The organism is Leucobacter luti (assembly GCF_004217175.1).
Classification (GTDB): Bacteria; Actinomycetota; Actinomycetes; order Actinomycetales; family Microbacteriaceae; genus Leucobacter; species Leucobacter luti.
The window spans coordinates 579,523-632,791 of the sequence record NZ_SHKI01000003.1; the positions used below are offsets into that span (position 1 = coordinate 579,523).

General features: G+C 68.7%; 46 protein-coding genes and 1 tRNA gene (1 of these 47 cut by a window edge). 24 read left to right on the forward strand and 23 right to left on the reverse strand.

Features of this window, described 5'->3' with window-relative positions; translation table 11 throughout:
• Positions 1-790: the 5' portion of a DUF3662 and FHA domain-containing protein gene (locus EV139_RS05795; RefSeq protein WP_130453354.1), read on the reverse strand. The gene continues 119 nt to the left of window position 1, outside the view; 790 of the gene's 909 nt are visible here — the first part of the coding sequence; the start codon lies at positions 788-790; the stop codon falls past the left edge of the window.
• A 141-nt stretch (positions 791-931) separates the two neighbouring features.
• Here EV139_RS05795 and EV139_RS05800 point away from each other — a divergent pair.
• The 4 genes from EV139_RS05800 to EV139_RS05815 all read left to right on the forward strand — a co-directional run bounded on the left by EV139_RS05800 (position 932) and on the right by EV139_RS05815 (position 8,653).
• Positions 932-1,014 (forward strand) — tRNA-Leu (locus EV139_RS05800).
• 176 nt (positions 1,015-1,190) lie between these two features.
• Positions 1,191-3,797 (forward strand): helix-turn-helix transcriptional regulator, encoded by a 2,607-nt coding sequence (locus EV139_RS05805; RefSeq protein WP_130453355.1) that lies wholly within the window; start codon positions 1,191-1,193, stop codon positions 3,795-3,797.
• Between the two features lie 204 nt (positions 3,798-4,001).
• Positions 4,002-6,773 carry an Ig-like domain-containing protein gene (locus EV139_RS05810; RefSeq protein ID WP_130453356.1) on the forward strand — a complete coding sequence of 924 codons (2,772 nt, stop codon included), beginning with the start codon at positions 4,002-4,004 and terminating at the stop codon, positions 6,771-6,773.
• Between the two features lie 764 nt (positions 6,774-7,537).
• A complete protein-coding gene (locus tag EV139_RS05815) occupies positions 7,538-8,653 on the forward strand; it encodes a hypothetical protein (RefSeq protein ID WP_130453357.1) in 1,116 nt (371 codons plus the stop codon).
• Positions 8,654-8,708: 55 nt separating this feature from the next.
• On the opposite strand, the gene EV139_RS05820 is transcribed toward EV139_RS05815, so the two are convergent.
• Both EV139_RS05820 and EV139_RS05825 read right to left on the reverse strand, forming a co-directional pair.
• The gene (locus EV139_RS05820; RefSeq protein ID WP_130453358.1) at positions 8,709-9,110 is read right to left on the reverse strand and encodes an ankyrin repeat domain-containing protein; all 402 of its coding nucleotides are present in this window, start codon (positions 9,108-9,110) and stop codon (positions 8,709-8,711) included.
• Between the two features lie 47 nt (positions 9,111-9,157).
• Positions 9,158-9,943 (reverse strand): SDR family NAD(P)-dependent oxidoreductase, encoded by a 786-nt coding sequence (locus EV139_RS05825; protein WP_130453359.1) that lies wholly within the window; start codon positions 9,941-9,943, stop codon positions 9,158-9,160.
• A gap of 163 nt (positions 9,944-10,106) precedes the next feature.
• Between EV139_RS05825 and EV139_RS05830 the strand changes: the two genes are divergently transcribed.
• A complete protein-coding gene (locus EV139_RS05830) occupies positions 10,107-10,781 on the forward strand; it encodes an alpha-ketoglutarate-dependent dioxygenase AlkB family protein (RefSeq protein WP_337248783.1) in 675 nt (224 codons plus the stop codon).
• Between the two features lie 25 nt (positions 10,782-10,806).
• Here the strand turns inward: EV139_RS05830 and EV139_RS05835 are convergent, their stop codons facing one another.
• The 10 genes from EV139_RS05835 to EV139_RS05880 all read right to left on the reverse strand — a co-directional run bounded on the left by EV139_RS05835 (position 10,807) and on the right by EV139_RS05880 (position 21,375).
• Positions 10,807-11,823: a zinc-dependent alcohol dehydrogenase gene (locus tag EV139_RS05835; RefSeq protein ID WP_130453360.1), complete on the reverse strand. Its 1,017-nt coding sequence runs from the start codon at positions 11,821-11,823 to the stop codon at positions 10,807-10,809.
• Between the two features lie 46 nt (positions 11,824-11,869).
• On the reverse strand, positions 11,870-13,117 hold the full coding sequence (locus EV139_RS05840; protein WP_130453361.1) for a CaiB/BaiF CoA transferase family protein: 1,248 nt from the start codon (positions 13,115-13,117) through the stop codon (positions 11,870-11,872).
• The gene (locus EV139_RS05845; protein ID WP_130453362.1) at positions 13,114-14,265 is read right to left on the reverse strand and encodes a thiolase family protein; all 1,152 of its coding nucleotides are present in this window, start codon (positions 14,263-14,265) and stop codon (positions 13,114-13,116) included. Before EV139_RS05845 ends, EV139_RS05840 begins: the two co-directional genes overlap by 4 nt.
• A gap of 18 nt (positions 14,266-14,283) precedes the next feature.
• Positions 14,284-14,679 (reverse strand): Zn-ribbon domain-containing OB-fold protein, encoded by a 396-nt coding sequence (locus EV139_RS05850; RefSeq protein WP_130453363.1) that lies wholly within the window; start codon positions 14,677-14,679, stop codon positions 14,284-14,286.
• A gap of 90 nt (positions 14,680-14,769) precedes the next feature.
• Positions 14,770-15,753, reverse strand: a complete 984-nt coding sequence (locus EV139_RS05855) for a cyclase family protein (RefSeq protein WP_130453364.1) — start codon at positions 15,751-15,753, stop codon at positions 14,770-14,772.
• A gap of 55 nt (positions 15,754-15,808) precedes the next feature.
• A complete protein-coding gene (locus EV139_RS05860) occupies positions 15,809-16,789 on the reverse strand; it encodes an ABC transporter ATP-binding protein (RefSeq protein ID WP_130453365.1) in 981 nt (326 codons plus the stop codon).
• On the reverse strand, positions 16,779-17,789 hold the full coding sequence (locus EV139_RS05865) for an ABC transporter ATP-binding protein (RefSeq protein WP_130453366.1): 1,011 nt from the start codon (positions 17,787-17,789) through the stop codon (positions 16,779-16,781). Before EV139_RS05865 ends, EV139_RS05860 begins: the two co-directional genes overlap by 11 nt.
• A gap of 67 nt (positions 17,790-17,856) precedes the next feature.
• Positions 17,857-19,437 carry an ABC transporter substrate-binding protein gene (locus EV139_RS05870; RefSeq protein ID WP_130453367.1) on the reverse strand — a complete coding sequence of 527 codons (1,581 nt, stop codon included), beginning with the start codon at positions 19,435-19,437 and terminating at the stop codon, positions 17,857-17,859.
• Positions 19,438-19,480: 43 nt separating this feature from the next.
• Positions 19,481-20,386 (reverse strand): ABC transporter permease, encoded by a 906-nt coding sequence (locus EV139_RS05875; protein ID WP_130453368.1) that lies wholly within the window; start codon positions 20,384-20,386, stop codon positions 19,481-19,483.
• Positions 20,383-21,375: an ABC transporter permease gene (locus EV139_RS05880; protein WP_130453369.1), complete on the reverse strand. Its 993-nt coding sequence runs from the start codon at positions 21,373-21,375 to the stop codon at positions 20,383-20,385. The genes EV139_RS05875 and EV139_RS05880 overlap by 4 nt, the downstream gene beginning before the upstream one ends.
• 402 nt (positions 21,376-21,777) lie before the next feature.
• Here EV139_RS05880 and EV139_RS05885 point away from each other — a divergent pair, with 402 nt between their 5' ends.
• From EV139_RS05885 to EV139_RS05900, 4 genes are read left to right on the forward strand one after another with little or no spacing between them, the layout of a single operon-like run.
• Entirely contained in the window at positions 21,778-22,659 is an 882-nt protein-coding gene (locus EV139_RS05885; protein WP_130453370.1) for an SDR family oxidoreductase, read from the forward strand.
• Positions 22,660-22,695: 36 nt separating this feature from the next.
• On the forward strand, positions 22,696-24,195 hold the full coding sequence (locus tag EV139_RS05890; RefSeq protein WP_130453371.1) for an aldehyde dehydrogenase: 1,500 nt from the start codon (positions 22,696-22,698) through the stop codon (positions 24,193-24,195).
• A 30-nt stretch (positions 24,196-24,225) separates the two neighbouring features.
• Entirely contained in the window at positions 24,226-25,518 is a 1,293-nt protein-coding gene (locus tag EV139_RS05895) for a cytochrome P450 (protein ID WP_130453372.1), read from the forward strand.
• Positions 25,518-25,730, forward strand: a complete 213-nt coding sequence (locus tag EV139_RS05900; protein WP_130453373.1) for a ferredoxin — start codon at positions 25,518-25,520, stop codon at positions 25,728-25,730. Before EV139_RS05895 ends, EV139_RS05900 begins: the two co-directional genes overlap by 1 nt.
• A gap of 73 nt (positions 25,731-25,803) precedes the next feature.
• Here EV139_RS05900 and EV139_RS05905 read toward each other — a convergent pair whose 3' ends face one another.
• Entirely contained in the window at positions 25,804-26,973 is a 1,170-nt protein-coding gene (locus tag EV139_RS05905; RefSeq protein WP_130453374.1) for a cytochrome P450, read from the reverse strand.
• Between the two features lie 135 nt (positions 26,974-27,108).
• Positions 27,109-27,951: an IclR family transcriptional regulator gene (locus tag EV139_RS05910; protein ID WP_130453375.1), complete on the reverse strand. Its 843-nt coding sequence runs from the start codon at positions 27,949-27,951 to the stop codon at positions 27,109-27,111.
• Positions 27,952-28,221: 270 nt separating this feature from the next.
• On the opposite strand from EV139_RS05910, the gene EV139_RS05915 reads away from it, so the two are divergent.
• Positions 28,222-28,812, forward strand: coding sequence for a carboxymuconolactone decarboxylase family protein (locus EV139_RS05915; protein WP_157993003.1), 591 nt, complete (start codon positions 28,222-28,224; stop codon positions 28,810-28,812).
• A 63-nt stretch (positions 28,813-28,875) separates the two neighbouring features.
• Here the strand turns inward: EV139_RS05915 and EV139_RS05920 are convergent, their stop codons facing one another.
• A complete protein-coding gene (locus EV139_RS05920; RefSeq protein ID WP_130453377.1) occupies positions 28,876-29,823 on the reverse strand; it encodes an SDR family NAD(P)-dependent oxidoreductase in 948 nt (315 codons plus the stop codon).
• Between the two features lie 173 nt (positions 29,824-29,996).
• Between EV139_RS05920 and EV139_RS05925 the strand changes: the two genes are divergently transcribed.
• From EV139_RS05925 to EV139_RS05935, 3 genes are read left to right on the forward strand one after another with little or no spacing between them, the layout of a single operon-like run.
• Positions 29,997-31,637 carry a flavin-containing monooxygenase gene (locus EV139_RS05925; protein ID WP_130453378.1) on the forward strand — a complete coding sequence of 547 codons (1,641 nt, stop codon included), beginning with the start codon at positions 29,997-29,999 and terminating at the stop codon, positions 31,635-31,637.
• On the forward strand, positions 31,634-31,972 hold the full coding sequence (locus tag EV139_RS05930; RefSeq protein WP_130453379.1) for a DUF4286 family protein: 339 nt from the start codon (positions 31,634-31,636) through the stop codon (positions 31,970-31,972). The genes EV139_RS05925 and EV139_RS05930 overlap by 4 nt, the downstream gene beginning before the upstream one ends.
• 48 nt (positions 31,973-32,020) lie before the next feature.
• Positions 32,021-32,233 (forward strand): ferredoxin, encoded by a 213-nt coding sequence (locus tag EV139_RS05935; RefSeq protein WP_241988974.1) that lies wholly within the window; start codon positions 32,021-32,023, stop codon positions 32,231-32,233.
• Between the two features lie 103 nt (positions 32,234-32,336).
• Here EV139_RS05935 and EV139_RS05940 read toward each other — a convergent pair whose 3' ends face one another.
• Genes EV139_RS05940 through EV139_RS05950 form a run of 3 tightly spaced genes read right to left on the reverse strand, consistent with a single transcriptional unit; the run spans position 32,337 to position 34,374 of the window.
• A complete protein-coding gene (locus tag EV139_RS05940; RefSeq protein WP_130453380.1) occupies positions 32,337-33,020 on the reverse strand; it encodes a TetR/AcrR family transcriptional regulator in 684 nt (227 codons plus the stop codon).
• Between the two features lies 1 nt (position 33,021).
• A complete protein-coding gene (locus tag EV139_RS05945) occupies positions 33,022-33,561 on the reverse strand; it encodes an HtaA domain-containing protein (protein ID WP_130453381.1) in 540 nt (179 codons plus the stop codon).
• 15 nt (positions 33,562-33,576) lie between these two features.
• Positions 33,577-34,374 carry an SDR family NAD(P)-dependent oxidoreductase gene (locus EV139_RS05950; protein ID WP_130453382.1) on the reverse strand — a complete coding sequence of 266 codons (798 nt, stop codon included), beginning with the start codon at positions 34,372-34,374 and terminating at the stop codon, positions 33,577-33,579.
• Between the two features lie 207 nt (positions 34,375-34,581).
• On the opposite strand from EV139_RS05950, the gene EV139_RS05955 reads away from it, so the two are divergent.
• The 3 genes from EV139_RS05955 (at position 34,582) to EV139_RS05965 (ending at position 38,360) form a co-directional block, all read left to right on the forward strand.
• Entirely contained in the window at positions 34,582-35,415 is an 834-nt protein-coding gene (locus EV139_RS05955) for an IclR family transcriptional regulator (protein ID WP_198677466.1), read from the forward strand.
• Positions 35,416-35,608: 193 nt separating this feature from the next.
• Positions 35,609-36,838, forward strand: a complete 1,230-nt coding sequence (locus EV139_RS05960) for an NAD(P)/FAD-dependent oxidoreductase (RefSeq protein WP_130453384.1) — start codon at positions 35,609-35,611, stop codon at positions 36,836-36,838.
• Between the two features lie 4 nt (positions 36,839-36,842).
• Positions 36,843-38,360 (forward strand): MFS transporter, encoded by a 1,518-nt coding sequence (locus tag EV139_RS05965; RefSeq protein ID WP_157993004.1) that lies wholly within the window; start codon positions 36,843-36,845, stop codon positions 38,358-38,360.
• Between the two features lie 42 nt (positions 38,361-38,402).
• On the opposite strand, the gene EV139_RS05970 is transcribed toward EV139_RS05965, so the two are convergent.
• Positions 38,403-40,103, reverse strand: coding sequence for a diflavin oxidoreductase (locus tag EV139_RS05970; protein ID WP_130453386.1), 1,701 nt, complete (start codon positions 40,101-40,103; stop codon positions 38,403-38,405).
• Positions 40,104-40,406: 303 nt separating this feature from the next.
• Between EV139_RS05970 and EV139_RS05975 the strand changes: the two genes are divergently transcribed.
• The 4 genes from EV139_RS05975 (at position 40,407) to EV139_RS05990 (ending at position 44,459) form a co-directional block, all read left to right on the forward strand.
• A complete protein-coding gene (locus EV139_RS05975; RefSeq protein ID WP_130453387.1) occupies positions 40,407-41,042 on the forward strand; it encodes a DUF4956 domain-containing protein in 636 nt (211 codons plus the stop codon).
• Positions 41,039-41,923 carry a polyphosphate polymerase domain-containing protein gene (locus EV139_RS05980; RefSeq protein WP_130453388.1) on the forward strand — a complete coding sequence of 295 codons (885 nt, stop codon included), beginning with the start codon at positions 41,039-41,041 and terminating at the stop codon, positions 41,921-41,923. The genes EV139_RS05975 and EV139_RS05980 overlap by 4 nt, the downstream gene beginning before the upstream one ends.
• Positions 41,920-43,608: a carbohydrate-binding domain-containing protein gene (locus tag EV139_RS05985; protein ID WP_130453389.1), complete on the forward strand. Its 1,689-nt coding sequence runs from the start codon at positions 41,920-41,922 to the stop codon at positions 43,606-43,608. The genes EV139_RS05980 and EV139_RS05985 overlap by 4 nt, the downstream gene beginning before the upstream one ends.
• A gap of 143 nt (positions 43,609-43,751) precedes the next feature.
• Positions 43,752-44,459: a PIG-L deacetylase family protein gene (locus EV139_RS05990; protein WP_130453390.1), complete on the forward strand. Its 708-nt coding sequence runs from the start codon at positions 43,752-43,754 to the stop codon at positions 44,457-44,459.
• A 13-nt stretch (positions 44,460-44,472) separates the two neighbouring features.
• Here EV139_RS05990 and EV139_RS05995 read toward each other — a convergent pair whose 3' ends face one another.
• Positions 44,473-44,856, reverse strand: coding sequence for a hypothetical protein (locus tag EV139_RS05995; RefSeq protein WP_130453391.1), 384 nt, complete (start codon positions 44,854-44,856; stop codon positions 44,473-44,475).
• A 171-nt stretch (positions 44,857-45,027) separates the two neighbouring features.
• On the opposite strand from EV139_RS05995, the gene EV139_RS06000 reads away from it, so the two are divergent.
• Together EV139_RS06000 and EV139_RS06005 are read left to right on the forward strand one after the other, a co-directional pair.
• Positions 45,028-45,549, forward strand: a complete 522-nt coding sequence (locus EV139_RS06000; RefSeq protein ID WP_130453392.1) for a hypothetical protein — start codon at positions 45,028-45,030, stop codon at positions 45,547-45,549.
• Between the two features lie 100 nt (positions 45,550-45,649).
• On the forward strand, positions 45,650-47,182 hold the full coding sequence (locus EV139_RS06005; RefSeq protein WP_130453393.1) for an SDR family NAD(P)-dependent oxidoreductase: 1,533 nt from the start codon (positions 45,650-45,652) through the stop codon (positions 47,180-47,182).
• Positions 47,183-47,227: 45 nt separating this feature from the next.
• On the opposite strand, the gene EV139_RS06010 is transcribed toward EV139_RS06005, so the two are convergent.
• Positions 47,228-48,277 (reverse strand): 2,3-butanediol dehydrogenase, encoded by a 1,050-nt coding sequence (locus EV139_RS06010; protein ID WP_130453394.1) that lies wholly within the window; start codon positions 48,275-48,277, stop codon positions 47,228-47,230.
• Positions 48,278-48,328: 51 nt separating this feature from the next.
• A complete protein-coding gene (locus tag EV139_RS06015) occupies positions 48,329-49,114 on the reverse strand; it encodes an SDR family NAD(P)-dependent oxidoreductase (RefSeq protein WP_130453395.1) in 786 nt (261 codons plus the stop codon).
• Between the two features lie 134 nt (positions 49,115-49,248).
• Between EV139_RS06015 and EV139_RS06020 the strand changes: the two genes are divergently transcribed.
• Together EV139_RS06020 and EV139_RS15845 are read left to right on the forward strand one after the other, a co-directional pair.
• Positions 49,249-49,806 (forward strand): TetR family transcriptional regulator, encoded by a 558-nt coding sequence (locus tag EV139_RS06020; protein ID WP_130453396.1) that lies wholly within the window; start codon positions 49,249-49,251, stop codon positions 49,804-49,806.
• Positions 49,807-50,036: 230 nt separating this feature from the next.
• The coding region (locus tag EV139_RS15845; protein ID WP_277872945.1) for an SdrD B-like domain-containing protein at positions 50,037-53,269 on the forward strand (3,233 nt) is incomplete at its 3' end.

Below are 53,269 nucleotides of genomic sequence, written 5' to 3' on the forward strand. Positions count from 1 at the left end.
CGGCGGCGGGCGGAACCTGCGCCGAGCCGGCGGCAGGCGGTGCGGTCCGCCGCGGGGGTTCGGCCTGCCGCGGCGGCGCGGGCGGCTGCGGAGTCGGCGTGGTGCGGCCCCCCGCCGCCGCGTGCTCGCGGGCGGGCACGAGCTGGAACGCCAGCGAGGTTTGGCCGATGGTGATCGTGATCCCCGGTGCAAGCGCCGCCTCGCGGAACCGCTGGCCGTTGATCTTTGACCCGTTTGTCGACCCGAGATCGCGCGCGATCCCCGCGGTGCCATCCCAGATCAGTTCCAGGTGCTTTCGCGACGCCGCGTTGTCGGTGATCCGGATCCCGCAGTCGGTACCGCGACCCACGGTGGTCGTGCCGCGCGGCAGCACGTGCCGCGTCCCATCGACGTCTACAGCGGCCACCCAGTCGACCGCGCCCTCGACCCGGGACGCGTCGATCTCCAGCACCCCCGTCGTGAGCGAGCCGTCGGCGCGCACCTCGACATCGGGCTCGCCGAGCAGCTGATAATTCTGGCGCTTCGCGTGCTTCAGCACGACACCCCGGAGCTCCTGTTCTAGGGCAGCTCCCAGGTTCTGCAGCCGATCGGCGTCCTTCTCGGACACCCGGACCGTGAACCGATTCGGCGCCAGGATCCGATCGCGATCAACAATGACCGCGCCAATATCCAGCTCCCGCTTGAGCGCCGAAGCGATCTCCACCGGCTGCACACCGGAGCGGAAGGTGCGGGCGAAGGCGCCATTTACGGCGCGTTCGAGCCCGCGCTCTACGCTGTCGAGAATGCCCACGAGTTGGTGACGCCCTTTCAGTTCGCACCGCCACACGGCGATGTCGGTCGGCATCAGTTTAGCCCGCTTTGGTGAGAGGGGCATGAGGCTGCTAAGCTAGGGGAGTTGTCCAAAGCGGAAACGCTTCGGAATGACAGACTCGCGCGAGTGGCGGAATGGCAGACGCGCTGGCTTCAGGTGCCAGTGCCCGCAAGGGCGTGGGGGTTCAAGTCCCCCCTCGCGCACGAGTACGACTCACTGAAATGAGTCGGCACAAGAAATTGAGCCCGGATCAGCTTGCTGGTCCGGGCTCTGTTGTGTCTGGGCGCTGGTGTGCCTGAGGGCGCGTGGCCGCCACCGTGCCGCACACTGGTTTCTGATCAGGGCCCTGTGCGCCCGATCGCGGCAGTACGATCAGTGCGTGGGAGCGAAATTGCGCAGTGCGGCCGTGTCCTCGGAGGGCGCGGCGATTGCGGCGCTCGCGCCACTCCCGTCCCGCGCGGGTGCGGACAGCGCCGCGCGGGCCTCCTGGGCTGCGGGCCACCACGTCGCCGCGTTCGGGGATCCGGGGAGCGGCCGCACCGTCTTCGCGGAGAGACTGCTTCGCGCGTGGCCCGGGCGCGTGCACCGAATTACCGGGTCTCCTGCGCTCCGCGAGATTCAGTTTGCCGCGCTGGCGGCGCTCACCGCGCACGCACCCGACGCTGGCACGCGTTCGCCCACGCAGTTGATTGCGGCTCTCGCGGCCGCTGGAGACAGTGGTGAACGCGCCGTGCTGCTCGATGATGCTGACTACATCGACGATGCGAGCGCGGCGGCGCTTGCCCAGGCAGCCCTCAGCGGTTCGCTGCGTCTCCTGATCCTCGGCACGTCCGCCGAGCGCTTGCCGGCCTCGTTGCGGGCGGCGGCCCTGGAGATCGACCACGTGCGGCTCGAGGCGATCACGCTGGACGACGCACGCGTGATCGCTGAGGCGGCACTGGGCACCGCACTCGCGCTGCACGACGTGGATCGCCTGCGGCACCTCGCCGGCAGCAACGCCAGGTACCTGCGTGCGCTCGTGCTCGACGCGAGAGACTCAGACGGCTTCCGCGAGGTGTACGGGTACACCGCGCTGCGAGAGGGGTGGGTGCCGAACGGCCGCCGTGTTGGCGAGCTCATCTCGCTTCGACTTTCGATCCAGCCAGCACCGGTGCGCGAGGCAGTGCTGCTGCTCGCGCTGACCGGCGAGGTCCCGGTGCCCCTCGCCGAGCGACTCGCGACCCCCGAGAGCGTACGGCTTGCAGTGAGCGCGGGCCTCGCCGAGCTGGTGGGAGGACCGGTCCCCGGAAGAGCGAGAACGCCCGGATCCATTCGCGTGTGCGGGGGACTCACCTCTCCGACGGTGCTGGCGCGAGTTCCCGAGCCGGAGCTGCGCACGCACGCCGAGCACGCGCTCAGGCACACGGAAGAGATGACCGCGGCAACCGCCATCACCGTCGCGATTCACGCGTCACAGGTCGGAGTGACACTCGACGCGACGCGGCGTGAAGCGATTGCTGGCGAGGCGCTGCGATCGCGCCAGTTCGATGCCGCGCTCCTGCTCACAGATCCGGTCCACGGCGGTGAGCTCAGCGACGAGCTCTGCCTGCTGCGGTCGCGCGCGCTGTTCGAATCGGGGCTGCACGACGACGCGCACGAGATCCTTGCCCCGATGCTTGCGGCCGGCGACCTCGAAGCCAGGGTGTGGTCGGCGAAAATGAGTGCCGCCTTCGGCCTGACCGATGCGCTCGACGCGACGCTCGCGCCCAGGCCCACGGACGAACACCCGGCGCCGGAGGTGCTGGCCGCCTGGCGTGACGTGCTACTGACCAAGGCCGGGGGAATCGTCCCCGCGAGCGCCCTGCGCGCGCACGCGGACTCCGCGGCACTCGGGTCCGAGGTGCGGGCGGCCGCGCTGCAGAGCGCGCTGTTACTCGACGTATTCGCCGGCCAGGCCGGTGCCGCCGCGGGCGAGGCGATTGCGCTGATGTCTTCACCCGAGTGGGAGATCGTCCCGCTGACCGAACAGGGGGATCTCGTGGTGACCCTGTTCCAGGCGTTGCTCGCTACCGGTTCCGTCACGGGAGACCTCGCCGGCTGGGATGACGACGGCTGGGCGGCGCTCAGAATCATGCCGACGCTGTACCTGTTTGCCGATGGGCGCAGGTCGATTGAAGCCGGGAACGCAAAGGCCGCGGCAGACCTGTTGCACCAGGCGCTCGCCGCGAACGGCACTGAGAACAGGTTCGGGATCGGCGCCAACCTGGCGGCAGCCACGGCCGCCGCTTCCGCGATGCTCGGGGACGTCGAAAGCGCAACCGAGCTGCGAGACGCCGCACTGCAGTTGCTAGCGGCGGGGGGTGCCCTGCATGATGAAACCGAACGGTTGCTCCTCCCTGCACAGCTCCTCAGCGATGGGCCCGCGGCGGCGACAGCGCACTGGCACCGGCTCCGAGACCGTGCGCACCGTACCGAGCAGCGCTACTTGCTCATGCGCGTGCTGCACGACGGGTGGCGGCTGGGGCTGCACGAAGATCTCGCGGCGCTCTCGGCAACGGCCGCGCAGGTGCAGGGTCCGCTCGCCGCGGCCCTCGCGCAGTACGCGAACGCCGCGGGCGGCGACGGCATCGCGCTCGAGCGAGCCGTCAGCGGTCACCTGGCCACCGGTCACCTGCTCTTCGCCGCCGAACTCACCACCTTCGCGATTCACGCATCCAGGCAGGACGGGCGCCGCCTCCCGGTCTCACCCGCAATGCACCGAAGCCTCGCGGCGCTAGCCGAGCTGCGCGGCGTGAATACACCGATCATGAAGCGTGTGCGCATCGACCGCGAGACGCTCACTGAACGGGAGTTCCAAGTCTGTGCGGCAGCGGTGTCGGGATCAAGCAACTCTGAAATTGCGGACCTGCTCTTCCTCTCAACCCGTACCGTCGAGGGGCACCTGCAGCGAGCGTTCGGGAAGCTGGGCGTTGATACTCGCGGGCAGCTCGCACCGGCACGACTCTGACAGACGCAGACCTCCGCACCTCGCTGTTGCGGGCCGGGCTGCAACAGTGAACTGCCGCTACCTGACTCTGCCGAACCGACTACCTGATCCTCGGAAATCGGTGTGACGCACCGCTGTGGTGCGGCGAAGATTGTCCTACCTTGATCCGTCGCGCACGCCATCACCGGCGGCGACGAGTCCCCTTCCGAGAACAGGAACTCACGTATGGGCAGCAGCACCCTCACGCCCCGGTCCACGGCACCCCGGCCCGCGCTGCGGCGGATCGTCGCGGTGTCGCTCGGCGCCGCACTCGCGGCGGGGAGCTTCACGCTCGCGCTCGAGTCTGCGACCCCCGCGACGGCAGCGCCAACACCCACAGAGCGGGTGGCGGCCGGCCTTCCGCTGGTGTTCACGGAGAGCCGGGGCACCGACTGGACGGTTCCCGCGGGAGTCGACGAGGTACTCGTTGGGCTTCGGGGCGGCAAGGGCGGTGACGCCCGCGTCACTCTAGCGGGCGGTGCCACTGGCGGAGCGGGCGAGGAGCTCCTCGTGTCCGTGCCGGTGGTCCCCGGAGACGTGCTGACGTTGTACGCGGGAAGAGCGAGCATTCTCTCCAGAGAAGGCTTCGTCACGGGAGCGCTGGGCGGCGAGGATCACCCCACGAATATCCTCTCGGCCTACGGCGGTAGCGGTGGTGGTGCGGCGGCGGTGAAGCTCAACTCGCAGCTCGTGGCCGTAGCCGCGGGCGGTGGTGGCGCGGGCGGCGGATGCACCCTCGTTGGCGGCAACGGGGGAACGAAAGCGCAAGAACCGCAGAACGGTGGCGGCGGGTCGAGCTTCGGCGGAGCCGCGGGACGCAACGGTTCTGAGACCTCCGGGTGGGGACACGCTGCCACCGAGGGCCAGGGGCTCATGGAACGGAGAACCGCTCACGAGGCAAGAAAGCCGATCGGCTGCGGTCCGGGCGGTGGCGGTGGCGGTGGCTGGCCCGCCAGCGGTGTCGGCGGTTCAAAGGGCGGCGTCATGATGACCCCGGCGGGACTCGGTGGCGGCGGTGGCGGCGGTGGTGGTGCGGGGCTTGGAATGGTCGTGGCGCCCGCGACAGAAATACGCCGTGATCAGCTGCCCACGACGGCATCGTTTAACCCGTTCGCCGGTCCCAACGAGGTGAAAGTGACGGTGCCACTCACGACCGCGGTTAAGGCCCGAGCACTCTCGGAAGAGAGCGAGATGGGAGAGCCACTCACACTCGTGATCCAGACTCGCCTCAAGGGGGTGCTCTATTCGCAGCCGCCCGCCTCACACGCCATGGGCGAGGTGCGGGTCAAGTCTGGGGAGGAGGTGGTGTTTTCGCAGTCGGTGGCGCAGCGATCAAGCGTGATCAGGGCGACCATTCCCGCCCCGCTCACCCCGGGGAATTACGAGTACGAGGTCGAGTACCTTCCGCCGTACTCCGATGACAACCCGCTGCAGGAACAGGGCGCTTCTCGGACCAACATCAACAACCCGTGGGTCGAACGGCGAAGCGCCCCGCCCGCGCCAGAACTGCTCACGGACGCGACTGAAGCGACCACGGAAGACGCGCCCCCCGCGGACGAGGCTCCCGTGACCGAGGCACCCGTGACTGAGGCACCCGTGGCGGAAGAGTCCAGCCCGGCACCGACTGAAGCCGCGGGGACGGATCCGGGTGCGGGAGACGCGGCCGACGAGCCGAGCGACGCGGCCGCTGCGGAGCAGTCGGCTGTCGTGCCGGTGACCTATCTGGCTGAGGCCCCGGTGACGGATAACGCCGATGACGTAGTCATCTCACCGACCTCCACCACCATCGCTTCCGCACCCTCCGAGGTGCGGGCGCACCACCCCTTCACCGTCACCGCCCAGGTCGTGACGCCGCAGGCAGACCCAGACCTCGCCCCGCTCACTCCGACCGGGGAGGCAACCCTCACCGCTGACGGGCTCATTATTGGCAGTGCCGTGCTCGATCGGTTTGGGCGCGCCGCGTTCTCCGGTGTGGTGGCTCCGTGGGGGACCACGAAGCTCGCCGTGCACTACGAGGGCGACTTCAATATGACCACCTTCACGGGCTTTGAACGCTCAGACTCAGACCCGGCAGAAATTACGATGACCGAGGCGCGCACCGTCACCGAGCTCGAGTTCTCTGACGACGATCTCCTCGCTGGCGAAGAGACTGTGGTACGGGCACGAGTCACGGGGGCCGACCTCGACGGTGTCCCCGGCCCCGACGTGCTCGAAGACCCGCGCGGACAGATCGAGCTTCTCGCTGATGGCGAACCCATCGGGCAGATTTCGGTCGCGTTCGACGCGGATCCGGAGGCCGGCGACGCTGAAGCGGTCTACACGCTCGGCATGGACAACCTGCCCCCGGGCGCGCACAGCGTCACGGCTCGGTTCCTCCCCGCAGACGGTTTCGCGGGCTCTGAAAGCGCGCCGGTTCAGTTGCGCGTCGCCCCGTGGGACACGACACTGACTGCCACCCCGGACGCGGTCACGCCGAAGCCGGGCACGCCCGTGACGATCTCGCTGACTGCCGCGGCGGTCGCCCCGGACGAGCACGCGGACACGACGGTCGAGCCGCCCGTGGTTGAGGGCTACGTGCAGGCGTTTGTCGCGGGGGTCCCGCTGGGGGATCCCGCCATGATTACCGGCGGCGCCGGTGAGATGACGCTTGCCGATATCCCGGCTGACGCCGCGGAGCTTGACCTGCGGTTCACCCCGAGCATGATGGCGCTCTCCGGGTCGAGCGCGAGCGTGAGGATCGAGCTCGCCGATGAGACCACCACGCCGGCGGCGCCCGGCGGCGGCGCAGCGCAGCCCGGCGGCACCGCGAAGCCCGGCGGCACCGCATCCGAACCCCTCGCGCGCACCGGCGCGGAGAACTCGGTGCACCCACTCCTGGGGGTTGGCGTGCTGCTCGTGGCAGCTGGTGCGGTCCTGGTGCTCGGACGAGCGCGGACCGGGCGCCGCACCGCCCGGTAGGGGCGCGGTCACCGCGCTCTCTCCCACGCGACCCTCGGAGTTCCCCACCATCGGCGGGGAACTCCGAGGGTCTCTCGTTTTGTCCGGCGTGTGCGGGGTTCGCACCGTGCGGGGCACAAGTGCGCCGCATCAACTGGTTTCGCTAGGCCGGACAACTGAGGGGGTGTCGGCCACCGCGGAACCACCAAGAAAATGAGCACCGCGCTGCGCGGAAATGAGTGGCGTAGAGCCCTGGGCTCAGGGTGCTTCGTCATCCTTCGTGCGTAAGCTGTCAATCAGCACCTCCAAGCGAGTGGCCGAAAAGCTGGGCGACCACGTCGATGGCTGCGGTGACCTGGTGGGTTCGCCGGTGTGATTGTCCGGGGGAAGAAATGACGAAGGAGATGACTACCGTTGAAGAATAGACTCACTCTGAGCGTTGCGACTGTGGCTGCGCTCCTCGTGTCGGCCAGTTTCGTCGCCCCGGCTATCGCGGATGACACCGCAGATGACACTGCAGTTGGCACACAATTTGAGGCACCTGCGACAGAACAGGACCCAACTGCGCCCCTTGAGGACGACACGACCGAGGAAGGACTCGGCGATGAGTCTGCTCCCGGTGAACCGGCCGAGACGCCCGATACGAGTCCGAAGTCCACCGAGGCTCCCGCGGAGTCTGGTGAGACGGTCGAGCAAGCCCCCCCCCAACAGCCTCGGCGCTGCCAAATGCTGCGAAAGCGGATCCTAAGATTCGGGTGACGAGCCGCACGAGGTCAAACATCAGCGTGACGAACAGGGTGGTCTTCAAAGGGAAGACCACCGGGAGCCTTGTTGGGAAGCGGGTGCAGCTGCAGGTAAAGCAGAACAGGACCTGGACGAAGCTCAGCAGCAGCAGAGTCTCCGCAGATAAGACCTTCCGCGTTGCCACCGTCGCTACGAAGCCCGGTGCGCAGCAGTATCGCCTCTACGTAAGCGCGACTCAGAAGACAAAGGCCGCGAAGAGCGAGACGTACAGCTATACGGTGGCGCCGCTCCGCGGAAAGGAGGGCGTGACCGAGATCTTTGGGACCTTCACCCTAAAGCAAAACCCTAAGCAGGCTTTGAAGCTCGACCCCCGGACCGGTATCTCCGTCTGGACAGCAGACTGTCGGTCAGTGAAAGGCTGGAAGATGGCGGAGGGAACCTCCGCAGACAACAAGTTCTCGCTCACCGTGCCGCGCTCCGGCAAGTACCGGATCACTGCGGTGACTGAGCCGGCGACGGGTGCGCCGTGGGGCGCACGGAACCCAGGGTGCGCGAAGGTCGAAGCCGTTCAAGCCTTTGCGGGGGAACGTACGCTGCATGACCTGCAGCTGACCGCCCTGGGGGCGATAGCGATCACAGGCAAGACCCCCAGCGGAAACAGCTATCAGCTCTACGATCGCACCGGCACGAAGAAGATGAGGTCGCTCTACGCAAACGGTTATGAGAATAGCGCGTACCCGACGACCTACAAGGTTGTGCAGGAAAATCTGCAGGGCAAGGTCATATCTGTGTTTGGAACCACCAGCAAGGATCCCGCAAAGGGAAAAACGGTGAGGGTCACGCCCGGCAAAGCGGTGCGACTAGATTTTGCCAAGGGTCAAAGCTCGCCAGTGAAGGTCTTCTCGGGCAACATTAAGGTGAAGATCTCGGGCAAGGCCGAGCCAGGAAGCACCCTCACGGCCTCGGTCTCGAAGCTCCCCGCGGGAACGAAAGTGACGTACCAGTGGGTGGAGGATGGCGAGGACATCTTTAAGGCCACGGGCTCCCGCTTCAAGGTGAAGGCCGAAAACAGTACTAATCACCTCATGGTGGCGGTGGTGCTGTCAAAGCCAGGATATTTGGACAGGATCCTGAGCGCCGAAGTCTGGGTGTCCTGACGCGAGGAGCTCTTCGAGTTTCGGCCGAGGTGGAGGCGCCATGCTGCGCGGCGGATTACGTCCCGGGGAGTTCCACGTGGAACATTTCTGCTGCGGCGCGGGCCGAGGGGGTGCCCGCGTCGGGGTCCGCACCGCGAGCCACCAGCTCCGCGATCACGTCGGTGTACCGCTTGAACACGGCTCCCGCGAGTGGAGTCTGCGCGCGATCGTTCGGGCGATTCACGTCGGCGCCGCGCTCGGCGAGCGCCGAGACCAGAGCTGTGTGCCCGTGATAGGCCGCGAGCATGAGCAGCGTGTTGCCGTTCGCGTCGGTGAGGTCGACCGGGACGCCCTGGTCGATCGCGCCCGCGAGCTGCTCCAGCTCGCCCGCGCGTGCGGCGTCGAACAGCGCGTGTGCAAACTGCAGCACGTCGTCTGGAAGCGCGTCGGGGGTCGGCTCAGCGTTCGAATCGGTCATGCGTCCATTCTCCCCGATTGGCGTCGCGCTGCGCGGACCCGGCGCGGTCACCGCCCGGTCGAGCCCGCGGTGGCCTGCGCGGTGGTCGTGGACATCCGTTCGAGCACGCGGGCCGGCAGGAGCCGCGTGAGCGGCCCGGTGAGGCGGTAGCGCCAGTCGGACAGGAGCACGGCGCGGCCGGCGTGCACCGCGCGCAGCCCCTCGCGCGCCACGCGACGGGTGTCCGCCCACGCGATGCGCGGCAGCTGCGGCAGGTGGTCCTCACCCATACGCTCGTGGAACTCGGTGGCGAGCAGGCCTGGACACAGCGCCGTGACCCGCACGCCTCGGCGCCGGTACCTGGCGTTGAGTGAGCGCGAGAGCGACACGACCGCCGACTTCGCGGCGCCGTAGGTGCCCGTGGGGGTGAATGCGGCAACGCTCGCGACGTTGAGGATCCAGCCCTCGCCCCGCGCCAGCATGCCGGGTACGGCGGCGTGCGCCAAGCGCAGCGGCGCCCACGACAGGAGCTCGTGCATGCGGCGCTCATCAGCGATATCGCTCGCCTCGAAGCTCGCGTACACGCCGAAGCCGGCGTTGTTGATGAGGATGTCGACGGGACGATCGGGATCGGCGAGCCGCGCGGCCACGCGCTCGAGCCCGGCGTCGGAGGTGAGATCCGCGGCAAGCACCTCGGGCGCCGTGGCGCCCCGGGTGAGCTCGGTCGCGAGGGCGCTGAGCCGGTGCTCGTCGCGCGCTACGAGAATCACGCGCACCCCGAGTGCGGTGAGCTGCCTGGCGAATTCTTGGCCGAGGCCCGCGGATGCGCCGGAGATGAGTGCGGTGTAGGCCATGCGCACAGTCTTGCACCCGAAGCTGACCGGGGAAGCGCCGATCACGCTCAGATACCCGGGGATGCGGGTGGGGGCTGGCGCGGTGTCGGTGGTGGCTGCGAGACTCGAATCACACGAGCGCGGCGGGCCGGCCGCCGCGGCGAGCACGCGGAGGGAGACGCACGTGGCGACCCTGTTCGGCGACGACATGATTGAGCGCCAGATTCCCGAGCTGCCGCCCGGGGCACACTGTGTCCCCGGCTGGCTCACGCTGGCCCAGCAGCGCTGGATCGTCGCCCGCTTCGGCGAGTGGGTGCGCGGCCCGGTGCCGATCCGGGCCGCGAAGGTGCGCGGGCACGAGATGAGCGTGCGCACGGTCTGCCTCGGCTGGCACTGGCGACCGTACGAGTACACCCGCGAGGCCGTTGACGTGAACGGCAACCGGGTGCTTGAGTTCCCCGACTGGATGGTGCGCCTCGGCCGCAGGGCGCTGGTCGCGGCAACCGGGGATCCGCGTGCGGGCGACGCCTACACCGCCGATACCGCGCTGGTGAATCTGTACGACGATGCCGCGCGCATGGGCATGCACCAGGACAGAGACGAGCGGTCGAGCGCCCCCGTGGTGTCGCTGTCGATCGGCGACACGTGCACGTTCCGCTTCGGCAACACCGAGACACGCAACCGCCCCTACACCGACCTCGCCCTGGCGTCGGGTGACCTCTTCGTCTTCGGCGGGGCCGCGCGCTTTGCCTACCACGGGATCACGCGCGTGCACCCGGGGACCGCCCCGGCCGAGTGCGGGCTTGAGGCGGGCCGCATCAACATCACCATGCGCGAGACGGGGCTCGCGGGCGAGTAGCACGGGCCCCGGGCGGCCCGACCGGCTAATCGAAGGTGACGACCACCTTCTCTGCCGCCCCGGGCGTCTTCGCGAGCTCGAGCGCCTCAAGCGCGCGCTCAAACGGGAGCACGTCGCTGACAATGAGTGCGTATTTCTCGGGGTTCGCGATGATCGCGTCGGTGACCTCGAAAATCTCGGTGGGGTACCCCATTGACATGCGGATATCCACCTCGCTCATGAGGATCTCGCCGAGGTCGAGCTGCACGGGCGACTTGTGCACCGCCGGGATGGTGAGCACCGCGCGGTGCTTGGCCGAGGAGAGCGCGGTCTGCACGACCGCGCCGACGCCGGCGGCGTCAATATACACGTCGGTGTCGGCGCGTTCGCCGCGGCCCAGGGCGTCCATGACGCCGCCCTGCAGCTCGATGAGCCGCGCGCCAACGTCCTCCTGCGACGAATCGATCACGGCGTCCGCGCCGATCGCGAGCGCCTTCTCGAGGCGCCGCGGCACGATGTCGACCACGACCACGTGCGCGACACCCTTCGACTTGAGGCTCAGGAGGGCGCCGAGCCCGATGGGGCCGGCGCCGAAGATGACCGCTTTGTCGCCCGCCTGCGCACCGGACCGGTTGACCGCGTGGTGCGCGACCGCCATCGGCTCGTTGAGCGCTGCGACGTGCCAGGGGATGTCCGACGGGATCACACGGAGCTGGGTGTTGGGCGCGTAGTCCTGAACGAGCACGAGGGGAGTGAGCGCCCCCTGTGCACCGCCGCTGCCGAGCAAGCCGTCGGTGAAGCGCATGGTGTCGATGACCACGTGATCGCCCACGGCGATGCCCGTCACGTTGGCGCCGATCTGGGCGACCTCGGCGGCGGGCTCGTGCCCCAGCGGGGTCGCCCCCAACCTGGGCGGGATCCCCCCGTTGTGCGAGTAGAACGCGTCGGAGCCGCAGATGCCGCAGGCGCGCACGCGCAGCAGCACGTCGTTCGCGCCGACGGTCGGCTCTTCGACCTCGACCCACTCGTTCTGGTCTGGTCCGGTGACGTACACAGATTTCATTGCTGCTCCTCGGGTCTTGCGTGTGGGGGTGGACGGTGGTCCCGGCCTACCCGGCGGCCACCTGCGGGGCCGGGCGCTGCGGGGCGCCAGGCTGGGTCAGCACGCACCCCGACTCTATGAGGGCGCTCACCTGATCGGCGGTGTACCCGAGATCCTGAGTGAGTACTTCCACGGTGTGCGCGCCGAGGCGCGGGGGATAGCTCGCCTGGCGCGTCTCGACGTCCACAAACGTGATGGGCGTCGCGACGTTCTCGAACGCGCTCTCCCCGTCGGCGATCGGGATCAGCGAGCCATCATCGGCCGCCTTCGCGTCGTCAAGCGCCTCGAGAACGTTCTTCACTGGCGCGACCGGCACCGAGGCGTCAGTGAGCGCCGCGACCCAGTGTGCGGCCGGAGCCGTCGCAAACGCCGCCTCGAGGATCTCCCACAGCGCGACGCGGTGTTCAAGCCTGGCAGCCCCGTCGACGAAGCGGGGGTCTGCGACGAGCTCCTCGTGCCCCAATACCGCGCAGAGCGACTCCCACATGCGCGGCGTGTTTGCGGTGACCACGAACTCCCGGCCATCGCCGCCCCTGAACGAGCGGTACGTCGCGATCGAGTCGTGGCCGGCACCCTGCGGGGCGGGTGCAACGCCGGTGATGAGTGTGTAGAGCGCCTGGTACGAGAGCATCGCGAGCTGACCCTTCAGCATCGAGACGTCTACGATCCGCCCCACCCCAGAAACCTCGCGGGCCCGCAGCGCGGCGAGGATCCCGATCACTGCGTACAGCCCCGCGACCACGTCCCCGGCCGGGATCCCGAGCCGCGCGGCGGGCGCTCCGGGGTGACCCGTGAGGCTCATCACGCCGCTGAGCGCCTGCACCACCATGTCGTAGGCCGGGCGGCCGCTGAGCGGGCCCTCCTGCCCGAATCCGCTGATCGATGCCCACACGAGCTCCGGTTTCCGCGCGAGCGCTGCCTTCGGTTCGAGCCCGAGACGCCGCATTACTCCGGGCCGGAAGTTCTCGATCACGACGTCGGCCGAGTCGACCAGCCGAGTCAGGATTTCGAGCCCAGCCTCCGATTTCAAATCGACGACAATGCTGCGCTTGTTGCGGTTGTTCGCCAGAAAGTAGGCGCTCTCGCCCTCGATGCTCGGCCCGGCGATCGCCCGGCTCGAGTCACCCGCCTGCGACTCGACCTTGATCACGTCTGCGCCGAGGTCCCCGAGCAACTGAGTCGCGGAGGGCCCGGAGAGGAAAGTGGTCAGGTCGATGACGCGCAGGCCGGCGAGCGGCTGTTCGGTGGAGCTCATCGTTCTGCCTCAAAGATGTGGATGGTGCAGGCGCCGTGGTCAAGGCCCGCCGTGCCACCGCCGGTGACGTGGGTCATCGCCCAGCGCGGGTCGTCGATCTGCCGCGCCCCGGCCTGCCCGGTGAGCTGCCAATACGCTTCGGCAATCTGCGCCACGCCGCTCGCCCCGACGGGGTGGCCCTTGGCGAGGAGCCCGCCGCTAGGGTTTACGACGACGTCGCCGCCAAATGTGGTCTTGCCGTCGCGGATGAGGTCGACGGCCCGACCGCGCTCGGCGAGCCCGAACGCCTCGTAGTAGATCAGCTCGGCGATCGAGAACGCGTCGTGCAACTCAATCATGTCGAGGTCCTTCGGCTCGATTCCGGCCTGCGCGTAAGCGTCGCGGGCCGAGTCGTAGCTGATCTCGGGCTTCGTCATATCGCGGAAGCCCTCGGCGACGTGGCCGGAGTGGAGCACCGACGCGGCGATCCGCATGCTCGGCGCGCGGCCGTGCTTCTTGCGTGCGCGGTCGGAGGCGAGCACCACGACCGCCGCGCCGTCGCCGGTGGGGCAGCACATGAGGAGCGTGAACGGGTCGGCCACCGGGCGCGCTGCGAGCACCTCCTCCACGGTCACCTCGCTGCGGAACTGGGCGAAGGGGTTGAGCGCGCCGTGCTTGCGCGCTTTCACGCTGATGAGCGCGAGATCTTCGGGGGTGGCAGCGGTGTCGTTGAGATAGCGAGTGGCGCGCATCGCGTACACGGCCGGCATGATGATGCCCTGTTTGACCTCTCGGTCCTCGGCCGCGAGCGGGAGCGCGCCGCCACCGAACTGGGTGAGTTTTTCAACCCCGATCACCACGGCGACGTCGATCGTGCCCTGCGAGATCGCAGTCCAGGCCTCGTGCATGGCGGTTGCCCCGCTCGAACACGCGTTGTCGACGTTCACCGTCGGCACCGTGCCGAGTCCGATCTCCTTGCAGATGCGCTGACCAGTCATCATGCCGCCGTATGAGTGCCCCACGTACACCGCGTCGATGTCGGATTTCGTGACGCCGGCCTCGCGGAGCGCGTCGACGAGCGGCGGCACCGCGAGGCCGACGTAAGAGGAGCTGCGGTGTTTTCCGAACGGAATCATCGCCGCTGAAATAACATGTACGTTCTCAGTCATGTGAAACCTTCCTTGTCCTCAGTTGCTGGCGATCGGAGCGAATGCCCAGGCGTCGCCAGTGACCACCAGTCGCACGGCGCCATCGAGCTGCACCGGCCCGTTGCTCTCATCGAGATCGGCGAGCGTGCGGACCTCGACCCCGTCGAGATCGACATAGCCGAGCGGACGAACCCCGTCGCCGCCGACGTGGAGGCGGGTGAACGAGTAGAGCGACCCCGTCGCTGGGAGCGCGACTCGCGCGACGTCCGTGCTGACGCAGGTGCTGCAGACCACTCGGTTCCCGAGCATGGTCGTGCCGCAGGCGTTGCAGCGGGTGCCGACGAGTCTGGCGCCCTCGGCGAACTCCCCGATGGGGTGGTCTGAATCAAGGTCGGCGATCGGGGCGGAGACTTTCGCGTCTCGCGGTGCATTCATGGTGTGTTCTCCTTGCCGGCGCTGGCGTCGCGGTGAGGCTTGGCCGGCATCTCGTGGTGGTGTGCTGATACGGCGATGAAACCGGGCGGACTAGAAAAGCAGCAGTGGATTAATGAGCACGCCGGTTGAGCGGTGGATCGCCGCGGGTGCCGCGACGAGCTGGCCGACTGAGGTGCCCGCCTCGCGCAGCGCCGCCGCGGCGGGGCCGAGCAGCGAGTTGTCGATGATGCACAGGCCGATCGCCCAGATCAGTTCGTGGACCTCAAGGCGGTGCTGCGTGTTACGGCGCGCGTCGTGGAAGTCCCAGAGCAGCAGCCCCGGCTGGTGCTGCGCGATCCACTCGGCCCCGGAGCCGTCGATACCCGGTCGCGGTTGGGGCACGGCGCCCGGGGTGTACGAGTGCCCAGCCGCTTCGAAACGATCCCGGCCCTGGTACACGAGCAGCGCGTCGCCCGGCGCAAAGTCAACCCCGGTTGCCGCTAGCGCGGCGTCGAGGTCTGCGGCGGTGACCGGATCTTCAGCGGTAACCCACTCGGTGCCGCGCACGCGCGGAATATCGAGCAGGACCCCGCGGGTTGCGATCCCGTGCCGAGCCCACGAGACCATGGTGTCCTCGTCGGTCTGCGAGGCGGAGACGGGGATCCCGCCGTGCCAGGTGCCGTCGGCGCCGATGTGGGCGAAGCCGTCCATGTGCGTGTTGTGGATCCCGTGGGCGTCGTAGGTGATGACGTCGCCGCCGTGCGCGCTGCGGCCGTGCTCACCGGCCCGCACGTCGAGCTCCACCCCGCCGTGGCCGTCGGGGAGCTCGATGACTGCGAGCGCTTGCCACTGCGCCTTCTCGCGCGCCATGGCGTCGGCGAGCCGCGCGAGCTGGGCGGGCCGAGTCTCGACCTCGCGCTCAAGCGAGACCGCGCGGCCGAGGCGCACCGCCGCCGCGCCGCGGAGGCGGGCGGCCTCGTCGATGAGCGCCACCGAGCCCCGGCACTGCTCACCCGCGACGTGGTGCTGTGTCGCGTGCGCGTCCGCGAGTGCGCGGCTCACGGGGAGGAGGGGGTCTGGGAGTGCTTCGATCATGTGATGCTCCTGGAAATGCTGGTGTCGGTGGACAGCGTGCTCGCTGCGCCTGGGATCAGTCGAGGGGGAAGTGGCACGCGGCGTACTGTCCGGGGCGCACCTCGCGCATCTCCGGTTCCTCGCTCGCGCAGCGATCTTGCGCGAGCGGACAGCGCGCCCGGAACCGGCAGCCAGTTGGCGGGTTGAGCGGCGAGGGGATGTCGCCGGTGAGCGCCGGGCCGGTGAACCCGCCGTCGACGTCGGGGTTTGGCACCGAGTCGAGGAGCGCTCGCGTGTAGGGGTGTGCTGGCCGCTCGTACACCTCCACGGAGTCGCCGAACTCGCACGTCTTGCCGAGGTACATCACGAGCACGTTGTCGCTAAAGCTGCGGACCACGCCGAGGTCGTGCGCGATGAACACGATCGACAGGTCGTACTTCTGCTTCAGCTCCTCGAGCAGGTTCAGAATCTGGGCTTGGACCGAGACGTCAAGCGCCGAGATTGGCTCGTCGCAAATGAGGAGTGCCGGCTGCACCGCCAGCGCCCGGCCGATCGCTACCCGCTGCGCCTGGCCACCCGAGAGCTGTCGGGGCAGCATGTCGGCGAAGCGCTCGCTCGGCAGCCCCACCTGCGTGAGCATCTCCTGCGCGCCAGCGAAGCGCTCTTTCTGGGGGACGCCGTCAATCGCCGCCCCCTCCATCACCAGCTCCTTGACCGAGCGGCGTGGGTTCAGTGAGCTGACCGGGTCCTGAAAGATCATCTGCATCTCGCGTCGCAGCTCCTGCATGCGCCGCGGGCTCAGCTGTTCGATCGCCTCATCCTTGAACCGCACGGTGCCGCCGGCGATGGGGTCGAGACGCAGCACGGCTCGCCCGGTCGTCGACTTTCCGCACCCGGATTCCCCGACGATGCCCAGAGTCTCGCCCTGGAGCAGATCGAAGCTCACCCCGGCGACGGCTTTGAACGCGCCGGCAGACGTGTGGTACTCGACCTCGAGGCCGTCGACTGACAGCACCGCGGCCTCTCCGCGCAGGTGCGCGCTTCCGCTACCGGCCAACGAGCTCACCTTCCTTTACGTGTGTCACGGGGTTGAAGCACGCGACCGAGTGGTCGGTGCCTGGCTCGCCGACGCCGGTGACCGGCGGCTGTGCGCTGTGGCACTCGGCAGTCGCCGCCACGCACCGCGCGGCGAATCTGCAGCCGGGTGGCGGATCAGTGGGCGACGGGAGCGAGCCGGAGATGACGTTGAGCGGCGCGTGCCGCGTGTGCTCGATGGTGGGCGTCGCAGCCAGCAGCGCGCTCGTGTACTGGTGCCGCGGGGTGTCAAACACCTGCCGGCTCACCCCGACCTCCGCGAGGCGGCCGGCGTACATGACGGCGACGCGCTCGGTCTGGCCGGCGACGACGTGCAGATCGTGCGAGATCAGCATGACCGACATGTGCCGCTCGATCTGGATCCGGCGCAGCAGATCGAGTACCTGCCGCTGGATCGTCACGTCGAGCGCCGTGGTCGGTTCGTCCGCGATGAGGAGGTCCGGTTCGCAGGCGAGGGCGACCGCGATCATGACACGCTGGCGCATCCCGCCGGAGAGTTCGTGGGGGTAGGCGCGCAGTCGGCGCTCCGGATCCGGCACGCCAACCTCTTGCAGCAGGGTGAGTGAGCGCGAGTGGGCCTCCGACTTCGAGACGCCGAGGTGCGCGCGCATGGTCTCGCTGAGCTGCCGCTCGACGCGCACCACCGGGTTGAGCGAGCGGCCGGGGTCCTGGAAGACCATGGCGATCTGCTTGCCCCAGATCTCTGCGAGCTGTTTCTTGTTCAGGCCCAGCAGGTCGCGCCCCTTGAACGCGACGGATCCGGTGCGATCTGACCGGGCGGGCATGAGTCCCATGACCGCGCGGGCCATGACCGACTTGCCGGATCCGGACTCCCCGACCACGCCGAGCGCCTCGCCCTCGGCCAGGTCGAACGAGACACCGTCGACCGCCTTGACGACGCCGCGCGGGGACCCTATGTAGGCGTGGAGGTTCTCGACCTCAAGGAGCTTGCCGTGGCTCATTCGCTTGCCAATCCTTTGTTGTAGGTGAGTGGTCGTGGGCCCCGCGCGCGGGGCCCACGAGCCTCGGTTACTGCTGGAGCCAGATCTCGGCGACGCGCGGCGTGGTGTAGCCGTACATCAGGACGCCCTGCACCTTGTCGGTGCTGATGAGGCCGTTGTAGTACTCGCTGAACAGGAGGTACGGCTGCAGCTCTGCGAGCCGCTCCTGCACGATCTTGTACTGCTTGGTCTGCTCGGCGACATCGTCGGTCTTGCCCGCGGCGTCGAGCGCCGCGTCGGTCGCGGGATCGCTGAAGCGCGAGTAGTTCGAGGCACCGGCCTTGCTGTAGAGCGCGCCCCAGAGACGGCCCTCAGGCTGCGTGAACGCCATCGACGAGACCGTCGACTGGTAGTCGCCGTTGGTCGTGAACACGCCGGCCTCGTTCGCGGGCTTCTGATCCGCCGTGACCGTGACGTTCTCGAACTGCTGCAGCTGCGACTGGATCGCGTCGAATGCGCCCTGGCTCGACGGCCCGGGGGTCATCGAGAACGTGAACTCCAGGGGCGTGCCCTCGTCGGCGAGCTCGTCGAACAGCTCCTGCGCGCGCTCGGGGTCGTGGCTGGTGAGCGGCACGTCCGAGTAGAACGGCGAGTCCTCGGGGAAGAGCGTCGTCGGGGTGGACGGGAAGCCGCCCGTTGACGCGTCCGAAACCCCGGGAAGATCGAGCGCGTAGCCGAGTGCCTGGCGCGCGCGCACGTCGTCGAACGGTGCCTTCGATGTGTTGAACATCAGGCCAGTGCCACCGTTGAAGGTGTACTTGTGGATGGAGAGCCCGGCGGCCTCCGCGTCCGCGAACGCGAATGCGTCGGAGTTCAGGATCGCGTCGACGTCACCCGAGATCAGGGAGTTGAGGCGCTGCGTGGTGTCGGTGACTCCCTGCACCTCGATCGCGTCGAGGTAGGGGCGCGGGGCGTCGTAGTAGTTCTCGTTGCGGACGAGCTTGGTGACACCGTTCGGGGTCCAGCTCTCAAGCGTGAATGGTCCCGCGCCGATCGGGTTCTTATTGAACTCCTCCGGGCCCTGCTCGAGCGCGGCGGGCGAGGCGATCCACTGGAGCGCGTAGACCATGAAGTTCGAGATGAAGCCGGGGTTCGACTCGGCCATGTGGAGCTTCAACGTGAGGTCGTCGACCACCTCGGTGTCGGCGATCTGGCCCGCGAACCCGGCGCTCGCCGAGCCGTTTGTCGGATCCTTCACGCGGTCCCAGTTGAACTTCACGGCCGTGGCGTCGAACGGGGTGCCGTCTGAGAACTCGATGCCGTCCTTGAGGACCACGTCCCAGGTGGCGCCGTCGTCGGACGTGGTGAACGACTCGCACATGTTGCAGTCGGAGGCGCCGGTTTCCGGGTTTGGCACGAGGAAGTCGCCGTAGAGCGCGCTGTACGTGATCGGCGTCGACGTCGAACTGAACACCTGCACTGGATCGAAGCCGTTCGTGGGGAACATCTCGATCGCCTTGAGAGTGCCGCCGCTGACCGGGTCGCCCGCGGGCTCCTGGACCGAGCCGCTGGCTGGCTCGCCGCCGCCGGAGCAGCCAGCGAGGGCGAGAAGCGCCGCGGTCGCGAGTGCGACGAACGCGGATTTCTTCGTTGAAATCACAGTGACCATCTTTCTTGTGTGTGTGGAGCGGATTGCGGAAGGCTGCGCGCGGCTACGCCGCGCGGTCGAAGCGCTGGCGGAGGTGTTCCCCGGCCTGGTTCAGCGCGAAGACCGTGAGGAAGAGCACGGCGGCGGGGACGAAGACCATGTACGGCTGCGCGCGGAGCACGGCGGCGCCGGCGTTGATCATGCCGCCCCAGCTCGGCGTTGGCGGTGGTACTCCGAGACCGAGGAAGCTCAGGGATCCCTCGGCCACGATGAGCGCCGCGATGACGAGCGGGAGGTAGGCCGCGATTGAGGGCACGACGTTTGGCAGGATTTCGCGCAGCAGGATCCGGGTGTTGCTCGCTCCCATGTTGCGCGCAGCCCGCACGAAGTCGCGACTGGCCCAGGCCATGGTGTTCGCTCGCGTGAGTCGGATGAAGGTGGGAACGCTGCTGACCGCGAGGCCGATGAGGAGCACCCAGATACTCGGGGAGAAGATTGCGGTGATCGCGAGCAGGAGCACAAGAACGGGGAACGAGAGCACGACGTCCGCGAGCAGGGTGATGATCCAGTCGGCCGCACCGCGGAAGTACCCGGCTATGAGGCCAAGCATGATCCCGACGACGACGCCGATTCCGGCAGCGCACGTGCCGACGACGAGGGAGATCTGCGCGCCGTAGATGAGGCGGGACATGAGCGAGCGGCCGACCGCATCGGTGCCGAGCCACAGCTCGATTGGGCCGCTGAACGAGGGGGCGAGTCGGCCTGGGCCGGCCACCTCGTCGTAGTTCGGGATCGGGAGCAGCGGTGCCGTGATGGCGAGGGCCACAATGAGCGCGATCCAGAAGTAGGAGAACCACACCAGGACGGAGAACTGGCGCTTGGGCGCCGCGATCGACGGCACCCCGGTGCGCGCGACGGTCTGGCGGATCTTCTTGCCGGGGCGGAGCGTGACGCTCGTGGTGGGGATCACGCGGCGACCTCCTGTGACTTGGGGCGGCGGGTTTTCTTCGCGCTGGGTGCGCGGCGTACACGTGGGTCGACGAGCCCGTAGCTCACGTCCACGAGCATGTTCATGACCACGAACACGAGGGCGATGAACGCGACGACGCCCTGCACCGCGACGATGTCGTTCGTGGTGACGGCGTTGGCGATGTACTGGCCGAGGCCTGGCAGCACGAACAGCATCTCGACGATGATGGTCCCGCCGATCAGGCGGGCAAGGCTGAGCCCTGAGATCGTGAGGAGCGAGAACGAGGAGGGGCGGAACGCGTGCCGAAACATGACGTAGCGGCTCGACAGGCCCTTCGCCCGCGCTGCGGCGACGTAGTCCTCGTTGAGCGTGCTGATGAGGTCGGCGCGTAGGACTCGGTGGAACGCGGCGATCTCGGTGATTGCTGCGGCGAGAGCAGGCAGGAACGCCGCGCGGAGATTCCCGCCAAGGCTCTCGCCGATTGGCACCCACCCGAGTGCGGGGAAGACATTGACGCTCACCGCAAAGAAGTAGATGAGCACCGGCCCGGCGACGAACGCCGGTACCGAGAGGAACACGGAGGTGATCGCGCTGATTGTGCGGTCGACCGAGCCGCCCGGGCGGCTCGCGGAAACGATCGCGAGCGGCACGGAGATGGCGAGTGAGATGATGAGCGCGAGCACTGCGATCTCGAGCGTGACGGGGATGCGCTCCGCGATCGACTGCATGACCGGGATGTGGGTGATCGGTGACGTACCGAGGTCGCCCTGGACCGCGTGCCACAGCCAGTCGAAGTACTGCACCAGGAACGGGCGGTCGTAGCCGAGCGCGGCGTTCAGCGCCGCGACGTTCTCCGGGGTTGCCTCGTCACCGAGAATCGTCTGCGCCACGGACCCAGGCGCGAAGCTGAGCAGCAGGCTCACGCTGAAGGTGACGAGGAGCACGACGAGGAGGCCGTAGCCGACTCTGCGAAGAATGCTAGGCCACACGAGAGGCCCCCTGTGGTGCCCGAGGCCCGGCCGTGCGGGGTGGCGGCGGTACGGCGAGCCCGCCGAGTTCCGTGCTCAAATCGACTCCTTCGTCGTTTGGGGAGGGGAAGCCGAGCAGCTGTGCTGCCGAGCCGAGGTGCGGGCCCGAGGCCCCGAGGTGTGTTCTCTTTAGCGAAACGCTAGTTCGCTAGTACGAACACTCGGCAAGCATGCCCCACCCTGGCGGAGCTTGTCAATAGCTGAAATCTGAACCGCGCTCACCGGGGGGATCGCGGTGGAACTGCGCGATTGACTTCGGGTCCGCCGGTGTGCAAAAATCGCAATGCGTTCTTTTGTACCGACCATCTGTTCGTAAGTACAGAACGCACTTCGTTCATCGAACATGACAAGGATGTCTTCACTATGACGGATTATCTCGGGTACCGGGGCAAAGCCTGCGTGATTACGGGCGCGGCCTCTGGCATGGCGCGCGCGCTGACCGAACTGCTCGTCGATCTTGGCGCGGAGGTCTACGCGATCGACCGCGTCGACTCGCCGGTTCCGGGGGTGAAGCAGTCATTCATCGCGGACCTCGGCGACCAGGCGTCAATTGACGCACTGTTCACGCAGCTGCCGGCTCGGTTCGACGCGTTCTTCGGTGTGGCCGGGCTCGCCGGCGTGCACACCTCGTTCCTCGACACGATGACCGTGAACTACACCGCGAACAAGTACATCACCGATACCTACCTCACGGAGCGTCTCAACGAGGGTGGGTCGATCGCGTACGTCACCTCCGCCGGCGGGCTGCGGTGGGAGTTCCCGGAGATCCGGGAGGAGCTCGCTGAGTTCACCGATGCTGCGGCGGACTGGGACACGCTCGTCGAGCGCACCCGCGCCTTTGACGAGCGTCACGGTGGCGAGCTCGCCGGCTTCGTTGGGTACATGCTCTCGAAGCGTGCGCTGAACCTCTTCGTTGCGGAGCGCGTCGAGCGATTTGCGGCGAAGCAGGTGCGGATCAACGCCGTGCTGCCGTCGATGACCGCGACCGGAATGCTCGGCGACTTTGCCGAGCAGCGCGGCGGGATGGACAACCTCAAAGCCGCGAGCACGGGCCCGGCTGGCCGGCTGGCCGAGCCCCTGGACATGGCGCGCGCCCTCGTCTTCCTCGGGAGCGACCTTGCCGGGTTCATCTCCGGGGTGTTCCTCGACGTCGACTACGGCATGAACGCGCTCGAGCTCGCCGGGGTGAACCCGATGCGAACGCGGTGGACGTTCGCCGACACCCTCGCCAAGCGCGCGTCATAGTCGACGCGCGGATCTTCGATAGTAAGGAAAGCACACGTGACTGAAGCACAGACTCTCCGCGGCAGGCCGGTCAACCTGCGGCACCCGGACAAGCTCTTCATCAACGGAGAGTGGGTGGCGCCCCAGGGTGGCCTGCCCGCGTTCGACATCATCGACTCCACCACCGAGGAAGTGTTCTACAGCGTCGCGCAGGCCGGCCCGCAGGACATGGACTCGGCGATCGCAGCGGCGCGCTACGCCTTCGATCACACCGACTGGCCGTTCCTCGACCCCTCCGTGCGTGCCGAGTACCTGCGTAAGCTCGCGGCCGGGCTCCGAGCTCGGAGCGAAGAGATGGCGGTGTACTGGACTCGGCAGACCGGTCCGACCTTCGCGATGGCGCAGGCCTCGATGCAGCGCGTCCCGATGGCCTACGACTTCTACGCGGATCTCGCCGAGACGTACCCGTGGGTCACGCAGGCGAAGTCGTCGATGTCGAACTGGTCCGCGGTGGTGGCAGAACCGATCGGGGTCGTCGCCGCGATCGTGCCGTGGAACACCCCGCTCTCGCTCGCAACCTGGAAGATCGCGCCGGCACTGCTGACCGGCTGCACGGTCGTGCTGAAGCTCCCCGCCGAGGCGCCGGGGGAGCTGCTCGCCCTGACAGAGGTCGCGGAGGAGATTGGTCTCCCGCCGGGCGTGCTGAACGTCGTCACCGGTCGCCGCGGCGTGACCGAGCAGCTGGTCCGCGACCCGCGCGTCAACAAGGTCGGCTTCACCGGCTCGAGTGAGGTCGGCAAGAAGATCGCGGTGACCGCGAGTGAACACCTCGCGCGCTTCACCCTTGAGCTCGGCGGCAAGTCAGCGGCGGTGGTGCTCGATGACTATGACCTCGAAAAGGTCGCGGCGATCATCGCCGGCCAGGAGATCTCTCTGACCGGACAGAACTGCTCATCACTCACCAGGGTGGTCGTGCCGCGCGCGAAGCATGACGAGTTCGCCGAGCTGCTCGGCGCGAAGTTCGCGGCGGTGCAGGTGGGCGACCCGTTCGCCCCGGACACCCAGATGGGCCCGGTTGCGCTTGAGCGCCAGCGCGAGAGCATCCTCGGGTACATCGAAGCGGGGAAGGCCGAGGGGGCGACCCTCGTCACGGGCGGTTCGCGCCCGGCGCACCTCGATCGCGGTTGGTTCGTCGAGCCCACCGTGTTCGCGAACGTCGACCGCAACGCGACGATCGCGCAGGAGGAGATCTTTGGCCCCGTGGTCTCGATCATCCCGGCGGACGATGAGGACGATGCGGTCGAGATCGCGAATGGAACGCCCTTTGGCCTGAACTCGGCCGTGTTCTCGGACGATACGGAGCGGGCCTGGGGCATCGCGCGTCGGCTCAGGGCCGGCACGGTGGGGCACAACGGCTTCAAGGTCGAATCGCTGCTCATCGGCTTCGGCGGCGTGAAGGAGTCGGGCTACGGCCGCGAGGGCGGCGAGATGGGCGTGTCCGCCTACATCGAGCCGAAGACGGTCCTCATGGACGCGGCGCCCGAGCGCTACAAGTAAGCGAACAGACGAGAAGAGGGAACGTCAGTCATGACAACTGTTGACATCAACCCGGTCGATGTGGATTTCTTCACCGATCCGGAGGTCGCGGCACACGCCGAGCCATACTTCGACTACATGATCAAGCACCACCCGGTGTTCCGGGAACCAAAATACGGCGTCGTGATCGTGTCGGGGTACGAGGAGTCTCTGCAGGTCTACCACCAGCCCGACGTGTACTCCTCGATCAACCGAACGGGCGGGCCGATCCTCGACCTGCCGTTCGAGGTGACGGGCGACGACATCACTGAGCTACTCGAGCAGCACCGTGAGCACTTCGGCGCAAACGACCAGATCGTGACGTTCGATCCGCCGGTGCACACGGCACATCGCGCCGTGCTGATGGGGCTCATCACCCCCAAGCGGCTGAAGGAGAACGAAGAGTTCCTGAAGCGCATGGCCGACCGCTATCTCGACGAACTGCTGCCGACCGGCAAGTGCGAGTTCATCTGGGACTACGCGAAGAAGTACACGGTGCTCGCGGTTGGCGATCTGCTCGGGGTCCCCGAGTCCGACTTCGACCTCCTGCTCGACATCTTCGCGAGCGGCCCGACCGGGCCGGTGCTCGGCAACCTTGAGCTCCAGGCGAACCACCACAACAGCCTCGAGCGCATGTACGACTACTTCGTCGGCAAGATCGAGGAGCGCCGGGCTGACCCGAAGGACGACGTGCTCACCGGGCTCGCGCTCGCGACCTTCCCGGACGGCTCTCTGCCGCAGCCGCTCGAGGTTGCGCGTATCGCGGCGAACATGTTCGCCGCGGGCCAGGAGACCACCGTGCAGCTCATGGGGATCTGCCTGCAGCGCATCGCCGAGGATCCGGAGTTGCAGGAGCTGCTGCGCCGCGAGCCCGCGCTCGTCCCGGGGTTCATCGAGGAGGTGCTGCGTGTCGAGGCCCCCATCAAGGGGTCGTTCCGCGTGGTGAAGCGGCCGACGGAGATCGGCGGCCTTGAACTTGCCCCCGGCACCAACGTCATGCTGCTGCACGGCGCGGCGGGGCGCGATGAGCGGCTGTTCGAGAACGCCGCGGAGTTTGACGCGCGGCGCGGTAACGCGCGGCAGCACCTCGCGTTTGGGCGCGGCATTCATACCTGTCCGGGCGCGCCGCTGGCGCGCGCCGAGGCGGTGTTCTCGATCCAGCGCCTGCTGGCGCGCACGAGCAGCCTCACGATCGATGATGCGCACCACGGCCCGGCGGGCGAGCGCGAGTGGGATCTGATCCGCAGCTACAAGTTCCGCGGACACCAGCACCTGTTCCTCACGTTCACGGGGGTGAGCGAGTAGTGGCCGAGGAGCTCACCGTAGACCGCGACCGCTGCATGGGGTCGGGGCAGTGCACGTTCTACGCCCCCGGGACGTTCGATCTCGACGACGACAGCATCGCGATCGTGGTGGCCGCGGACGGCGACCCGGAGGACAAGATTCAGATGGCGATCGACGTCTGCCCCACGCGGGCAATCGCGCGCGCACTCGCGCAGGGCGATTCTGCGCCCTAGCTGGAGGCGCACGAAATACGGCGGGGAGGGAGCTGCTCAGCAGCTCCCTCCCCGCCGTTGTGTGCGGTGCCGGCTACCAGGCGACCGGCATCGTGTGGATGCCGAAGTTGCTGTATTCCTTCAGCGGGAGCTCTGACACGGGGACCGCCAGCGCGAGCTCGGGCAGGCGCGTGAACAGAATCTCGAGCACGACTACGAGCTCGAGCCGCGCGACGTTCTGGCCGAGGCACTGGTGCGGGCCGAAGCCGAACGCGACGTGGTTGCGTGCGCCGCGCGTGAAGTCGATGCGGTCTGGCTCGGGGAACACGTCCGGGTCGCGGTTTGCGGTGTTCGTGAGCGCGGCGACCACGGAGCCGGAGGGGATGGTGACGCCGCGCAGCTCGATGTCCTCGACCGCGAGACGCAGGCCGCCCGTCTCTGCGATGGTGAAGTACCGCAGCAGCTCCTCCACGGCGCCGGGGATGAGCTCCGGCTGTTCGGCGAGCTGCTGACGCAGCTCGGGCTTGTCGAGCAGCGTCATGACCGCGAGTGAGATCATGTTGCTCGTGGTTTCGTGACCGGCGATGAGGAGCAGGTGGCCGAGGCCGATTGCCTCCTCGCGCGGTGCGCCTGCCGCGAGCTGCCGGCTGAGGACGTCGTCGCCGGGGGCGGCGATCCGGGCGTCGACGAGCGTGGCGATGTAGTCGACGATGTCGCTGGACGCCTGCTGGCGCTTCTCCATGTTTTCAAGTCCGTCCGCGAAGATCCCGGCCTTCTCCTGGAAAAACGCGTAATCGCTCTCTGGGACGTTGAGGAGGTCCGCGATGACCATCGAGGGGACGGGGAGTGCGAGCAGCTCGACGAAGTCGCCTGAATTGCCGCTCGCGAGCATGGCGTCGATCGACTGGTTGACGATCTCCTCAATGCGCGGTCGCATGGCGGAGATCTTCTTGACCGTGAATTCACCCATGACGCGACCGCGCTGCGCGGCGTGCGCGGGCGGATCCATCTCAATGATCCGGCCGGGGTGGCTGCGTGGGTTATACGCCATGTGCCCGGGATGCAGCGGGTGTGAGCGGTCGGAGCTGAAACTGGTGTTTCCCAGCATCGCGCGCACGTCCTCGTACTTGGCGACCGTCCACACGTCGCCGCCGCGCTCGGTCCACTCGAGTTGCGCGATCGGCTCCTCCGCGAGAAGTCGGCGGTGCGCGGCGGGGGGACCGTACGGGTCGGTCCTCCGGGTGGAAAAAGCTGTCTTCGTCATTGAACACTCTTTCTAGTGAGTCGGAGTCGCGCCACGGACCGTTCCATTTAAAAGAACACTTGATCGTTGTAACGCAACACCAATTATGCGCGCCGAAACGCCGCCTGTCAATGCGGGCGGTGGTGCCAGCGGAGGCTACTCTGCGACCGGAGAGCGGGAGAACCGGTTCGACGGATCGGTGTGGTACTGCGTGAGCTCCGCGGCCCCCGCGGTGACCACCTCGGCGAGGTGCGCGAGCTGCGCCTCGTCAAACCGCGACTCCGGCAGGGAGATGCCGGCCGCGCCGAGCACCCCGTTCTGGCGGAACACCGGGGCCGCGATCGCCACGGCCCCGGTGATCCGCTCGCCGCGGCTCACGCAGTAGCCGTCGCGCCGGATCTGTTCGAGTCGCGTTGCGAGGGCGTCCGGGGCGGTGACGGTCCGCTCGGTCTGCGCCTCGAGTTCACCGTCGATGATCCGCTGCTGCACGGCTTCCGGGGCGAATGCGAGGATCGCCAGGCCGCTGGCCCCAGCGTGCAGTGGAAGCCACTCGTGGAGCGGAATCACGTACCTGAGCGGTTGGGGGGACTCCGCGGTGAGCGTGAACATCATCTGGCTCCGCAGCTCGTTGTACGAGCTGAAGAATGAGGTCTCCCGCGTCGCCTCGCTGAGTCGCTGGAGCGTGCGCGTGGCGAGCTCCTGGAGCGGGTGCTGCGCCGAGGTGGCCCAGGCGAGGCGAAGGAACTCCGGCCCGATCTGGTAGGTGCTGCTCGGGGTGCGGGTGACCATTCCGAGCCGCTCGAGGTCGGTGATGAGGCGGTGAGCCGTGCTCGGGCTGACGCCGAGCCGTCCGGCGAGCTCCCTGACGCCGTGCGAGTCCTGCTCGCTGTCAATAATGAGCGCGAGGAGCTCCAGGCCTCGCGCGAGAGGCTGGCGTCGGTGGGCTGCGCCGGCCGCGTCTGGCGTCGTGGGCTCGGAGGGTGTGTCAGGGGTCTGCATGGTCGGTGTTCCTTGCTCCCGGGGTTCCCGGATTCGCTTGACAAGCCGCGGTGCGGCGATGCATTCTTAATTCTGCGCGCTACGCAACGGGTGTTCTGTTCTATGAAACACTATCGCTGTACGGACATGCCCGGGGGAATTCGCGAGGTTGCGGATTGTCCGACGGGCCACCCGGACGCCTACGGCGCATGTTAGCAGGGCCGAATGCCGGGCCGAGCGCGCGCTCCGGTGCGCCGGGGCGATTCCCGAGAGCGAAGCGAGGAGCGACGTATGACCGAAGCCAGGATCCCCCCGATCCCCACCGCCGACTGGAGCGATGAGATGTGGGAGGCGTTATCGGTGATCGGGGCGCGCCGCCCCGAGCCCGGTGCTGCCCCGGGGCCCAGCTCAAACATCCTGGGCATCTACGCGAACCACCCGCCGCTGGTGACCGGGTGGATGCCGTTCTCGGCGCACCTGAAGCACTCGGCGCTCTCCGATCGGGTTCGCGAGATGGCGATCCTCCGCACGACCTGGCTGGGGGGTGGCGAGTACGAGTGGGCGCAGCACTGCAGAATCGCGCTCGGTGCCGGGCTGAGCCAGGCCGAAATCGATGCGCTCTCGGACCTTGGGCCCGCGACCTGGTCTGAGGGGGACGCCGTGATCGTGCGGGCGATCGACGAGATCTGCCGCACCCGAAACGTGAGCGACGACACCTGGGCGCGCCTCGCCGAGCAGTTCGACCGGCCGCAGCTGATTGACTTCGTGTTCCTCGTCTCGACCTACGATATGCACTGCGTCGCGTTCAACACGCTCGGGCTGCAGCTCGACGACGGCCTTGCCGGGTTCCCGAGCGCGCACCCACGCGGCGGCGCGGCCTAGCTCGTGACGCGCGCTGGGGCGCCGGGGTACGTCGCCCGGCTGCCCCAGCGCGCGTGTGCGCCCCTAGTGGCTCAGGTGCGACATGAAGCGGGTGGCCCACTCGTTGAGGTTGGCGGGAATGTAGTAGCTCTCGGGATCGGTGATCTCGCCGAAGTGCGCCGCGATGTCCTCGAGCGCGGTGCCGGCGTCGCCGTCGTCGAGCCAGCCCTCGGTGACGCCGAGGAACCACCGGGCGTAGCGCTTCGCCCCCGCGACGAGGATCTCGCCGTTCACGTCGCACGACTCATGCGCGAGAAACGCGGCCATCGGGGCCACGAACGCGCTGTCCATCGCAGCGAGGCGGGCCTCGTCGAGATCGCGGGAGGCCGCGCCCATGTCCGACTTCTTCAGGTTCTCGCTCGGTCGGGTGATCGCGTTCGGGGCGAGGCAGTTGACGCGGATCCCGAGCGGCTCGGCCGCCACCGCGAGGCTGCGGGTGAAGCCGATGACGGCGCCCTTCGCGGTGGCGTACGCGAGGTTTGCCGGGAGGCCGAACATGCCGGTGGACGTGGTGGTGATGATGCGCCCGTACTGCTGCTCGACCATGTGCGGCCACGCGGCGCGGGTGGTGTGCCAGGTCCCGCGAACGTGGACGTCGAGGGTGCGTTCGAGGTTGTCGGCATCGGCCTCTGGGAAGGTGGCCCAGCGCGAGATGCCTGCGTTGTTGACCACGATGTCAGTGCGCCCGAACGCGGTGATCGCGGTCTCGATGAGCGCGTGGCAGCCGGCTTCGGTGCCAATGTCGTTCGTGTCTGCGACCGCCTCGCCGCCCGCCGCGACGATCTCGGCAACCACGTCGTTTGCGGGCCCGGCGCTCGCGCCCTCGCCCTCGTGCGAGCCGCCGAAGTCGTTGACCACCACGCGCGCGCCGCGCGCGGCGAGCAGCAGCGCGTGTGCGCGGCCAAGCCCGCGGCCTGCTCCGGTAATGACCGCGACGCGGCCGTCGAATCGCAGCTCGGTGTTGGTGTTCATGTGTCTCCTTTGATCAAGAACAGTCACGATTATCAACACAGTAGCTCATGTTTGTCGTTCCAAACCACCGCAAAATTCGTTGAATTTATGGCAATCACTTGCAAGTATTAAAAGATAGAGCTTAAATAAGTGCACGGCCGCAGGATGCGGGCCGCAGAGGGAGCAAACTACTCATGACTGCATACACTGAAGACACCGGCGTCGACATTGATGTGTTGGTAATCGGTGCCGGAGTTGTCGGCATCTACGCCCTGCACCGCGCGGTGCGGGCGGGGTTCACCGCGCTGACGCTCGAGGCCGGGGACGGCGTTGGGGGCGTGTGGTACTGGAACCGGTACCCCGCCGCGCGCTTCGACTCGGAGAGCTATTCGTACGGCTACATTCACGACAAGCAGCTGTTCGACGACTGGAAGTGGGAAGAGGAGTTCGCCACCCAGCCCGAGATCGAGCGCTACCTCAACCACGTGGTTGATCGCTACGCGCTGCGCGAGCGCATCGAGACGGGTCAGCGCGTCGTCTCCGCCGTCTACGACGAGGGGGCACAGCACTGGGTGGTCGAGACGGAGCAGGGCCGCACCGTCACGGCGCGCTGGGTGATCTCGGCGACCGGTGGGCTCTCAGTGCCGCACTACCCCGAGCTCGACGGGATCGAGAGCTTCGTCGGGGAGGCGCACCACACGGGAGCGTGGCCCCACGAGCCCATCGACTTCGCCGGAAAGCGCGTCGCCATCATCGGCAACGGGCCGAGCGGCTCGCAGCTGCTGCCGGCGATCGTCGACACCGTGGAGCGCGTTGACCTCTACCAGCGCACCCCCACGTGGACCACGCCCCTGAACAACGCGCCGCTGAGTGACGAGAAGCGTGCCGCGCTCAGCGCCGACTGGGAGCGCGTGACACACACGCTCAGCAGCTCGCCTTCCGGCTTTCTCCACCCGTTCTCCGGGAAGTTCTCGACGGATCACACTCCAGAGGAGCGCCAGGCGTTTTTTGAGACGATGTGGCAGGCGCCGGGGTTCGGCAAGCTCACCATGAACTACTTCGACATGACCACGAACCGCGAGGTCAATCTTGAGTTCTGCGAATTCATCGCGGCGAAGGTGCGCAGCATCGTGACGGACCAGGCGACGGCGGAGCGGCTCATCCCGACCGACCATCTCTTTGGCGCGAAGCGGCCGCCGTTCGTTGAGAACTACTACGAGTCGTTCAACAAGCCGAGCGCCTCGCTCATCTCGCTGCGCGAGACGCCAATCGTCCGCGTCGACGCGACCGGCATCGAGACGACGGCCGGTCACCAGGAGTACGACGTCATCGTGTACGCGACGGGCTTCGACTTCGGCACCGGCGCGCTCACGCGGATGGGGGTACGCGGCACGAACGGGCTCGACCTCAGCACCGACTGGGAAGAGGGTCCGTCGGACTTCGGCGGCTTTGCCGCGCACGACCTGCCCAACTTCTTCTTCCCCGGCGGTCCGCACGGCGCAGGCGGCGGCAACTACCCGAGGTACAGCCAGTTCCAGGTCGACTGGATCCTCGACACGATGATCTACGCGCGCGAGCACGGATTTGCGACGTTCGAGCCGACGGCGGAGCAGGAGCAGGGCTGGATGGATATGATCGCCGAGCTCGCGCCGAAATCGATCTTCTCGGCGGAACACAGCCACTACTACGGTGCGAACGTGCAGGGCAAACCCCGCAAGTTCCTCCTGAACCCCGGCGGCAGACAGGGACTCGTCGACATCCTCGCGCACATGACCGCGACGGCCGACTACAACGGCGCACTGGTGGCCGCGCACGAGTTGGCGGCGCAGGCGTGAGCGCCCAGGTGCAGCCTGCGGAGCTGATCCTGGTGCTCGCCAACGCGGTGGCGGGCCGCGAGGCTGAATTCAGCAGCTGGTACACGGACGAGCACCTGCCGGAGGTCGTGCGCCTCGCCGGCGTTGCGAGCGCCCAGCGCTACGAGGTGCCGGAGGCCCTCGCCGCACAACTGCCATATCGCTACGCGACCGTCTACGCGATCGACGGCTCGGCGGCGGCAGCGATGCAGCGGATCATCTCGGCCGAGTACTCCTCGCAGAGCGATGCGCTCGACGTGCACGGCATGGTGATGAGTCCGTTCGTGCCGCTCGGTGCGCCGATCACGCCGGCGTGATCGGCGCAGCAGAGACGTTCGATTGACTCAGCGGTTGAGTCTGGAAGGGTGAGAATCTTGAAAATCGTTGCAAGGCAGCAGACGTGCATTGGCTCTGGCCAGTGCGTGTTCACGGACCCGGACGCGTTCGATCAGGACGACGACGGCAAGGTGCAGGTGCTTCGGGCGGTCCCGCAGGGCGCCGAGCAAGAGGCGCTCGCGCGGCAGGCCGCGCAGGTGTGCCCCAGCCGTTCGATCAGCGTGGTCGAGGGCGACGGGTAGGCGCAGTCGCCACAGCCGACAGCGGGCGCGCCCCCACCTCCGTGGGGCGCGCCCGCTGCCGCGTGTATCGGGACCTGTGCCGGTGCGGTGCTCGGACGCGCTGTCAGTCGTGCGGCGCGGCGAGGCCAGCGGCGAGAAACGAGATCAGGTCGGTGACCAGCACGTCGATCGCGGCGGGGAGGGACTCGCGCTTGCGCTGAGCGGTCTGGTAGCGCGCGAGCGTGTGCACGGCGCTCGTGAGCGTCACCCACCAGCGCTCGGCGAGCACGGCCTCGGGGACCTCCGGGAGGAGGCGCGAGAGCAGCGCGCGGAGGGTGATCACCTGGCCGCCGGTGTGCGTGCCGTCGAGCCCCTCGTAGCCGCCCTCCTCGGTGATGAGCACCGAGAGGAACTGCAGGTAGTGGTTGTCCGGGCGAAAGTGGATTGCCAGGGGGCGCACGAACGCGCCGACCACGTCCCGGGTCGTGGGACGCGAGGTGTCGAGCATCAGCCCGGCGACGAGCTCCGCGCGCACCAGCTCGCTCTCGGCCCCGCGATACTCGGTGATTGCGCGAACCACCTCGTCGCGCTCCCCAAAGTGGTACTGCACTGCCGCGTGATTGCGCTGGCCAGCGGCCTTGCCGATGTCGCGCAGCGGCACCGCTGACAGTCCGTGCTCGGCGAAGAGCTGCTCCGCGGCCTCGAGGATCCGCAGCCGGGTCGCCTGCCCCCGGACGTTCCCGCGCTCGCCGCTGAGGCGTGCGGGGTGTGCCCGCGAGGTTCCCGGCTCGGCCGGCGACGAGTGCATGCTACGAGTGTATTGGGTGTCGCAGCGCCACAGACAGCGACGCCATCTCGGTGTCCGCCGGGTATACGTTCCCGAAGTGGTCCTCCGCGGCGGCCAGGAGCCGGGTGGGCAGCGGGCCCCACTCGAGCTGCCCAGAGCGAGCATCGGGTGCCGCTGGCGCCACGCTCGTGAGCGGGAGGAGCGGGGCGCCCGGTTCGCGGGTGTGCGTGACGAGGACACCGCCGGCGGGCCCGAGGATCACTTCGGGCGCCGCAACGAGGACGTCGAGGAAGCCCCCGTGCGCGGTGAAGTGGACCCAGCCCCCGAACGAGAGGTGCCAGCCGTCCGCCTCGTGGCTCGCGGCCCGAAGTGGAAACACGAAGGCGCCCGCTTCGTCGGTTGTGACCCCGTCGCTCTCGACGGCGCCGCGCGCGATGATCGTCACGTAGCGGAGAAACGAATCGCGAATCGCCCAGCTGAGCGTGCCCGTGGCCCCGATCAATGCACCGGCCCCGGCCGTGTCCGCTGACTTTGCCTCGGCCGGGGTGTCGGTTGCGGTCATCGGCGCAGCTCCGCGCTAGCCAATGAACGAGCCGCCGTTGACACTGATGGTCTGACCGGTCACGTACGAGGCGTCGTCGGAGACGAGGTACGAGACCGCGCCGGCGATGTCGGCACCCGTGCCGACCCGGCCGACGGGAATGTACTTGCCCATCTCCTCGGCGGAGGGGATCAGGCCGGCGGCGCGCTTCTTCTCGACGCTCGGGGTGTCAATCGATGAGGGGACGACGGTGTTGACGGTGACGCCCTGCTTTGAGAACTCGACCGCGAGCGCCTTGGTCAGTGCCAGCTGTCCGCCCTTCGACGACGCGTACGCGGCCATGCGCGGGGCGCCGCGCTGGGCGCTTGACGAGGAGATGAGCACAACGCGTCCGGCGCCGGCCGCAAGCAAGTCTGGCAGGCCCGACTGGACGAGGTTGAAGGTGCCGGTGAGGTTGATGCGCAGGGTGTTCTCCCACTCGTCCAGCGTGGTGTCGAGGAACGCCTTGTTCGGGGCGACCGCCGCGTTGGCGACGAGCACCGCGACGGGTCCGAGCTCGGCGCGGATCTGGGCGAGCGCAGCGTCCACCTGTGCCCGGTCGCTCACGTCTGCGCGGTAGCCGCGTGCGGTGCCGCCGGTGCGCTCGATCTCCGTGGCGGCGTCTTCGGCCGCGCCCTCGGTGCGGGTCAGGATCGCGACAGTGAAGCCGTCTTTGGCGAGCCGGTCGGCGATCGAGTAGCCGATACCGGCGGCTCCGCCCGATACGACGGCGACGCGCCCCGCCCCCGCCGTGGCCACCCCTGCGTCAGTGCTGGTCTCGTTCGCTACCGTCATTGGCTTGTCCTCTGCTCTCTGGGTGCGCCAGGTGATCTTCGGTGATCCGGCCGCCGCCGTCCTCGTCGGTGAGGCTGGCACTGCGCGAACCGCATGCAGTATGTTGTTTATAACGGAACGTGTGTTCCGCACTGGCGATGTACAGAATGTCACGCGCGGAAGTCTGAAGTCAAGTGTGCCGGTGCCTGCGAGGTCGGATGGTGGAAGATGATTGACACGACGGAACGAGACCTGGACGATCCAGACGGCGCAAAGCGGCGACGGCATCCGCTCGCTCGCGGGATTGAGCTGCTCACGGTGATGATCGACAGTGACCAGGACGCGCACGGCGTGCGCGAGCTTGCCGGCCGGCTGGGGGTGAGCCCGAGTACTGTGCACCGCTTGATCACCGACCTCGAGCGACTCGGTCTGGTTGCCCGCACCGAGAAGGGCTCGTATCGGCTCGGGCTTGAATTCTTGCGCCTGGCCTGGACGGCTGTCGAGCGCTATCCGGTGCAGGAGGTGTCGACCGACACCCTTGAGGAGCTGACCGAGCGGAGCGGCGAATCCTCGTTCTTCGCGGTGTACGGCGAGGCGCGCCACCACATGATGTTCTCCCTCGCCGTCGAGTCGCCGCACCCGCTGCGGTACACGCTTCCGCTCAAGCAGTGGTTGCCCCTCTACGCGGGGGCGAGCGGGCTCGCGATCCTTGCGTTTCTTCCCGAGGAGATTGTCGCTGAGGTGGTCGGCGGTCCAATTGCGGCGCTGACTGACCGCACGCTGCGAGACGCGCGCGATCTGCGGGCCCGCCTCGACATGGTGGTGCGGGATGGGTTCGCGATCACGCACGGGGAGCGGATCGAGGGCGCGATCGCGATCGCGTCGCCCGTGTTTGGCCCGTCGGGCTCGGTGGTTGGCTCGATTGGGATCACGATGCCGGAGGTGCGCTTCAACGCCGCGTACTCATCGTCCCTTGCCGGGCTCGTGGCGCAGGCCGCGGCGCAGATCACTGAGTACCTGAGCGGCGCGCGAGATCCGCGAACGGGCATCGTGCGTCGCTAGGGGCGGTGCGCCGGGGGTGTGCGGTTCGGGGTGGTATTGACACGCTTCGGGGCGGTCGCCCATACTGAACGTGTTGCGCAGTAAGCAATCACTGTTCCGTTAGACGGGACGCGATGTGCCTCGTGCGCGTCACCGTCGGCGGCAACGATGCCCCGGAGCACCGCAGCTCAGAGAACGCAAAGGAATACACACGATGTCTTCACCACAGTCGGATCGTCACGTCGTCGTCGTTGGCGCGTCGCTCGCGGGCACGCGGGCCGTTGAGGGCCTACGGGCGCTGGGCCACGCAGGTCACATCACCCTGATCGGCGCGGAGGCTGAGCTGCCTTACGACCGGCCGCCCCTCTCGAAGGACCTCCTGAAGTCGGACTGGTCGGACGATGCAGTCGCGGGCTTCAGGCTGACCTCAGCTGAGGCCCTCACCGCCGCCGGCGTCGAGCTCAAGCTCGGCGTGGCCGCAACCGGGCTCGATACCGTGGCACGCGTCGTGCGCCTCGCCGACGGCACCAGCGTCGGCTACGACGTCCTCATTATCGCGACCGGCGCGATTGCGCGGCCCTCGCCCTGGCGCCCAGAGTCGGGTGTGTTCCAGCTGCGGACCCTGGCCGACTCACGCGCGATCGCGGAGCAATTGCGCACGGGCGCGCCCCTCGTGGTGGTCGGCGGCGGGTTCATCGGCACCGAGATTGCGGCGGCGGCGGTCGGGTTCGGGTGCAGCGTGACGGTGGTCGATCCGGTAGCCGAGCCGATGGCTCGCATCGTGGGCCCCGACGTCGCAGGGAGCCTGGTCGGCCTGCACGAGCGGCACGGCGCGCAGGCGCGCTTCGGGGTCGGTGTCACCGACATCCGCGGCAAGCTCGGAGCGCTCGAGGTGCTCCTCGACGACGGCAGCACCATTGATACCGCGGCCGCGGTCGTGGGAATCGGGTCGATTCCCTGCATCGATTGGCTTGAGGGGAGCGGGCTGACGCTCGGAAATGGCGTGCTCACCGATGGGATGCTGCGGGCCGTGGGCGCCGACGACGTGTTCGCGATCGGCGATGTCGCGCGCTGGCCCCACCCCGGTCGCGGGGTGGAGGTGCGCGCAGAGCACTGGACGAACGCGAGCGATCAGGCGCGGTATGTCGCCACGGCGCTCACCGGCGGCGTCAGCGAGCCGTATGGCTCGACCGACTACGTGTGGTCGGATCAGTACGACTGGAAGGTGCACACCATCGGTTGGCGCGACCCGAACGGCAGCTCAGCGCTCGTGCGGGATCTCGCGCGTGACGGGAAGACCGCGGTGGTGCACTCGAACGGCGCGGGCGAGCCGACCGGAGTCGTCACCGTCAACTGGGTGCGCGGACTCAACCTCGCGCGTCGCCTGCTCGCGGCCGGAGACCCGGCGGAGCGGATTGTCGCGGAGCTCGAACAGCTGGCATAGCCGCGTGTCCCAGGGGGAAGCGGGCGCGGCGCCACCGTCGCGCGGGAGACTGGCGCTGCTCTTTACCGCGCTCAGCCTCGTCACGCTGCTGACGTCGATGTCGCAGCACCTCTTCGTGCCAGCGCTGCCCGAGATCGCGGCGGAGCTCGGTGACCTGTCGCAGATGTCGTGGGTGATCGTCGCGTTCATCCTCGCCTCGATTCCCACAATGCCGATCTTTGGCAAGCTCAGCGACGTCTTCGGACGCCGATCGATGATGCTCGTGGGCATCGGCATTTTTACTGCGGGCTCCCTCGTCGGGGCCCTGGCGCCCACGCTGGGGTGGCTCATCTTCGGCCGCGTGCTGCAGGGAATCGGGAGTGGCGCCCTCGTGGTGCTGCCACAGGCGACCATCGCAGACGTGGTTCCGGCGCGGCAGCGCGGACGCTACGCCGGTATTCTCAGCACGGTGTTCGCCGCCGCGACGGTGGCCGGCCCGTTCGTCGGCGGCCTGCTGGCGCAGGGGCCGGGGTGGCGGTGGGGCTTCTGGGTGAACATCCCCGTTGGGATCATTGCGGCCGCGGGAACCGTCTTCCTCCTCAAGCTGCCGCGGCCGACGCGGAGTGGGTCAGCGAGCCTCGATTACGGGGGGATGGCGCTCGTGTCGGTGGCGACGGTGTCACTGGCACTCGTCACCACGTGGGGTGGGGTCACCTATGCGTGGACGTCGCCGACAATCCTGTGTCTCATCGGTGTCGGGGTGCTGGCAATCGCGGTGTTTCCCAGCGTGGAGCGGCGGGCCGCCAACCCGGTGCTGCCGCTCGCGCTGTTCCGCGAGCCCGAGTTCGTGCTCACGAGCATCTCGTCGATTGCGCTCGCGATGGTGATGTTCACCTTCCTCGGGTATCTCCCCACGTTTGTGCAGGTGGCGCTCGGCTCCTCGCCCGCGGTCGGCGGCACGGTGATGATCCCGATGGCGATCGGAACTCTGCTCGGTTCAACCCTCGCGGGGCAGATCGTCGCGCGCACGGGGCGCTATCAGAGCGTGCTCGTGGTTGCCGCGCTGGTCGTTGCGAGCGGTGCCGGGCTGATGGCGGCGACCGTGCACGACTCGTCGGTGTGGCTCGCGGGCGCCGCCGGCGGAATCGTTGGCCTCGGGCTCGGCGCTTCGTTTGGCAACATCATCCTGATCGTTCAAAACGCGTTCCCGCACTCGATGGTCGGGGTAGCGACGGCCGCGACCAGCCTGTTTCGCCAGATCGGTGGCATGTTTGGCACGTCGCTCGTGGGTGCAATGTTCGTCCGCGGCTGGAGTGAGCGCCTCTCCGACCGTCTGCCGCACGCGGCGCTTGCGCGCGTCGGGACCGCGCCGACACCGCACGAGGTGGGGCAGCTCCCCGACGCGCTGAGCGGGCTGGTCGTCGCGAGCTACACCGACGCAATGCAGCCCGTCTACATCCTCATGGTCGTGATGGCCCTTGGGGCGGCGCTCGTGACCGCCTTCCTGCGCCCGAGACCGCTCGCTGACACGCTCGCGGCGTAGACCGCGCGTCGCGGGTCGCGGGAGGGGTGTCGCCCCCGCCGGTCAGTACACGTCGCGCAGGTACCGCTTTTCGCGGTGCAGCTGCGCGAGCAGCTCTGCACCGGCGTCGGCGCCCAGCTCGGCGGTGACGATCTCCTGCAGCACGCGGTCAACGTCGGCGGCCATGCGCTTGCCGTCGCCGCACACGTAGAAGAACGCGCCGTCGACGAGCCAGCGGGTGAGCTCCGCGGCATTCTCGCGCATGCGGTCCTGCACGTACACCTTGCTGGGTTGGTCGCGAGAGAACGCGGTGTCGCAGCGAGTGAGCACGCCGTCGGCGCCCAGGCGCTCAAGCTCCGCTCGATAAATGAAGTCTGTGCGCTCGTGCTGGTCCCCGGTGAACAGCCAGGCGGGCCCGCGCTCGGCGGTGTCCGCGCGGTCGAGGAGGTAGGCGCGGAAGGGGGCGAGCCCAACGCCGGGCCCCACCATGACGACCGGGATGCTGGGGTCGTCCGGGAGGTGGAACGAGCGGTTTGGGAGCGGAAAGATCCGGAGCTCGTCGCCGGGTTCGAGTGTGTCGGCGAGGTAGCCGCTGCCAACCCCGGAGGGCAGGGTCGCGGGGGCCGCGTTGCGCTGTGTCGCGACCGTCAGGTGCATCGCGTCCGGGTGGGTGCGGGGCGTCGACGCGATTGAGTACGCGCGGTACCGGATCGGCCCCATGACCGCGCCGAGCTCGGCGATCGACAGGGGCTCGGGGAGCTGCGCGAGTGTCTCGCACACGCCGTGGCCACGGATCCACTCCTCCCCGGCAGCGCGGTCGTCGCGGGCAAGGGCCAGCCCCAGCTCGCTCTCGGGGGCTCGCGCTGCGACGGTGTCGAGCAGCGCGCCAGACGGAAAGCGCAGCTCCCACTCGTACTTCGCCAGGTAGTTGAGCGACTCGCCCTGGTGCATTTCGGTTCCGGTCATTTCGGTGACTTCGAGGAAGCACTCGACCGCGGCCCGGGTGTTCGTGGGGATCACCGCGACGGAGTCGCCCGGACGATATGTAATATCGCTGCCCGAGATGTCGAGCTCGTAGTGGCGGATCTCCTTTGCGCTCCCCGGTGCGGTGAGCAGCTGCCCGCTCCTCAGCCGGGCCGCGAACGGGGTGTCGCGGGTCCAGGGCGAGGCGGCGTGCAGCTGGGCTGCCTGCGGCGGCTCTGAGGGGCGCGCGGCTGGCGGGAGTGCGGCGGGTGCCGCGTCCGCGGCGAGCTGCTCGACGCGGGCGGCGATCCACTCGTTTGCCGGAACGTCGTAGTTGACGTCGCAGTCGACGCGGTCGGCGATCCTGGTGGCGCCGAGTTCGGCGAGCCGATTGTCGAGGCTCACGCCCGCACCGCAGAAGTACGTATAGCCGCTATCGCCGAGGGCGAGCACCGCAAACCTGAGGTGTGAGAGCTCTGGCGCGTCTGCCGCACTGAGACGCTGCCAGAAGCGATCGGCGGTGTAGGGCATATCGCCCTCGCCGCTCGTGGAGGTGACGAACAGCGCGACGCCCATGTCCGTGAGCTCCTCCACTGGCTGGTCGTTGAGCTCGATGCACTCGACCGTGACTCCGCGCGCCTCGAAGGCATCCTTGAGGTTGTCGGCCACGAGCTCCGCATTGCCCATCTCGCTGCCGTAGAGGATGGGGAGCGTCGCGGGAAGGGCGATCCGTGCCGACAGCGGCGTCGCGGCGTCGGCGCCCTGCGGGGCGCGCTGAATGTCGAGCTCAGTGACGGACATGGGTCTCCTTAGTGCCTGGCATCGTTGCCTGCTCGGGTGTGCGGGGCGCGGCGACGGCGCCGCCCCTCGCGGAAACTCGCGTTCTAACGAACAGTAGATCTGTACAACGCAACACTTAGTATCGCCGGTTCCCGCGGTCGTGTCAACGCCGCCGATCTGCACGGGCGCGTACCGCGCTCGGAGTATTCCGCGTACCGCAGCCGCGGACTCTTCGCCCCAGACCGCCCGCGGAGCCCCAAAAACATAGCCCGCGCACAGCAGGATCGGATGAGCTTGACGCAGCACGAACCCTAAGGAGACCCCGTGACCACCCCCAATCTCATCCTCATCGCGATCGACCTGGTCGCGGCGCTGGTGCTCGCATTCGGCCTGTACTACCCGCGGCACCGGCGGCGCGACCTCGTCGTGGCGTTCATCGGGGTGAACGTGGGCGTGCTGGCGGTGACGAGTGTGCTCGGCTCCGCAGAGATTGCGGCGGGCCTCGGTCTCGGGCTGTTCGGCGTGCTCTCGATCATCCGCCTGCGCTCGTCGGAGATCTCTCAGCGCGAGGTCGCGTACTACTTCGCGGCGCTCGCGATGGGGCTGATCGGGGGGCTCTCGCAGACGAGCGTGCTGCTCCCCGCAGGGCTCATCGCCCTGATCCTGGTGGCACTGTGGGCGGTCGATCACCCCGCGCTGCTCGCCCAGAGCCGGCACCAGGTGGTGCGGCTCGACCGGGCGATCGCCGACGAAGCGGAGCTCCGCACTGAGCTTGCGGAGCGACTGGGCGCCACCGTCACCTCGGCGACGGTGCAGCAGCTCGACCTCGTCAACGACTCGACGCTGGTCGATGTGCGGTTCAGGGTCGCGGCGCCGGCGAAGCGGGTGGCGGGGAGTGCATCGCGAACCGCCGCGCCCGCGGCCGAGGGCCGAGTCGCGCGGGCGGGGGCGGCGCGATGACGCCGCGCGGAGCGGCGCTCGAGGGGCGGCGCGCGCGAAGCCTGAACCAGCTGCGCCCGGTGGGGCTCGACGAACTGGTCACCGAGGCGGAGCTGCTGACGCGCGTCGATCGCAAGTACCTGGTGCCGCTCGACGCGGCGGTCGCGCTGCTCGAACGCCTCGACCCCGCCACCCGGGTGCTCGAGATCGGCGGCCGCCGCGAGTTCTCGTACGACTCCGTGTACTTCGACACCGCCGACCACCTGAGCTATCGACTCACCGCGCAGCGCCGTCGCCGCCGCTTCAAGCTCCGCACGCGCAGCTACCTCGATACCGGCACGGCGTTCCTCGAGCTCAAGACGAAGAGCGGCCGCGGCAGCACCGTCAAGGAGCGGATCGCGTACGCCCCGGCCGACCGGGCGCGCATCACCCCGGCGGGGGGCGCCTACCTCGGGGCACTGCTCGAGCGACACGGGCACGACGCGGCGCTTGTTTCGGAACTGCAGCCCGCGCTCGTGAGCCGCTACCGCCGCACGACCCTGCTGCTGCCGGAGGGGAGCCGGGCGACGATCGACACGCACCTGCGCTGGGCCGACTGCGCCGGACGCGGCGACGCGGCGGCGATCGCGCTGCCCACCCACGTGATCCTCGAATCGAAGTCGGCCGGGCGGATCAGCGAGCTCGACCGTGCGCTGTGGCGGGCCGGGCACCGGCCGAGCGGCATCAGCAAGTTCGGCACCGGCACGGCGGCCCTGCACCCGGAGCTCCCGGGCAACAAGTGGGCGCGGGCGCTCGCCGGCCCGTTCGCCCAGGCGGTCTCACACCCAGCACCCGAGCTGCACGGCCCCACCCACCCCATCCCTCCCCGTTCGATCACCACCTCGCAAAGGATCGCATCATGAAACGCCAAGTTCTCCCCTTCATCGCCATCGCCCTCAGCGGAGCGCTTCTCACCGGCTGCGCCGCAACCTCGCAGGCGGGCGCGACCGCCGCAGCTCCGGACGCCACCACCACCGCGAGCCTGTCGGCGTTCACGGGCGATCTCAGCCCCGACGAGGTGCTCGCGGCAAACGCTGACTACACCACGGTGAACCCGGACGAGTGGGACGAGGCGGACGCGGTCGACGTGAAGCTCTCGGGAACGGGAGCCACGAGCGACGCCGCGGCGGTGAGCAGCGCCGGCGGCGTGGTCACGATCTCCGCGGCCGGGGTGTACCGGCTGAGCGGCCAGCTCGACGGGCAGATCGTCGTGGCCGCGCCGGACGACGCGCTCGTCGTGCTGATCCTCGACGGCGCGACGATCGCGAGCACCGCGGGCGCCGGTATCGACGTGCAGACCGCCGACGACGTCGCGATCGCGCTCGCCGCCGGCAGCTCGAACACGGTCTCGGACGCCGCGTCGTACGCGGAAGACGCCGAGGCGAACGCCGCGATCTACGCCGACACCGACCTCACGATTTCCGGCGAGGGTGCGCTTACGGTGCGCGGCAACGGCAACGACGGCATCACGAGTAAAGACGACCTCGTGGTGCTCTCCGGCGCGGTGACCGTCACGGCGGCCGACCACGCCGTGCGCGGCAAGGACGCGCTCGTGGTCGAGGGCGGGACGCTCACGCTCACCGCGACGAGCGGCGACGGCCTGAAGAGCGACCAGGACGACGACGAGACCCGGGGCTACATCCTGGTCTCCGGCGGCACGATTGACATCACCGCCGGCGACGACGGCGTGCAGGCGCAGACTGACACCGTGATCACGGGCGGGGAGCTCACCGTCGACGCCGTCGATGACGGCGTGAAGGGCGAGTCTGTGCTGTCGGTCGGCGGCGGCACCGTGACTGTCACTGCCTCGACCGAGGCGATGGAGGCCGCGAACATCGGCCTCTTCGGCGGCACGATCGACCTGACGGCCTCCGACGACGGCATCAACGCCTCCGGGAACGCCGCGACCACCGGAGACGGCGCGGCCGATGGCGCGGGGACGGCGCAGCCCGACCCGGCAGCGCAACCGAGCGGCGCGGGCGCACAGAGCGCACCGAGCGCACCGGACGGGCCGGGCGGCGCCGGCGGGCCGGGCGGCGGTATGGGCGGCGGCGGGATGGCGGACACGGGGGAGCGCCTGGAGATCTCGGGCGGCACCATCACCGTCGACGCCGAGGGCGACGGCCTCGACTCGAACGGCTCACTCCTTGTGACGGGCGGCGACGTCACGGTCTACGGGCCCACGACCGGCGGCAACGGCGCGCTCGACTCGAACGGCGGCATCACCGTGACGGGCGGCACGATCGTCGCGTTCGGCGCGGGCGACATGGAGGAGACCCCCGGCAGCGACTCGACGCAGGGCTGGGCGATGGTGAGCGCGCAGATCGCGGCCGGGCAGCGGGTCACGCTGGCCGACGCGGATGGTGCCGAGGTGGTCACCGCCACCGCGCGGAAAACCGCGGGGTCGGTGGTGCTCGTTGCCCCGGAGATCATCGCGGGCGACACCTACACGCTGAGCTCGGATGGCCAGGACCTGGGCACGGCGACCGCCGGTGAGGCCGCGGCCGGGCAGATGGGCGGCGGGGGCGGCTTCCCCCCGGCCGGGTAGGGTCCGCCGGGGCGGTGGCGGTGGCCACGCGGGGGCCGCGCGACCCCTGTTGGGACGGGCGACTGCCTGGCAGACTGGCGAGGACGATGTTCCCGGTCCGGACACCGCCGGGGGCCGAGCCGCTCACACCTGGAGGCACACCGATGACCACGCTTGAGCAGTTTCCCGACGACTGGAGCCGGGCCCTGGTGCTGATGGCGCACCCGGACGACCCGGAGTACGGCACCGCGATCGCGGTCAACGCGTGGACGCGCAGCGGGAAGGAGGTGTCGTACGTGCTCGCCACCTCGGGCGAGGCCGGGATCGAGAGCCTGCCTCCCGCCCAGGCGGGGCCCGCCCGCGAGATCGAGCAGCGGCGAGCCATCGCGCGAGTCGGGGTGCGAGATCTCGAGTTCCTCGGATTTCCCGACGGGCGCACGGAGTACGGCCTTGCGCTGCGCGAGGCGTTCGCTGGCGCGATCCGCCGGTACCGGCCCGAGGTGGTCGTCACGCTGAACTTTGGGCTTGCGTTCGCCGGGGGATCCAGGAACCAGGCCGATCACCGCGCGGTGGGCCTCGCGGCGCTCGACGCGGTAGCGGACGCCGGCAACTCGTGGATCTTCCCCGGCCTCGCTGGAGAGCCGTGGGCGGGCGTGCGGCACATCGCGGTGTGTGCCGATTCGGACCCGACGCACACGGTCGAGGTCACGGACGGAGACCTGGACGCCGCAACCGCGGCGCTCCTGGAGCACCGCCAGTATCTCGAGGGGCTCGGAGTGAGCGACGTCGAGGCGCACGCTCGCGCGCAGGTCGAGCGCGGGGTGCTCTCCGATGGCGCTGCTCACCGAGTGAGCTTCCGGGTGTACCAGTAGCGCCGCGGGGCGTTCAGTCCGCGTCGGTGGGTGCGTCGGTGGGCGCGTCGACCGCCCCGAAGTACTGGCTCCCCACCCCGTACACGAAGGAGCGCTCGGTGCCGGCCGCCGGCGCCGGCAACTCAGCCGGTTCGTGGGTGTCGCAGGCAAGCAGGGTGAACTCCGGCCACCACTTCTTCGGGCGCGCGTGTTCCTCAGCGCCGCACACCGCGCACGTGAGCGTGGCCCACACCGGCCGCGTCCCGGTGCGGTTGGCGCGCGACTGGGCGAGCCACGGTGGCGGGCTCGCGTCGAGCTCTGCGAGCTCGGAGTGGCTGATCTGTGCCGGAATCCCGTGCCGCTTCGCCATCTCGACGGGGATGCCCAGGGTGATCGCTGCTTCGTGACGGGATGGCATCGTCCCAGCGTACGGGGTTCTCGCCGGCCGCGAGGCCCGGGGGATCAGGTTTCCGCGCGGCACCGCGCGGGCGCGGGCCGCCGAGCCGCGCGGTCGGCCGCACTGCCGGGGTGCGGGATACTGGAGGGTAGCCCGTTTCGGGCTCGCAGGCAGCAGGGGAAGGCGCACATCATGGAGCAGTCGGCATCACAGGGGTCAATTCTGAACCGCTACGGTTCGCTTGAGGAGGCCCTGGTGCACCGGCGGGCGCCGGTGGCGAACCGCGTGTTCCTGCGGAGCCTTCTCAACCGCGTGCCCGTTGAGCGCCTGGTGCGCTCCGATGACGGGATCACCGTGGTGCGCTCCGACGAGGCCCCGGACCTGCACGTGCACAAGGGGTACACCGTCGGCTTCCTCACGGAGGAGGAGATCACCGCAGTGGTGGGCAACGCCCCGCGGTGGCAGAGCGTGCGCCACCCGGGCGCCTGGGCGGTGGACCACCCCGTGCACGGCAAGGGAGCGGCGATTGAGGCGGAGGAGCTGGCCGCCGAGCGCGGTCCAGTGAAGGCGACCCGCGGCGGCGCACGCCGCGTGGCGAAGCCGAAGGCTGAGCCCAAGGTCAAGCCGAACGCGCAGCCCGAGCGCGTGCAGCCGGTGTGCCCCAACTGCTTCATGCTGATGGCGCTCTCTGGCGTCTGCGGCAACTGCGCCTAGCCCACGTGCCGCGGGCCGCGGCGCCGACCGCGGCCCGCGACCAGCGGCGGCTGACCGGCCGCACACCCAGCACTGCGGTGGCTGGCGTAAAATAGGCCCAATGACCGAAACACCGTCCGGCCAGGACTCCGCCCCGAGCATCATCGACCCAGACGAGCTCGCCGCCGCACTGCGGATCATCGAGGCGGTGCACGAGCTGCCGAAGGACCACCCGGACGCCGTGGCCGTGCGCCGCGCGACCTCGTCGATGTACAAGTCCGCGAAGCGCGAACGCCGTCGGGTGAGCCGCAACGTGATTGCCGACGCGGACCGCGCGGTGGTCGCCGCGACCGCGACGGGGGCGCCGGATCGCATCGACGACGAGACGCGCGGGATCCCGCTCTCGACGACCGCGACCGCGGCGATCGCCGGCGAGTACGCGAAGCCGCACAACTGCTATATCTGCAAGCAGCCGTACACGCAGGTGGACGCGTTTTACCACCAGCTCTGCCCGTCGTGCGCGGCGATGAGCCACGGCAAGCGCACGGCGCGCACCGACCTCACGGGCAAGCGCGCCCTGCTCACGGGTGGCCGCGCGAAGATCGGGATGCACATCGCGCTGCGGCTGCTCCGCGACGGCGCGCACACGACGATCACGACCCGGTTCCCCCGCGACGCGGCGCGGCGGTTCGCCTCGCTGCCCGACTCCGCGGAGTGGATTGATCGGCTCCGCATCGTGGGCATCGACCTCCGCGACCCGTCACAGGTGATCGCCCTCGCCGATTCGGTGGCGGCGCGCGGCCCGCTCGACATCCTGATCAACAACGCCGCGCAGACGGTGCGCCGCTCGCCCGGGTCGTACTCGCTGCTCGCGGACGCCGAGTCCCAGCCGCTCCCCGCGGGCCGCCTGCCGGAGACCGAGACGCTGGGGCACCCGGCGGAGCTGCACCCGCGCGCGCTGCAGTCGTCGGTGAGCGCGGACGGCGCCGTGTCGCTCGACGCGCTCAACCCCGCAGCGCTCACCGGCACGGTTGCGGCCGGTCTCGCGCAGAACCTCACGGCGTCCGAGCTGAGCACGCTCGCGATGGCGCCGGGCTCGTCCTCGCTGGCGAAGCACGCCGACGGCTCGGCGATCGACGCGGGCGGCCTCGTCCCCGACGTGAGCCACGTCAACAGCTGGGTGCAGCACGTGCAGGAGGTTGACCCGCTCGAGATGCTCGAGGTGCAGCTCTGCAACGCGACCGCGCCGTTCATTCTGATCAGCAGGTTGCGCGCGGCGATGGCCGCGTCGCCAGCGCGCCGCACCTACGTGGTGAACGTGTCGGCGATGGAGGGCCAGTTCTCGCGCCGCTACAAGGGACCCGGCCACCCGCACACCAACATGGCAAAGGCGGCCCTCAACATGCTGACCCGCACGAGCGCGGGTGAGATGTTTGAGACCGACAGCATCCTGATGACCGCGGTCGACACGGGGTGGATCACCGACGAGCGCCCGCACTTCACGAAGGTGCGGCTCGCGGAGGAGGGCTTCCACGCGCCGCTCGACCTGGTGGACGGCGCGGCGCGCGTGTACGACCCGATCGTGCGCGGCGAGGAGGACCGTGAGGATCTCTACGGCTGCTTCCTGAAGGACTACGCCCCGAGCCCCTGGTAGGGCTCTGGGGCGGGACGCGCGTCCCGCCCCAGAGCGCTGCGGCCGCTAGGAGTCGCCGCGCACGAGGAACTTTGCCCCGCGGCCGGACCGCAGCGTGGCGAGTGCCCCGGTGACGTCGTCGAGCCCGATCTCCGTCACCCACCCGGTCGCGTCATAGTGCCCGTTCGACATCGCCTCGATCACGGCGTCGAAGTCCTCGGGGAGGTAGCCGAGTGTGCCCACGATCTCGGTCTCGGCCATGACCACGCTGGTCGGCATGAACTCGATGGGGCGCTCGTGGATCGCCGCGACCACGAGGCGACCGCCGGGAGTGAGCAGCGGGATCGCGGAGGTGATCGCCGGGCCAGCGCCGGCCGCGTCGAACGCCACGTCGACGCCGTCTCCGCCGGTGAGCTCCGCCACGGCAGCCGGCAGATCGCCCGCGACCGGATCGATCGTCGTGGCGCCGAGCGCCGCGATCACCTCGCGCCGCTCGGCGCTCGGCTCGGAAACGAGCACGCGCGTGATCCCGCGGGCCCGCAGCGCGAACCAGATCCCGATCCCGATCGGGCCGGCGCCGGCGATGAGCGCGGTGCCGCCGGAGGCGACCGCGCTGCGCGTCACCGCGTGCCAGGCAACGGCCATCGGCTCAACGAGCGCGCCAAACCGCAGGTCGACCTGCTCGGGAAGCACGTGCACCTTCGACGCGTCAACGGTGGTGAACTCGGCCATGCCGCCGCCGTGCGAGTTCAGCCCGTGGAACCCAATCTTCACGCACGCGTTGGGCCGGCCGCCGCGGCAGGCGGCGCACTCGCCGCAGAAGTAGATCGGCCAGACCGCGACGCGATCCCCGACCGCGATGTCAGTGACGCCGGCGCCGAGTTCGACGACGGTCCCCGAAAACTCGTGGCCGAGGATCTGGGGGAGGCCGGCCCCCGTGAGCGGGTGGGGCGGGAACTGATCGGCGGGCGGGAGCTCGGCGTAGAACATGTGGAGATCCGAGCCGCAGATGCCCGCGTACGCGTTTTTGATCTTGACCTGGCCGGGGAGCGGGCTGGGGTCCTCGACGGTGTCGATCCGGAGATCCTCGGTGCCGTGGAGCCTGGCTGCGCGCATGGTGTGTCCTCTCTGAAACGGTGAGACGGTGAGTTGTGGGTGCGGGTGCGGCTACTGCAGCCCGGCGAGCGCCGCGCGCAGATCCGGATAGCCCGTGGTGTTCCAGGCGCCGTCGACGAGGATGTTCTCGCCGTTGACGTAGCTCGCGTCGTCGGAGCCGAGGAACAGTGCAACGCCCGCGATCTCCTCGGGTTCGGCGGGGCGCCCGGCGGGGATGCGCTCGAGATACGCGTCGAGCACGCCGGGGAGCTGTGTGAGGCCGCCCGTGAGCGGCGTGCTCACGAGCCCGGGGGACACCGCGTTCACGCGGATTCCCGCGCCCGCGAGTTCGAGCGCGGCGTTTCGCGTGAGCATGACGACGCCGGCCTTCGCCGTTGAGTACCCCGCGCCCCCGTGCATCGGTACCTGCGAGTTGAGCGAAGCGATGTTGACGATGCTGCCTGGCTTCTGCGCCGCGAGGAAGTGCTGCGCTCCGAGCTTGGTGCCGAGGAACGCGCCGTACAGGTTGAGGCGGGTGTTCCAGTCCCACGCCGCCAGGTCCATGTCGACGATTGCGCCCGGGCGCGAACCGCCCGCGACGTTGAAGACGATGTCGATGCCGCCGAACGCGGCGGTCGCCGCCTCAAACAGGGCGGTCATGTCCGCCTCGTTGGTGATGTCGGTTGCGCGGCCGTCGACTGCGGCGCCGAGCTCCGCGCTCATCGCGGTCACTGCCGCAGCGTTGATGTCTGCGAGAAACACCCGTGCGCCCTCGTCGACGAGGCGGCGGGTGATCGCCGCTCCGATCCCTGAGACGCCACCGGTGACGATCGCGACCTTGCCTGAGAATCGAGCCATCGTTTGACCCCCTTTCGGGTGCCGCGGCACCCGTTCGTTGCCCCGGCGGCCCCTGCGGCGCCGGTCAGGCAAGCCTACGTCACCTAACTGACAAATGTCAGGTAGATGATCCGTGATCGAGTACATTCCTGAGTATGGATGCTCGGTTTCGCCGCTCGCAGGAGCGGCTGCACGCAGCGGTGCTTGCACTGGCGGCGGAGCGACCGGTGCGCGAGCTCAGCGTCGCGGGGGTCTGCCGCGCGGCGGGGGTCACCCGCGAAACCTTCTACCGGCACGCGCCGTCAGTGACCGTCCTGCTCGCTGACGCGCTGAGCGACGACCTCGCGGCGTGCCTCGCAGAGACCCCGGCGGCGGCCCCGCTGGGCGAGGCCGAGCGGCTGCTCCTCGAACACATCTGGGAGCGCGCCGCGGTGTACCGCGGGGCGATGGATCCGCTGCTCGTCGCCCCCGTGCGCGAGCGCATCGAGGACTACCTGCGCGTTGGCCTGGGCGACCTGCTGGTGCGGCGGCCGCAGCTGCTCCCGCCCGCGCTCCGGGGTGACGATCTCGGGGCGCGGATCGCCGTCGCCTACGCCGCCGCTGGGACGGTCGGGGCGATTGAAGCCTGGCTGCTCGACGGGGCCGGCGACGTGGACCACGCGGTGCGTGCGGTGCTCGAGGCCTCGCCGCAGTGGTGGCTGGCCGCCGAATAGCGGGGCGCGGGCGAGTGCCAGCCCGCCCAGCACCCGAGCTGGGAAACGCATAGCGGGGTCATCGGGAGGGTCTGCTAGGGTCGTACCGGGCATTTACGCCCGCGAGTGTGCATTGACCGTGCGATGGGGATCGCGCAGTCACGGTTCGGGGGGATCTGAATCGCGCAGCTCGTTATCAAGGGGTATTCGGCGCGCCGTTTTGTGCGCGCCGGTAAATTATTGGGGGATGCATGCCATCGGCATATCCGGGCGACTTCAGCGCGCCCAAAACACGCGGGGGTGGCCTGCGGCCGCTTCTCGCCGGCCTCTTAACCGCGCTTCTCGTGGTGATGGGCTTCAGCGCCTCACCGGCGATGGCCGCGGCGGGCACCGTTGAGATCGTGCTGCCGGGAGGCAGCGGGAGCCACAACGGGCAGCCGGTCTTCGAGGAGGGCCAGTCCTACACACTCGAGATCCGGTACGACCGCGGTCAGGTTCCCGGCGGGCACGTGGCGGAGATCGCGGTGCCCAAGGGCTTCACGATCACGGAGGCGCCAGCGTCGAACACCGCGGTCGAGAAGTTCGAGCTCGTCGACGGCGTGCTGCGGATCACGTTCAAGGACCCGATCACCGTCGCAAACGGCGCGATCGAGCTCAACTTCACGGTGGACACCGTGGTCGAGTCGTCGCAGGAGACTGTGAACTGGTCGGTCAACGGCGAGGAGACCTCGCAGCTGATCGTGGTGAAGAAGCGGGGCGACGAGTTCACCACCCTGCAGTCCGGCAGCAGCAAGAGCGCCGGCGGGGTCACGTGGCCGGCGGTCGTCATCACCGAGGCCGGCCGGGTCGAGCTGAACCCTGACTCCATCGCCAAGGAGATCCCCTACACCGTCACGGTCAACAGCAAGGACGCTCGCGCCGTGTCGATCACCGACACGCTCGGCACGGGCCTCACCCTCGTCCCCGGCTCGTTCTCGATGAAGAAGACCTGGTGGGATGCAAACGGGCTGAACAAGCAGACCGCCACGGAGGCGCTTGCCGGGTACACGGGGCAGTCGTTCACGCACGAGTTCGATGCGGAGCAGAACTCGAGCTACGTGCTGACCTACCGCGCGAAGATCGCTGACGCCGCGGCGCTCGAGGTGCTGCGCACTGAGCTGCAGGCGAAGTACGACCTGGTCAAGGACCAGGAGGGCAAGGTCTACGAGATCGCGCTCACGAACACAGCGGTCGTGAACGGCGCGGAGCACCGCACCGAGTCGAAGATCAGCGGCCGCACGCCGACGGATCCCTCACCGAACCTCGGTGCGGCGTTCGCGAAGACGAGCGACCTGGTGCAGAACACCCCCATCACGCTCGCGGAAGACGGCGTGACGCTCGCCCCGGCGGTCCCCGTGACCTACACGCTGAAGGCCGACCTCACGCAGTTCTCCAAGTTCGTGGGCACCAAGCACGAGCTCACGCGCAACGTCGTGATCACTGACGCACTGCCGGCGAACCTCCGGTGGCTCGTGGGCGAGCAGGACTTCGTGGCGGGCTACCGGCTCGTGACGGGCGTGTCCGAGGCCGACTTCGCGGGCGACGCCTACGTCGGCGCGTACATGGTCGACGGCCAGAACCTGCGAATCAACGTGGGCAAGGACCTCACGAAGACGCACCAGGTGAAAGTCAAGGCCGAGCTGCTCTCGGTCGCCAACGCGACCCGCACGGAGGAGCCGGGCGACAACCCGTACGCGCAGACGCTCTTCAGCGGGATCACGAACGTTGCCAAGTTCTTCTACAACACCGGCGGTGGGTACGACCGGAGCACCGAGCACCGCGTCGTGATCTCGAAGGACCCGAAGAACGGGATCGACGACCAGGGCAAGTTTAAGAAGCGCACCGACTCGAAGCCGATTGTGCTCGACGAGGGCGAGACGGTCGCCGAGATCCCCTTCACCTTCACGGTGGGCTCGGGTATCGGCGACGCGGCAACGTCGACGATCATTGACCACATCGACCACTCGGTGCTCGATGTGTCGGAGGCGACGCTCGCGCAGATCAAGGCGTCGATCACGGGCGCGTACGACTCGAACTTCCCGATCGACGGCACCACGCTCGAGCTCAGCCTGAACGAGAACAACGATCTCGTGTTCACGCCGAACGCGGCGTTCCCGCTGAAGTCGACCTGGGGCAGCGCGGCGGCCACGCCGCTCAAGCAGGCATTCACCTTCACGGTGAAGATCCCGACCAAGCCAATCACGGGCAAGGAAGCGATCACCGTCAAGAACTCTGCGACCTACCTGGGCGCCGACAACGAGACCGTGTTCACCTCGAAGACGACCTCGTCGGCAGGCGTCGGCGGTCGCGAGATCGACATCCTGAAGACCGTCTACAACGCCGACAAGCAGGCGTTCACGACGAACCTTCGCGCGGAGGTCGACGCGGATGGCGCGCTCGTCCAGGACGAGTACGTCTACCGGGTGCAGTTCATCTCCACGCTCGGGTACACGAAGATGCTGTTCGACATCAAGGACCAGCTCGCTGAGAACCTTGAGTTCGTCGGCTTCGTGAACCCGGACCAGGTCGGCACCGACGGAACCGCCGGCACCGGCGAGTACCGCATCCCCGGGACCGAGCTGAAGGCCAAGTACAGCTCTGCAGATCACCGGATCACGATCGAAAAGAACCAGACGATCCCCGGCGGCAAGATCACGGAGCTGTTCTTCAAGGTGCGGATCACCGACTTCACCTACGGTGAGGGCGTTGAGAACGTGATCGGTTCGGAGCGGGTCACGATCACCCCGACGAACGACTTCCCGCTCGATATCTCGAAGCTGAACGAGCTTGACCCGACGGGCACGCCGATCACCGACCGCGACGCGCGCTTCGAGCTGCGCAACTCGGCCGGCGAGACGGTGCTCTCGGACCTCTACGTGGTGGGCGGCAAGCTGCGCATCGCAGGGGAGTCCGGCGGCGACGCGGTTCCCACCGTGAAGACCGCGGGAACCTACACGGTGCACGAGACCAAGGCGCCGGCGGGCTACGTGCTTGACCGCGAGCCGATCGCGCTCATCGTTGACGAGGATGGCACCTCGCCGGAGACGAAGTTCCTCAACACCCCGCGCAGCGCGGTGAAGAAGGTCTCCGTGGGTGACTACGTCTGGCTCGATGTTGATCGCGACGGCGTGCAGGGCACCAGCCCGGACGAGAAGCCGATTCAGGGCGTGAAGCTCGTGCTCACCGGCCCCGATGGGAACCCGGTCACTGACGTGTTCGGCAACCCGGTTGAGCCGGTGGTGACCGACGAGGACGGGTTCTACGAGTTCATCGATCTGCCGGCGCTCCAGCCGGGCGAGACCTACACGGTGTCGATCGATCGCGAGGACGAGGGCACGCTTGCAGCGCTTGAGGGCCTGATCCCCACGAAGACCGAGGCCGGCGATGACCGTGCAACTGACTCTTCGGAGTGGGTGGCGGTGTCGCGTGACGATCTCGTCAATGA

Coding starts and splice junctions, on each gene's coding strand:
- EV139_RS05925 (WP_130453378.1), top strand. CDS start 29,997: ATGACTGCATACACTGAAGACACCGGCGTCGACATTGATGTGTTGGTA.
- EV139_RS05920 (WP_130453377.1), bottom strand. CDS start 29,823: ATGAACACCAACACCGAGCTGCGATTCGACGGCCGCGTCGCGGTCATT.
- EV139_RS06020 (WP_130453396.1), top strand. CDS start 49,249: ATGGATGCTCGGTTTCGCCGCTCGCAGGAGCGGCTGCACGCAGCGGTG.
- EV139_RS05825 (WP_130453359.1), bottom strand. CDS start 9,943: ATGGCCTACACCGCACTCATCTCCGGCGCATCCGCGGGCCTCGGCCAA.
- EV139_RS05910 (WP_130453375.1), bottom strand. CDS start 27,951: ATGCAGACCCCTGACACACCCTCCGAGCCCACGACGCCAGACGCGGCC.
- EV139_RS05980 (WP_130453388.1), top strand. CDS start 41,039: ATGACGCCGCGCGGAGCGGCGCTCGAGGGGCGGCGCGCGCGAAGCCTG.
- EV139_RS05885 (WP_130453370.1), top strand. CDS start 21,778: ATGACGGATTATCTCGGGTACCGGGGCAAAGCCTGCGTGATTACGGGC.
- EV139_RS05905 (WP_130453374.1), bottom strand. CDS start 26,973: ATGACGAAGACAGCTTTTTCCACCCGGAGGACCGACCCGTACGGTCCC.
- EV139_RS05810 (WP_130453356.1), top strand. CDS start 4,002: ATGGGCAGCAGCACCCTCACGCCCCGGTCCACGGCACCCCGGCCCGCG.
- EV139_RS05855 (WP_130453364.1), bottom strand. CDS start 15,753: ATGATCGAAGCACTCCCAGACCCCCTCCTCCCCGTGAGCCGCGCACTC.
- EV139_RS05985 (WP_130453389.1), top strand. CDS start 41,920: ATGAAACGCCAAGTTCTCCCCTTCATCGCCATCGCCCTCAGCGGAGCG.
- EV139_RS05895 (WP_130453372.1), top strand. CDS start 24,226: ATGACAACTGTTGACATCAACCCGGTCGATGTGGATTTCTTCACCGAT.
- EV139_RS05835 (WP_130453360.1), bottom strand. CDS start 11,823: ATGAAATCTGTGTACGTCACCGGACCAGACCAGAACGAGTGGGTCGAG.
- EV139_RS05850 (WP_130453363.1), bottom strand. CDS start 14,679: ATGAATGCACCGCGAGACGCGAAAGTCTCCGCCCCGATCGCCGACCTT.
- EV139_RS06000 (WP_130453392.1), top strand. CDS start 45,028: ATGGAGCAGTCGGCATCACAGGGGTCAATTCTGAACCGCTACGGTTCG.
- EV139_RS05820 (WP_130453358.1), bottom strand. CDS start 9,110: ATGACCGATTCGAACGCTGAGCCGACCCCCGACGCGCTTCCAGACGAC.
- EV139_RS05995 (WP_130453391.1), bottom strand. CDS start 44,856: ATGCCATCCCGTCACGAAGCAGCGATCACCCTGGGCATCCCCGTCGAG.
- EV139_RS05870 (WP_130453367.1), bottom strand. CDS start 19,437: ATGGTCACTGTGATTTCAACGAAGAAATCCGCGTTCGTCGCACTCGCG.
- EV139_RS06005 (WP_130453393.1), top strand. CDS start 45,650: ATGACCGAAACACCGTCCGGCCAGGACTCCGCCCCGAGCATCATCGAC.
- EV139_RS05940 (WP_130453380.1), bottom strand. CDS start 33,020: ATGCACTCGTCGCCGGCCGAGCCGGGAACCTCGCGGGCACACCCCGCA.
- EV139_RS05950 (WP_130453382.1), bottom strand. CDS start 34,374: ATGACGGTAGCGAACGAGACCAGCACTGACGCAGGGGTGGCCACGGCG.
- EV139_RS06015 (WP_130453395.1), bottom strand. CDS start 49,114: ATGGCTCGATTCTCAGGCAAGGTCGCGATCGTCACCGGTGGCGTCTCA.
- EV139_RS05990 (WP_130453390.1), top strand. CDS start 43,752: ATGACCACGCTTGAGCAGTTTCCCGACGACTGGAGCCGGGCCCTGGTG.
- EV139_RS05915 (WP_157993003.1), top strand. CDS start 28,222: ATGACCGAAGCCAGGATCCCCCCGATCCCCACCGCCGACTGGAGCGAT.
- EV139_RS05955 (WP_198677466.1), top strand. CDS start 34,582: ATGATTGACACGACGGAACGAGACCTGGACGATCCAGACGGCGCAAAG.
- EV139_RS05865 (WP_130453366.1), bottom strand. CDS start 17,789: ATGAGCCACGGCAAGCTCCTTGAGGTCGAGAACCTCCACGCCTACATA.
- EV139_RS05840 (WP_130453361.1), bottom strand. CDS start 13,117: ATGAGCTCCACCGAACAGCCGCTCGCCGGCCTGCGCGTCATCGACCTG.
- EV139_RS06010 (WP_130453394.1), bottom strand. CDS start 48,277: ATGCGCGCAGCCAGGCTCCACGGCACCGAGGATCTCCGGATCGACACC.
- EV139_RS05970 (WP_130453386.1), bottom strand. CDS start 40,103: ATGTCCGTCACTGAGCTCGACATTCAGCGCGCCCCGCAGGGCGCCGAC.
- EV139_RS05945 (WP_130453381.1), bottom strand. CDS start 33,561: ATGACCGCAACCGACACCCCGGCCGAGGCAAAGTCAGCGGACACGGCC.
- EV139_RS05960 (WP_130453384.1), top strand. CDS start 35,609: ATGTCTTCACCACAGTCGGATCGTCACGTCGTCGTCGTTGGCGCGTCG.
- EV139_RS05845 (WP_130453362.1), bottom strand. CDS start 14,265: ATGACTGAGAACGTACATGTTATTTCAGCGGCGATGATTCCGTTCGGA.